55 protein-coding genes and 5 pseudogenes (1 of these 60 running past the window's edge) are annotated in these 57,671 nt (G+C 33.1%); 27 read left to right on the plus strand and 33 right to left on the minus strand.

Annotation, left to right across the window (positions count from 1 at the left end; translation table 11 throughout):
- Positions 1 to 118: 118 nt before the first annotated feature.
- The 6 genes from DFR85_RS00145 to DFR85_RS00690 form a co-directional block, all read right to left on the minus strand.
- A complete protein-coding gene (locus DFR85_RS00145) occupies positions 119 to 649 on the minus strand; it encodes a hypothetical protein (RefSeq protein WP_168367097.1) in 531 nt (176 codons plus the stop codon).
- 18 nt (positions 650 to 667) lie between these two features.
- Positions 668 to 1,069 (minus strand): hypothetical protein, encoded by a 402-nt coding sequence (locus DFR85_RS00160; protein WP_110269117.1) that lies wholly within the window; start codon positions 1,067 to 1,069, stop codon positions 668 to 670.
- 81 nt (positions 1,070 to 1,150) lie between these two features.
- Positions 1,151 to 1,573, minus strand: coding sequence for a hypothetical protein (locus DFR85_RS00190; protein WP_162582510.1), 423 nt, complete (start codon positions 1,571 to 1,573; stop codon positions 1,151 to 1,153).
- Positions 1,574 to 1,630: 57 nt separating this feature from the next.
- Complete coding sequence (locus DFR85_RS00385) at positions 1,631 to 1,819, minus strand: hypothetical protein (RefSeq protein WP_110269119.1); 189 nt, start codon at positions 1,817 to 1,819, stop codon at positions 1,631 to 1,633.
- Between the two features lie 46 nt (positions 1,820 to 1,865).
- Complete coding sequence (locus DFR85_RS00455) at positions 1,866 to 2,006, minus strand: hypothetical protein (RefSeq protein WP_168367098.1); 141 nt, start codon at positions 2,004 to 2,006, stop codon at positions 1,866 to 1,868.
- Positions 2,003 to 2,983: a Rieske 2Fe-2S domain-containing protein gene (locus DFR85_RS00690; protein WP_110269120.1), complete on the minus strand. Its 981-nt coding sequence runs from the start codon at positions 2,981 to 2,983 to the stop codon at positions 2,003 to 2,005. Before DFR85_RS00690 ends, DFR85_RS00455 begins: the two co-directional genes overlap by 4 nt.
- Positions 2,984 to 3,274: 291 nt before the next feature.
- On the opposite strand from DFR85_RS00690, the gene soxA (DFR85_RS01165) reads away from it, so the two are divergent.
- From soxA (DFR85_RS01165) to DFR85_RS01655, 4 genes are all read left to right on the plus strand, one after another.
- Positions 3,275 to 3,790, plus strand: coding sequence for a proton pump complex quinol oxidase subunit SoxA (gene soxA / locus DFR85_RS01165; RefSeq protein ID WP_110271713.1), 516 nt, complete (start codon positions 3,275 to 3,277; stop codon positions 3,788 to 3,790).
- A 2-nt stretch (positions 3,791 to 3,792) separates the two neighbouring features.
- A complete protein-coding gene (gene soxB / locus DFR85_RS01175) occupies positions 3,793 to 5,487 on the plus strand; it encodes a proton pump complex quinol oxidase subunit SoxB (protein WP_110269121.1) in 1,695 nt (564 codons plus the stop codon).
- Between the two features lies 1 nt (position 5,488).
- The gene (gene soxC / locus DFR85_RS01535) at positions 5,489 to 7,180 is read left to right on the plus strand and encodes a proton pump complex cytochrome B SoxC (protein ID WP_110269122.1); all 1,692 of its coding nucleotides are present in this window, start codon (positions 5,489 to 5,491) and stop codon (positions 7,178 to 7,180) included.
- A 69-nt stretch (positions 7,181 to 7,249) separates the two neighbouring features.
- Complete coding sequence (locus DFR85_RS01655) at positions 7,250 to 7,807, plus strand: DUF1404 domain-containing protein (RefSeq protein WP_110269123.1); 558 nt, start codon at positions 7,250 to 7,252, stop codon at positions 7,805 to 7,807.
- Positions 7,808 to 7,939: 132 nt separating this feature from the next.
- Here the strand turns inward: DFR85_RS01655 and DFR85_RS01660 are convergent, their stop codons facing one another.
- Together DFR85_RS01660 and DFR85_RS01990 are read right to left on the minus strand one after the other, a co-directional pair.
- Entirely contained in the window at positions 7,940 to 8,971 is a 1,032-nt protein-coding gene (locus DFR85_RS01660; RefSeq protein ID WP_110269124.1) for an NAD(P)/FAD-dependent oxidoreductase, read from the minus strand.
- A gap of 4 nt (positions 8,972 to 8,975) precedes the next feature.
- Positions 8,976 to 10,625, minus strand: a complete 1,650-nt coding sequence (locus DFR85_RS01990) for a thiamine pyrophosphate-dependent enzyme (protein WP_110269125.1) — start codon at positions 10,623 to 10,625, stop codon at positions 8,976 to 8,978.
- Between the two features lie 214 nt (positions 10,626 to 10,839).
- Here DFR85_RS01990 and DFR85_RS02215 point away from each other — a divergent pair, with 214 nt between their 5' ends.
- The 3 genes from DFR85_RS02215 to DFR85_RS02915 are packed head-to-tail and all read left to right on the plus strand — an operon-like array spanning position 10,840 to position 13,000.
- Entirely contained in the window at positions 10,840 to 11,274 is a 435-nt protein-coding gene (locus DFR85_RS02215) for a rubrerythrin family protein (protein WP_110269126.1), read from the plus strand.
- A complete protein-coding gene (locus DFR85_RS02395) occupies positions 11,275 to 12,456 on the plus strand; it encodes a heterodisulfide reductase-related iron-sulfur binding cluster (protein WP_110269127.1) in 1,182 nt (393 codons plus the stop codon).
- The gene (locus DFR85_RS02915) at positions 12,446 to 13,000 is read left to right on the plus strand and encodes a DUF3501 family protein (RefSeq protein WP_110269128.1); all 555 of its coding nucleotides are present in this window, start codon (positions 12,446 to 12,448) and stop codon (positions 12,998 to 13,000) included. Before DFR85_RS02395 ends, DFR85_RS02915 begins: the two co-directional genes overlap by 11 nt.
- A gap of 16 nt (positions 13,001 to 13,016) precedes the next feature.
- On the opposite strand, the gene DFR85_RS03045 is transcribed toward DFR85_RS02915, so the two are convergent.
- The gene (locus DFR85_RS03045) at positions 13,017 to 13,469 is read right to left on the minus strand and encodes an HPP family protein (protein ID WP_110269129.1); all 453 of its coding nucleotides are present in this window, start codon (positions 13,467 to 13,469) and stop codon (positions 13,017 to 13,019) included.
- Between the two features lie 249 nt (positions 13,470 to 13,718).
- On the opposite strand from DFR85_RS03045, the gene DFR85_RS03230 reads away from it, so the two are divergent.
- The 3 genes from DFR85_RS03230 to DFR85_RS04025 all read left to right on the plus strand — a co-directional run bounded on the left by DFR85_RS03230 (position 13,719) and on the right by DFR85_RS04025 (position 16,186).
- The gene (locus DFR85_RS03230; RefSeq protein ID WP_110269130.1) at positions 13,719 to 13,919 is read left to right on the plus strand and encodes a DUF3311 domain-containing protein; all 201 of its coding nucleotides are present in this window, start codon (positions 13,719 to 13,721) and stop codon (positions 13,917 to 13,919) included.
- 10 nt (positions 13,920 to 13,929) lie between these two features.
- On the plus strand, positions 13,930 to 15,483 hold the full coding sequence (locus DFR85_RS03395) for a sodium:solute symporter family protein (protein WP_110271714.1): 1,554 nt from the start codon (positions 13,930 to 13,932) through the stop codon (positions 15,481 to 15,483).
- A gap of 67 nt (positions 15,484 to 15,550) precedes the next feature.
- A complete protein-coding gene (locus DFR85_RS04025) occupies positions 15,551 to 16,186 on the plus strand; it encodes a nucleotide-binding protein (RefSeq protein ID WP_110269131.1) in 636 nt (211 codons plus the stop codon).
- Here the strand turns inward: DFR85_RS04025 and DFR85_RS04220 are convergent.
- The 7 genes and pseudogenes from DFR85_RS04220 to DFR85_RS05200 form a co-directional block, all read right to left on the minus strand.
- A complete protein-coding gene (locus DFR85_RS04220; RefSeq protein ID WP_110269132.1) occupies positions 16,167 to 16,472 on the minus strand; it encodes a transcriptional regulator in 306 nt (101 codons plus the stop codon). The two genes, DFR85_RS04025 and DFR85_RS04220, sit on opposite strands and share 20 nt — an antisense overlap.
- Positions 16,465 to 17,076, minus strand: a complete 612-nt coding sequence (locus DFR85_RS04565; RefSeq protein WP_110269133.1) for a hypothetical protein — start codon at positions 17,074 to 17,076, stop codon at positions 16,465 to 16,467. Before DFR85_RS04565 ends, DFR85_RS04220 begins: the two co-directional genes overlap by 8 nt.
- Positions 17,077 to 17,844 carry an ATP-binding cassette domain-containing protein gene (locus DFR85_RS04635; protein WP_110269134.1) on the minus strand — a complete coding sequence of 256 codons (768 nt, stop codon included), beginning with the start codon at positions 17,842 to 17,844 and terminating at the stop codon, positions 17,077 to 17,079.
- Positions 17,841 to 18,665, minus strand: coding sequence for a hypothetical protein (locus tag DFR85_RS04745; protein WP_110269135.1), 825 nt, complete (start codon positions 18,663 to 18,665; stop codon positions 17,841 to 17,843). Before DFR85_RS04745 ends, DFR85_RS04635 begins: the two co-directional genes overlap by 4 nt.
- A gap of 265 nt (positions 18,666 to 18,930) precedes the next feature.
- Positions 18,931 to 19,803, minus strand: a pseudogene (locus DFR85_RS04805) (transposase).
- A 107-nt stretch (positions 19,804 to 19,910) separates the two neighbouring features.
- Positions 19,911 to 21,185: an ArsB/NhaD family transporter gene (locus DFR85_RS05095; protein WP_110269136.1), complete on the minus strand. Its 1,275-nt coding sequence runs from the start codon at positions 21,183 to 21,185 to the stop codon at positions 19,911 to 19,913.
- A 6-nt stretch (positions 21,186 to 21,191) separates the two neighbouring features.
- A complete protein-coding gene (locus DFR85_RS05200; RefSeq protein ID WP_110269137.1) occupies positions 21,192 to 21,584 on the minus strand; it encodes an ATP-binding protein in 393 nt (130 codons plus the stop codon).
- Positions 21,585 to 21,999: 415 nt separating this feature from the next.
- Between DFR85_RS05200 and DFR85_RS05385 the strand changes: the two genes are divergently transcribed.
- Positions 22,000 to 22,386 carry a hypothetical protein gene (locus DFR85_RS05385; protein ID WP_110269138.1) on the plus strand — a complete coding sequence of 129 codons (387 nt, stop codon included), beginning with the start codon at positions 22,000 to 22,002 and terminating at the stop codon, positions 22,384 to 22,386.
- Positions 22,387 to 22,435: 49 nt separating this feature from the next.
- On the opposite strand, the gene DFR85_RS05850 is transcribed toward DFR85_RS05385, so the two are convergent.
- Positions 22,436 to 23,407 (minus strand): glycosyltransferase family 2 protein, encoded by a 972-nt coding sequence (locus DFR85_RS05850; RefSeq protein ID WP_110269139.1) that lies wholly within the window; start codon positions 23,405 to 23,407, stop codon positions 22,436 to 22,438.
- Positions 23,408 to 23,992: 585 nt separating this feature from the next.
- Between DFR85_RS05850 and DFR85_RS05920 the strand changes: the two genes are divergently transcribed.
- The 5 genes and pseudogenes from DFR85_RS05920 to DFR85_RS08260 all read left to right on the plus strand — a co-directional run bounded on the left by DFR85_RS05920 (position 23,993) and on the right by DFR85_RS08260 (position 28,930).
- Entirely contained in the window at positions 23,993 to 24,838 is an 846-nt protein-coding gene (locus DFR85_RS05920) for an MFS transporter (RefSeq protein WP_110269140.1), read from the plus strand.
- A gap of 270 nt (positions 24,839 to 25,108) precedes the next feature.
- Entirely contained in the window at positions 25,109 to 26,260 is a 1,152-nt protein-coding gene (locus DFR85_RS06485) for an IS110 family RNA-guided transposase (protein WP_110269142.1), read from the plus strand.
- Positions 26,261 to 26,295: 35 nt separating this feature from the next.
- Positions 26,296 to 26,442 carry a hypothetical protein gene (locus DFR85_RS06980; RefSeq protein ID WP_162582512.1) on the plus strand — a complete coding sequence of 49 codons (147 nt, stop codon included), beginning with the start codon at positions 26,296 to 26,298 and terminating at the stop codon, positions 26,440 to 26,442.
- Positions 26,443 to 27,182: 740 nt separating this feature from the next.
- Positions 27,183 to 28,236, plus strand: a pseudogene (locus DFR85_RS07270) (IS110 family RNA-guided transposase).
- Positions 28,237 to 28,348: 112 nt separating this feature from the next.
- Positions 28,349 to 28,930 (plus strand): MFS transporter, encoded by a 582-nt coding sequence (locus DFR85_RS08260; protein ID WP_281351100.1) that lies wholly within the window; start codon positions 28,349 to 28,351, stop codon positions 28,928 to 28,930.
- A gap of 2 nt (positions 28,931 to 28,932) precedes the next feature.
- Here DFR85_RS08260 and DFR85_RS08660 read toward each other — a convergent pair whose 3' ends face one another.
- From DFR85_RS08660 to DFR85_RS10330, 4 genes are read right to left on the minus strand one after another with little or no spacing between them, the layout of a single operon-like run.
- Positions 28,933 to 29,343: a hypothetical protein gene (locus DFR85_RS08660; protein WP_110269145.1), complete on the minus strand. Its 411-nt coding sequence runs from the start codon at positions 29,341 to 29,343 to the stop codon at positions 28,933 to 28,935.
- A 35-nt stretch (positions 29,344 to 29,378) separates the two neighbouring features.
- Positions 29,379 to 29,669, minus strand: a complete 291-nt coding sequence (locus DFR85_RS08795; protein ID WP_110269146.1) for a hypothetical protein — start codon at positions 29,667 to 29,669, stop codon at positions 29,379 to 29,381.
- Positions 29,666 to 30,004, minus strand: a complete 339-nt coding sequence (locus tag DFR85_RS09920) for a hypothetical protein (protein WP_110269147.1) — start codon at positions 30,002 to 30,004, stop codon at positions 29,666 to 29,668. The genes DFR85_RS08795 and DFR85_RS09920 overlap by 4 nt, the downstream gene beginning before the upstream one ends.
- A complete protein-coding gene (locus DFR85_RS10330; protein WP_162582514.1) occupies positions 30,001 to 30,396 on the minus strand; it encodes a hypothetical protein in 396 nt (131 codons plus the stop codon). Before DFR85_RS10330 ends, DFR85_RS09920 begins: the two co-directional genes overlap by 4 nt.
- Positions 30,397 to 30,563: 167 nt before the next feature.
- Here DFR85_RS10330 and DFR85_RS10460 point away from each other — a divergent pair, with 167 nt between their 5' ends.
- Complete coding sequence (locus tag DFR85_RS10460) at positions 30,564 to 30,758, plus strand: hypothetical protein (protein ID WP_110269149.1); 195 nt, start codon at positions 30,564 to 30,566, stop codon at positions 30,756 to 30,758.
- Positions 30,759 to 30,775: 17 nt separating this feature from the next.
- On the opposite strand, the gene DFR85_RS11240 is transcribed toward DFR85_RS10460, so the two are convergent.
- The 6 genes from DFR85_RS11240 to DFR85_RS12420 form a co-directional block, all read right to left on the minus strand.
- On the minus strand, positions 30,776 to 33,955 hold the full coding sequence (locus DFR85_RS11240) for a molybdopterin dinucleotide binding domain-containing protein (RefSeq protein ID WP_110271715.1): 3,180 nt from the start codon (positions 33,953 to 33,955) through the stop codon (positions 30,776 to 30,778).
- Positions 33,956 to 34,546: 591 nt separating this feature from the next.
- Positions 34,547 to 37,879, minus strand: a complete 3,333-nt coding sequence (locus tag DFR85_RS11565) for a molybdopterin dinucleotide binding domain-containing protein (protein WP_110269150.1) — start codon at positions 37,877 to 37,879, stop codon at positions 34,547 to 34,549.
- Between the two features lie 152 nt (positions 37,880 to 38,031).
- Positions 38,032 to 38,595: a DUF1404 domain-containing protein gene (locus tag DFR85_RS11985; RefSeq protein ID WP_110269151.1), complete on the minus strand. Its 564-nt coding sequence runs from the start codon at positions 38,593 to 38,595 to the stop codon at positions 38,032 to 38,034.
- An 89-nt stretch (positions 38,596 to 38,684) separates the two neighbouring features.
- Positions 38,685 to 40,268 carry a proton pump complex quinol oxidase subunit SoxB gene (soxB, locus tag DFR85_RS12185; RefSeq protein ID WP_110269152.1) on the minus strand — a complete coding sequence of 528 codons (1,584 nt, stop codon included), beginning with the start codon at positions 40,266 to 40,268 and terminating at the stop codon, positions 38,685 to 38,687.
- A gap of 1 nt (position 40,269) precedes the next feature.
- Positions 40,270 to 40,809, minus strand: coding sequence for a proton pump complex quinol oxidase subunit SoxA (gene soxA / locus DFR85_RS12210; RefSeq protein ID WP_246252950.1), 540 nt, complete (start codon positions 40,807 to 40,809; stop codon positions 40,270 to 40,272).
- 99 nt (positions 40,810 to 40,908) lie between these two features.
- Complete coding sequence (locus DFR85_RS12420; RefSeq protein ID WP_162582516.1) at positions 40,909 to 41,046, minus strand: hypothetical protein; 138 nt, start codon at positions 41,044 to 41,046, stop codon at positions 40,909 to 40,911.
- Between the two features lie 233 nt (positions 41,047 to 41,279).
- Here DFR85_RS12420 and DFR85_RS12465 point away from each other — a divergent pair, with 233 nt between their 5' ends.
- Together DFR85_RS12465 and DFR85_RS12600 are read left to right on the plus strand one after the other, a co-directional pair.
- Positions 41,280 to 41,930: a sulfocyanin gene (locus tag DFR85_RS12465; protein WP_110269153.1), complete on the plus strand. Its 651-nt coding sequence runs from the start codon at positions 41,280 to 41,282 to the stop codon at positions 41,928 to 41,930.
- 603 nt (positions 41,931 to 42,533) lie between these two features.
- Positions 42,534 to 43,429 (plus strand): annotated as a pseudogene (locus DFR85_RS12600) (IS1-like element transposase).
- A 656-nt stretch (positions 43,430 to 44,085) separates the two neighbouring features.
- On the opposite strand, the gene DFR85_RS12820 reads toward DFR85_RS12600, so the two are convergent.
- Entirely contained in the window at positions 44,086 to 44,757 is a 672-nt protein-coding gene (locus tag DFR85_RS12820; RefSeq protein ID WP_110269154.1) for a sulfocyanin, read from the minus strand.
- A gap of 246 nt (positions 44,758 to 45,003) precedes the next feature.
- On the opposite strand from DFR85_RS12820, the pseudogene DFR85_RS32285 reads away from it, so the two are divergent.
- From DFR85_RS32285 to DFR85_RS13365, 6 genes and pseudogenes are all read left to right on the plus strand, one after another.
- Positions 45,004 to 46,140: pseudogene (locus tag DFR85_RS32285) on the plus strand (IS110 family RNA-guided transposase).
- 113 nt (positions 46,141 to 46,253) lie between these two features.
- Positions 46,254 to 47,254 (plus strand): annotated as a pseudogene (locus DFR85_RS13180) (transposase).
- Between the two features lie 149 nt (positions 47,255 to 47,403).
- A complete protein-coding gene (locus DFR85_RS13195) occupies positions 47,404 to 48,174 on the plus strand; it encodes a hypothetical protein (protein WP_110269155.1) in 771 nt (256 codons plus the stop codon).
- A gap of 147 nt (positions 48,175 to 48,321) precedes the next feature.
- Positions 48,322 to 49,812 carry a proton pump complex quinol oxidase subunit SoxB gene (soxB, locus tag DFR85_RS13220; protein ID WP_110269156.1) on the plus strand — a complete coding sequence of 497 codons (1,491 nt, stop codon included), beginning with the start codon at positions 48,322 to 48,324 and terminating at the stop codon, positions 49,810 to 49,812.
- A gap of 377 nt (positions 49,813 to 50,189) precedes the next feature.
- Complete coding sequence (locus DFR85_RS13245) at positions 50,190 to 50,831, plus strand: arsenate reductase (azurin) small subunit (RefSeq protein WP_110269157.1); 642 nt, start codon at positions 50,190 to 50,192, stop codon at positions 50,829 to 50,831.
- Between the two features lie 154 nt (positions 50,832 to 50,985).
- Complete coding sequence (locus DFR85_RS13365) at positions 50,986 to 51,756, plus strand: hypothetical protein (RefSeq protein ID WP_110269158.1); 771 nt, start codon at positions 50,986 to 50,988, stop codon at positions 51,754 to 51,756.
- 1 nt (position 51,757) lies between these two features.
- On the opposite strand, the gene DFR85_RS13445 is transcribed toward DFR85_RS13365, so the two are convergent.
- On the minus strand, positions 51,758 to 52,876 hold the full coding sequence (locus tag DFR85_RS13445) for an MFS transporter (RefSeq protein WP_110269159.1): 1,119 nt from the start codon (positions 52,874 to 52,876) through the stop codon (positions 51,758 to 51,760).
- A 445-nt stretch (positions 52,877 to 53,321) separates the two neighbouring features.
- Here DFR85_RS13445 and DFR85_RS13645 point away from each other — a divergent pair, with 445 nt between their 5' ends.
- Together DFR85_RS13645 and DFR85_RS13675 are read left to right on the plus strand one after the other, a co-directional pair.
- Positions 53,322 to 54,104 carry a hypothetical protein gene (locus DFR85_RS13645; RefSeq protein ID WP_110269160.1) on the plus strand — a complete coding sequence of 261 codons (783 nt, stop codon included), beginning with the start codon at positions 53,322 to 53,324 and terminating at the stop codon, positions 54,102 to 54,104.
- A 79-nt stretch (positions 54,105 to 54,183) separates the two neighbouring features.
- Positions 54,184 to 54,555 (plus strand): hypothetical protein, encoded by a 372-nt coding sequence (locus DFR85_RS13675; protein WP_110269161.1) that lies wholly within the window; start codon positions 54,184 to 54,186, stop codon positions 54,553 to 54,555.
- 12 nt (positions 54,556 to 54,567) lie between these two features.
- Here DFR85_RS13675 and DFR85_RS13760 read toward each other — a convergent pair whose 3' ends face one another.
- The 4 genes from DFR85_RS13760 to DFR85_RS14285 form a co-directional block, all read right to left on the minus strand.
- On the minus strand, positions 54,568 to 55,323 hold the full coding sequence (locus tag DFR85_RS13760; RefSeq protein ID WP_110269162.1) for a sulfite exporter TauE/SafE family protein: 756 nt from the start codon (positions 55,321 to 55,323) through the stop codon (positions 54,568 to 54,570).
- A 23-nt stretch (positions 55,324 to 55,346) separates the two neighbouring features.
- Complete coding sequence (locus DFR85_RS13770) at positions 55,347 to 56,042, minus strand: phosphorylase family protein (RefSeq protein WP_110269163.1); 696 nt, start codon at positions 56,040 to 56,042, stop codon at positions 55,347 to 55,349.
- A gap of 131 nt (positions 56,043 to 56,173) precedes the next feature.
- Complete coding sequence (locus DFR85_RS14035) at positions 56,174 to 56,995, minus strand: ABC transporter permease (RefSeq protein WP_246252954.1); 822 nt, start codon at positions 56,993 to 56,995, stop codon at positions 56,174 to 56,176.
- Positions 56,977 to 57,671, minus strand: the 3' portion of a protein-coding gene (locus DFR85_RS14285; RefSeq protein WP_110269164.1) for an ABC transporter ATP-binding protein. It continues 220 nt past the right edge of the window; 695 of the gene's 915 nt are visible here — the last part of the coding sequence; the start codon falls outside the window, past its right edge; it ends in the stop codon at positions 56,977 to 56,979. Before DFR85_RS14285 ends, DFR85_RS14035 begins: the two co-directional genes overlap by 19 nt.

A 57,671-nucleotide genomic window follows, 5' to 3' on the forward strand; every position in this document is an offset into this window, starting at 1 on the left:
TCAGATAAAATTGTAATATATCACTAGTGGTTCCTATATAGAACGCCAGTAAGTTTTTGTCTTATTATCCATCATTTGAACTCTTTAAATGGTTAAGAACTTTCTAGGAGTACTAACGCTACTGAGGTAAAGGTAAAAAGGAGACTCCCAAAATCATAAGAATTACTGTTATAGTTAAAAGTAAAGCTCCAAATGTGGAATAGTATTTTAGCTTACCTTGAACTAATTTTATTTCGTCTATAGATTCTGGATCTATAGACCTGAACAGCTTAAATAATTTCTCAAAATAATGTCCTATTAAAAGCCCTATAGAAAATCCTATAATTCCTAGAATAGCTCCTGAAAATATACATATACCCCATCCCGTAGAGAACAACACATGATATACTTCACTAATGCCTCCAGACCTATAGTAGCCTATAAGGTAGTGTATGAATTCTCCTGCTCCAAATACTATAGTTATCATCCCAGTAGCTTCTATGAAGCTTACTAAAGTAGGAAAGAGATTATACATTAAATCATTAACCGTCTCATTAGAGAGTTTCGAAAGTCTAGGAGCTACAATAACTCCGAATATCATAACAGAGCCGTAGTATATTAGCGAAAAAAATCCATGCATTACATTAAGTATAAACGATATAGGAACCAAATTTGACACCAAAAAAAATCAAAGTGAATATACTAAACATCCAGTAGACGTAATTATAGCTATTATAAACGATAGAGCCATAAGGTACGAAAATGCATAATTATACGTAGCGTAAAATGCTAATCCGCCGGCTGCAGCTAATCCTACAAAAACTACAGTAAGGAGACCTAAGTAGAATAGATCTTTCCTATCGCTAAGATATGACAATGTAAAAAGCAAAACTGCACCTAAACCGCTTAAAAGCGCTAGGCTTAAATGGGCAGAAAGTAGTGCGGCCATCCACGTGGCTGTTAACGGAAATTGATCGTTAAGCATTGCTGTAGTGCCTGCGAGAAATGCGCCCATTAATAAAATTGTTTCTACAGACGATGCAATTAAAACTGGAGTATTCCTACCCAAACGTTCTTCTGTCATGTTCATCAATATAATCTATAAAAGTGTGCTAAATAAATATTTCATTATAATTTCTCATTTTAAAAAATTAAGTTAAATTTAATTTGTTTATCTTCTTAAAGCATAGAATAGTATGGCTGATGTAAATACTATAGTGAAAATAAATCCAGTACCCATTCCTAGTGCATACATTGGTATCGAAAATCCTCCGAAATAGAATAGTCCCATGAAGGCAGCACCTAATACTGATAAGATGTCTAATACCGAAAGAACTCTTAGGGGTAGGTTTCCTGCTCTAGTACTAGAACCATATAGGGAAATCGCAAATATTACATCAAAAGCTGCCGCATATATATGTGCAGTTATTGGAACTCCTAGAAGTGGTAATTTGTATATTGCTATACCCATTCCTGCTACATAGGTTATTATTAAGCAAGCTAACTCTGCTGCCGCTAATGCAGGAGTATATTGATTTCTAGAAAATTTTGATGCCATAGTGTTATATACATCTAAAAGAGATCTAGAGCTCATTAATATCATTTATAAAAAAATGCTATAAAAAGTTTAGTTTTGAAAACTCTAAAAAGTTCAATAAAAATCCTTAAAAAACACAAGGAAGAACGCTGCAGAGGCTAATATAATGTAGAGAGCAGCTGATATTATTGTGGTATTTTCTACTCCTATAGCGGAAGATACAAAAATATCTATTGGAATTGAAAGTATAATAAAGAATAAAACTACTAATATGGTTAATAAAAGCCTACCAGTTAGTTTCATATTTTCACTAAATATATGATAAAAAATCTAACTTATAAATTTTGTGTTATAATAGATGAGAAAACAGTTCCGGTAAAATAACATTTACAGGAGACGAATCCCATAGGATTGTATAGATTATAAAGGCTGCAAATGCCGCAGTAACGCCAAATATTAGACCTACTATAGCAATACCTAATCTGGTCATGATGAACCACCGAAAGTATTTCCGTCACTTTGAACTTTAGTATAACAATTTGTGGGAGTTTGATTCTTTTGAACAATCAACTTAGGACAGCCAGTAGTTTCATCATAGGAATCTAGATAAGCAGCACCGACTAAGTCTGATGGATGATCCATTATAGGCGGAGCATGTAAATTCATAGACACTGCGTATAGATAGTCAGTATTTGAATCCCAGTATAGTTCAACATATGGTAAAGGTCTTACTGTTGGCCCAGTTAAAACTGCAGCGCCGTGCCAAGGATCATATGTAGAACCATGACAATCGCAGTGAATTACACTCTTTGCATTAGCAGATACTGCTGCGTTATAAGCTACTGATGGTAAGAAATTAGGCACTACTCCTCCAGGCTTAAAATATTGCGGAGGATAGAAATGTATTTCTGGTGGGGTACAACCTAGATGTTGACATATTGCACTATATGCTACTATTGATTTATATGGACCTACGCCGCCTGGAAAAGTATAAGTGTGACCATTTTCTGGTATAACCACTGTCGTAGGCTTTATTTCAACGGGCTTGTTATTTTCGTCACCCATATTTATCAGAAAAGTTATGTCTCCCAATAATGGGTACTGGAATAGCATTATTGTAGGATCATTAACTGGAAATTTAGAAGCCTCTATAGGTTTACCGTCAGAATCTACAATTATCATCCATGGGAACTTCTTCAGTGAAACTAATGCAGGATTTAGTGATGATACTAAGGGTACTGCAGAAGCTACCGCCAGTACTCCTATACCTATAAGGAGACCTTTAAGAAATGCTCTTCTACCAGGATCTAATGGACCAGCATTTTTTTCAGCATAGTTAAATAAGTAATCTCTGCCCCTTGCCATGAATTCTCTTTCATCAAATTTTGTATTTCCATTTCTCATCTTCCACAATAGTCGCTTAGCGAAAATGAAATCACTTCTTTTGATAATAATTTTATCATTCATGGCACTATCATGATTTTTAATATCTTTGAGATTTATAAAAACTTTTTCCCGTAATGAAATTAATGAATATAAAAGGAATTAATATATTTTATTTAAAGTTATAAAAAGAAAAATATATTTTATAATTCTAATATTTTCTAAGTTTCCATTCGATTTATTTAAATAATCTAATTAAATTATTTAGATTGTGAAATGTAATATAGTTTAAATATTGTTGATACTATCAAAAACATCATAGTTATTAAAAATAACATTTATAAAGCTAATCCGTACATATTTATCATGATTAAAATGGCTTTCGTTGAAAAAATTAAGGAACATGCAGAATTGAGTTGGTTTATAGTAATGTTAATATTAGTTGCTATTTTTGTAGGGTGGAATATAGTGGGTGTAACTAGTGGGTCAAGCACTAGCTATAGATACGGACTTCCATTATTTAGCGGTATGCCTAAAATAGCTCAAGCCGCAGTAAAATATTTTGAATCACATCCACCAGCTAATGGAGATTCCGAAGTAGTTAACGGAGTACTTGTAGTAAACATGACAGTGACTCAGTTAGGATACAATCCGAATATAATTATTGCTAATGCTAATGAACCAATCGCAATAATATTGCACTCTCCTCAAGTGATAACTGGATTCTTCATGAGATTGCCAGATGGCGTCGTAAATATAAATGCTCCACCCAACTATACAAATTACGTTTATTTTGTAGCACCTAGTACTCCAGGTAATTATACTTGGAGAGATCCAGAATATGCAGGATATAATTTCTCATACTGGACTGGAATTTTAGAGGTGAAGTAATAATGAATTATAAAAACATTATAAAAAACATAATTAATTATATAAAAGATTTTATTAATAAAGCATCAAAAGTTGCAAATCCAAAAGATACTATAGGAATTGTATGGCTTTACTTAATTGGAGCAGTAGCTTGGTTAATTGTTTTAGGTACAGCGGCCATGAATATGAGAACATATCTAGTATACGATCAAAACTCTCCAGCCGTAGGGCCAATCTATTATATGATGCTTACTATACATGGCTGGTCGGCAATGTTAGGCTTAGTTCCAGATGCTGCTCTTGGCATAATTGCTTTTTCGATGTATAAATCTGGACTCTCTGTCGTTCACAGAAAATTAGTAACTTCTATGTTCTGGATTTCCAATCTAGGATTAGTATTTGCATTATTTGGAGGACCGGATATGGGCTGGTACATGTATCCTCCTTTAGCTATTGAGGATAACTCTCTCTTCCAAGCTTTTAGGATTTATCATGGAGCTATGATGGGAGCAGGGTACTTAGCTTTAGCATTTAATAGTGCATGCGGAGCAATAGCAGCATTAACTTTTGTGATAGACGCTTATCTAACTAAGCCTAAGGATAAGAAGATAAACATATTTGCTGCATACGGCGTAGCGTTCTCCCTAATAATAGCTTTAACCCTACCCGCATTAACTGCGTCAGAATTATGGTATGTTCTTGCGATATGGTTACCCACATTAGTTAAAGTGAATCCTCTTCTATGGGTAATATTGTTCTGGTTCTATGGTCATCCAGTAGTTTATTATGTTCCGTTTCCATTATTTGGTGCATTATATTACTATATTCCAATATACGCAAAAAGATCATTATTTAGTGAAAAATGGGCTAGATGGAATATATTTCTATTAGCTATAGGTTCAATGCTTATATGGGTTCATCACTTACAAACTTTCCCTCTACCAGTAGATCTTAGGGCTTGGATTACAGTATCTACCCTAGTCTTGGCTTCTGGCTCTGGATTAACGGTGCTTAATCTTGGCCTAACTATCCTTACATCAAAAGGATATGACTATAAGGATCCGTTAGGTATGACGTTTTTAATAGCTCTAATAGGATTTATAATAGGCGGAGTCCAAGCTTTACCATTACCTATCAATATAATAAACGGCGTAGTACATAATACGTATTATGTTGTGGGGCACTTCCACTTAGTAATATGGACATTAATTTTGGTTGGTTTCACAGGAGTTTTTGTAGATTTGTTAAAATCTACTAATCCCAATCTTAATTTTAGTGCAAAGGCAAAGAAAATTATGCTAATGGGAGTACTATGGTGGACAGTACCATTTGTAGGTGTTGGATATACAATGACTATAGCCGGATATTTGGGTCTATTAAGAAGGGAAATAGCTTACCCTCCCATGTTCTCTTCATATATGCAATTAATGTCGTTCTTAGCAGAAGTAGGTATACCAGGATTAGTGCTAACCATATCTACTGCAATTGCTGAGTATGTAAGGACTAGCAGACCTACTGGTATTTCTATTACAGTACCTTCTATGCCTGGCTCTATGGCATATGTAAATTCTAATGAAAAATTAGTTAAACAGGTGACTTACGCAAATCAAATTAAGAGTAATATTAATAATTTTATATTAAATAAGACTAATTACAAATCTAATGATTTAATAAACTTAAAAGATAATATGAGGAGAACAAATATAGGAGGTGGATAGAATGGGTGAGAATGAGAAGAAAAAAGGATTTTTTGATTTAATTCTAGATAGAGTAGGCATTGAAGAGGCACCTCTATTTAGAACTCCGGATTACATGTATAATGTATCTTATTGGCTAGGAGGATTAGTTGCTGCAAGTTTCATTTATACAGTAATAACTGGTTTAATTCTTCTTTTGCTTTACGAACCAGCAAATGCTTACGGGCAAACTCAAATCATTATACATTCTATTCCATATGGTGCAGTTCTACTTTTCAGCCATTTATACGGAGCATACATAATGATAATTTTAGTCTATATTCACATGTTTAGAAACTTCTTTAAGGGATCATATAAGAAACCTAGAGAGTTACAATGGGTTACTGGAGTATTATTGCTTGCCTTAACTCTAGGTGCATCGTTCTTTGGATATAGTTTAGTAGGAGACGTGCTAGGAATTGATGCAGTAGATATAGGATCTTCGTTATTGATTGGAACAGGATTTCCAGGAGCAACAACTGTAGTTGGTTGGCTGTTCGGTCCAGGGATTGATGCTGTAGAATCTACTAATCCAATAGTTAGAAGCGAATTCTTCGATAGGATTCTAGGATGGCATATAATTCTTGTAGCGTTAATAGGTCTTCTATTCATTTTCCATTTGATGTTATCAGAAAGATATGGAATGACTCCGTCAAAGAAAGAAAAACCTTTTGTTCCAGCTTACTATACAAAGGAAGAGCAACAAAGATTTAACCCGTGGTGGCCAAGAAATTTTGTTTATATGCTATCATTAGTTCTAATGACATGGGGTATAATTTTAATAGTTCCAGATGTTTTAGCCAATTTAAACGGAGCTACAGTATTTGGCCATACTATTGAACTTCCTCTAGTAATTAATCCATTCCCAGCTCCTCAAGCATTTACTGCTGCAGCTATACATACTGCTCCTTATCCTCCATGGTTCTTCTTATTCTTATATAAGTTCGTAGATTTCCTCTTACCTAACGGTTTACCATTACTTCCATCAATGGTAATTGCGATTCTCATAGTTGGTTTAGTAATAATAATGTTGATTCCGTTTTTCGAAAATAGTAATGTTATGTTCCTAAGTAGTAGAAAGTTCTGGACATGGGTTATGTGCGTACTAATTTACTCATTAATCGCGCTATCTTTCTGGGGATATTTTTACCCTGGAGTACCAGCACCCTTTACTGCACAAATGGAAATCCTAGGAATTCCTGCTTTAATAATGGCAGCAATAATTTACTTATTTGGAAGTAGGTCGAAACAAAAGTCTATAAATATATCATCAACTAATTTACCTAGTGTAAGACCTACGACAATATTAGGAACTTCTGTTGTGACATTACTGTTCGCTGGAACTTTCGGAGACTTCCTCCTTAAGCCGTCTTTATTAGGCATATTATTATTATTACCTCTAGGAACATTAGTTTACCATTATATGAGCAAACTAGTAAAAGTTTTTAACTCAACTAGAGTTTCTACTGAACCAGGATTTCCGATAACTAAAAAAATGGCGTTTTTCGCAATTCCTACAATATTCGTTATAACAATATTCCTACTAATATTGATGATAAAGTTACCAAGTGTAGGAGTAGCTAGCACGTATGCAGGCATAGATTTAGGGGTAATATTGTTTCTATGGGGTTACGCAATTAATTTATATCACTATTTGGTATATGTAAAAGATTAGAATAAAAATATTATTTTTTATTTAAATTATAATAGAAAGACTTTTTAATTTATAAACGTATATTATATTATGAAACTTGACAAAGAAAAGGTAAAGTTTTCACATTTCATACCTCCCATTATTCTTCTTGCTTTAGTTTTAAATCCCCTAACTGAGAGTCAAGAGTTTTTACATGAATGGTTATTCATGGTAAGTCACTACGTACTGTTTATAGGAGGACTCCTATTGTCATATAAGGTAATTAAAGGTTCAACATATTGGATAATACCATCTGCATTTTTAGTATCGTTTTGGCACGTTCCTTATTTTTTTGCTCTTGCAGGAGCGTTTACATTTTTTAGGGCACTTAACGATTTTTCATTGATACTGGCTGGAATATTGGCAGGAATCTCAGCATCTAGACTTTCATTGTTCTCTTGGCTTTCATTAATAATAATATGGATGTTGGCAGATACAATACTTTCCATAGTATTTCTATTGGAATTTCCAGCTTATTCTAACGCAGTTTATAAATTTTCTCCCTATAGTGAATCTCAAGAATTTAATACTGCTATATCAATGTGGATAGTAATGTCTGCAATTATAGTATATGTATTCGGTAAATTCTTAAAAGAGTTATTATTTTAAAATGAATAAAATACTGGAAAAATCGATGGTATTTACCTTCTCTAATATTCAGTTATATTTTTAAATAGTTATTTAATAGGTAATTATTATTTTTATGATTGGATAATTTCTTATAACTAATAAATAAAACTTTTAATTCTTCGTATTAAGGCTATTATTTAGGAAGTTTATTTTATTTATCTTATATAAAACATTTGCTAATGCTAAAGATTTTAATAGTCTAGCGAAACTACCTTTTATTGGCATTCCCATAAATACACCAAGAAAGCTATTATTTATTTCTACTACGTCTGCTAGAGATTTCGGATTAAATTTTTCTTCGGAGTCATTTAATGCATTATAGATAGCGTGAACTCCAGATTGCATAGAAACTTCAGCATTAGATGGATACTTTAAAGATGCACATGCACCTGCACCATATACATCCTTATAATCTACTGAGCTTAGATCGTCATTAACTTCCATCTTATAGTTTTTAGTTGTAAAACCTAAGGAATTAAGAATATTAGGACCTCTGATTCCTCCTGCATAAAATATATGATCTGCCGAAAAAGTACCTTGAGTAGTATTTACTTCTTTACCTTTTATTTCATTAACTGCCGTATCTAAAAACAATTCTATTCCTAGTTCAGTTAATATTTTTTCTGCATATAACGATATCTCTTCTGGCATATGAGGTAAAACTCTTTTACCTCTATTTATCAAGATAATTCTTTCTTTACCTTTTATCTTTCCTAAGAGCTCTATTGTACTGCCTATAACTTCTACCCCTAAATCTCCTCCTCCTATTACTATTAGACTTTTAGCCTTATTTATCTCTTCTCTTATTTTAAGAGCATCTTCAAAATTTTCAAGTTTCATTACATGGTCTTGCGCTCCTTTTATCCTAGTCAGATCTTGTTGATAACCTAAAGCAACAATTAGCTTATCATAATTTATCTCTCCCTTAGTAGTAGTAATTTTCTTATCCTTAAAGTTAATTTTAAGGACTTCAGCTTTTATATCAGGTCTCCTGTAAAATAATGCAGACTCACCTTTGGCTATAGTATCAACTAATTTTGGCGTAAGTAAAAATTTATCTTCTTTATCAATCAATATTGAGTTCTCATAAGCACATTTAGCAGCAATCCCTGCAAATCCACCACCTAATATTACTATTCTCATTTTTTCACTCTGAAGATTCGAGCTTTTCTCTAAATATAGATAATACGTAGTTCTTTGCTTGAGTAAATGTCAATTTAGGTGGCATGGGTCTCTCATTCGGATCTACAACGACATCCATTACAAATGGACCTTTGCTTTCCTTAAGCTTCTTAAGTCCTTCATCCAGATCTTTCGGATCTTCTATTCTAATGCCTTCAATCCCAATGGATTCAGCTAATTTTGAAAAATCTGGATTATATAAATCTACGCCCCATTCTGGGTATCCCATGACTTCTTGCTCAAATTTTATCATTCCTAATTTAGAATTATTAAAAATTACTACTTTTATTGGTCTAGAATATTTCTTAGCAGTTATTAATTCCATCATTGTCATGGCAAATCCTCCATCACCTACTAGAGCTAAAACATTATCAGATACAAATGAAGCACCTACTGCACCAGGAACTCCAACCCCCATAGAGCCTAACCATGTAGAAAATACGAATCGTTGCTTGCCAGAAGCCTTAAAGTTTCTAGCTCCCCACATAGTAACGTTACCAGTATCTACTACCACTGTACCTTCTGTAAATACTTCTGAAAGTTTTGAGGCAACCTTTTGAGGCTTTATAGGAATAGAGTTCTCATCTTCCACTTTCTTTAATTCATCAAACCATTTTTCCTTTTGATTTTTCATTTTTATATAAAATTTTTCATCCTTTTCCTTTATTTTATTTAAAACTGATTTTAGAAAATCTTCTACTGTGCATACTAGTGAAACGTTAGCTTTAATTCTTTTTGAAATATTTTCTGGATTTATGTCTACTTGAATTACTTTAACGTCTTTAGGTAAGAAATTAACATATGGGAACGAAGTACCTAAAAGTATAAGTAAATCAGTTCTATTTAATGCGTCAACGGATGGTTTAGTTCCTAAAAGCCCTATTCCACCCATAACTTTTTCATCGTAATCCGAAAGTATTCCCTTACCATTTAGTGCATAGATTATTGGTGAACCTATTTTTTCCGCAAATTTGTTAAGTAATTCAGATGAACCCCTAGCTCCTCCTCCTATCATTACAACTGGGTTCTTACTTTCATTAATTAAATCTACTGCAGAATCAACATTTACAGAATAGCTGACCTTAACTTCTAAATTTCCTTCAAATTCTTCTCCATCCATTCTAAGAATATCTACTGGAAGATTTAAGTGAGATACTCCTTTCTTAGTTTTAGCTTCATGAATAGCTCTCCATACTAGGTATCCAGCATTTTTAGGATTTACTATCATTTGATTAAAAACAGATACGTCATCAAATAGTTTAACCATATTTACTTCTTGAAAATAATCATGTCCTAACATATCGCTCTCTACTTGACCGGTTAATGCTATAACAGACGCATGATCCATTTTTGCATCGTATAACCCATTAAGTAAATGTATTGATCCTGGACCAGAAGTTCCCATACATGCTGTTAAATTCCCTGTTAGTTTAGATTCTACAGAAGCTGCAAAAGCAGCGCCTTCTTCATGCCTAACTTGTATATATTGTATCTCTTTATTTTTTCTAATAGCGTCCATTAATGGATCTATAGAATCGCCAGGTATACCATAAATTCTCTTTACTCCTGCTTTAACTAATGTATCAACTATTATTTCAGCAACATTTTTTGCCATATCATTCTTACTATATAATGATTAAAAAACGTTTTTATTGAAAAATTTCATTATAAAGAGAAGAGATCTTAGAAAAGATATTTATTTTAATAAAAAAGTCAAAAAGCGATCTAGTTAAATTAAATTTATTCCTAAATAAGAGTTCTTTCCATATAATAGCAGATTAATATTAGAAACTTTTATATATTAATTTGATAATAAGATAAAAGAGAACATGAAAAGTCTAAAAGGAACTAAAACAGAGGAAAACTTCAAAAACGGCTTCATAGGAGAATCTATGGCAAATAGAAGATATCTATATTTTGCTAAAAGAGCTGATGAAGAGGGATATCCAGAAATAGCTGCATTATTAAGGAGCATATCTGAAGGAGAAACTGCTCATGCGTTTGGACATCTAGATTTCATAAGACAAGGAGACTCTGTAGATCCAGCTACAGGTAAACCAATAAAGACAATTGAGGAAATGCTAGAATCAGCAGTAGCAGGCGAAACATACGAATTCACACAAATGTACCCAGGATTTGCTAAAGTAGCAAGGGAAGAAGGTTTTGATGAAGCTGCAGAATGGTTTGAAACATTAGCAAGAGCAGAAAAGAGTCACGCAGAAAAGTTTACTAACGCGTTGAAGGCACTTAAAGGGGAAAAATGAATGTATTCTTTAAATAAAGATAATCCTGATTTTTTTAATCAAACTAAACTTCAATCAGAATTTATAAGACAAGCTTCAGTCTGTCACGGTTGCAGAAGATGTTTTAATTACTGTCCCGTTTTTCCCAAATTATTTAAGTTCACAGATCAAAAAGGCCCTAAGGCCCTAACTCTAGATGATCTCTTTGATATATCACCGGATTGTTTTCATTGTAATATGTGTTATGTTAATTGTCCTTTTACACCACCGAACGATCTTAATATGGACTTTGCTCATTTAATGAGCTGGGGCTGGTTATTTTACAGAAGTAAGACAGGAATACCTTTAAAAGACAGAATATTTGAGATGTTAGATTTTGCAGGTTTTGTAAGGCCCTTATCAAGAAATATGGTAAAAGGATTAATTAGTGAGGGAGCGCCAGAACTTAGAGTTGCCGAGAAAGGATTTCTTTCTAATTTTAAAAGGAAAGATATTCAGAATCCTAAAGCCAGAGTTGTCCTTTTCCATACTTGTTTAGTGGAAAATTTCTATCCAGAAATTGGAGAAGACCTAGTAGAAGTATATAATAAATTAGGAATAGAAGTAATAACTGCAAACTTCATTTGTTGTGGAGCACCCATGCTAGATGTAGGAGATTCAGAGGCATTAAAAAGGAATGCTGAATATAACTATAATATTATAAAGGAATATATTAAGAAAGGATATGATGTAGTGTCTCCTATCCCTACATGCACATTAATGCTTACTAAGGAATATCAGTATATCTTAGATAAGGACGCTATAAAGGTATATGATGCTATGGAGTACCTTCTTAAATTAAAGAGGGAAGGGAAAATAGAGTTAAAAGGAGAAATGCCTAAAAGTATATTTTATCATACGCCATGTCACTTAAGATACTTAGGTGTAGGATACCCTGGTGTTCAATTAATGAGAAGTCTTAAATCTAAAGTGGAAATAGCAGATAAAGGATGTTCTGGCATAGATGGAGGTTGGGGATTAAGAAACTACTCAAAGGCTAAAGTTATTGGTTCTAAAATGATGGAGGCTTTTTCTCAAAGTAATGCTGAAATCTTTGCGACTGAATGTCCACTAGCTGGATTACAAATATTTAAGGCTTCAGGGAGAAAACCTTTACATCCTATTCAAGTTTTAAAAGAGGCGATGAAGAACGATAAAAGTTGAAGAAGTTTTACCGTGGTTTGAGTACGAAAAAGTTAGAGAGGAAAGAAGGAAAAAAATTGTAGAAATTAAAAAGGAAAGAAGATTGGAGTTAGGCGACAGATTAGGAATACTATTTGAAAATAGAGATACAGTACTTCAACAAATTCAGGAAATGGTTTACCTCGATAAATTATCAAACAAAAAAGATATTGAAGAGGAAATAAATATTTATTCCTCTTGGTTGCCTTGTGGAGGAAAAGCTAAGGCTAGCCTTTATATTTATGCACAAGATGAAAAAGACTTAGAGAGAGTATTTAATGAGTTACCAGAGATTTATAATTCAATATTTTTACGCGTAGGGAAAAAACTTATTCAAGGAGAACCGGAAAGCGGAAGAAATCAAGGCCATGCATTTAGTACAGTACAATTTCTTACGTTTGATTTAGAAGGAGAAAAATCTACTGATATGGAAGTAAACGTAGTACATCAAAATTACAAAGTTAAAGTTAAGGTTCCTGAAAATCTTGCAAAAAAAGTAATAGAAGAAGCTTACGAAGAATGCTAGTACTAAACATTAAAAATCACTTTATCCTAGGCTCGACGTATTTAGTAAGAAGATAATTAATTCCTTCAACTATTATTACACCAGTTATAATAGGGTGTATAATATACACTACATTTACTCTTTCTAATACACCTAATAGCGTTGCTAATATTGCTGGAGTATGTTCTATGTTTATTAAAACACAAATACTAAATGCAATAAATGATGCTATAGTAGCCATAATTATTCCATATAAATGAAATAAAGAGAATATTAAGCCTACTAAACCACAAATTGTATATGAAAATAATATTATAATACTTCTATGCATTCTCCAATCTGGATCAGGATATTTAGTAGCAGCCGTAGCTAAAAATGGTGGAAGTATAAATTCAGTATTTGTTATGATAGTTATGGCTACTAAGATTGAAATTGAAATTATTAAGTTCAAAATAGCAACAAGTTTTTTCTTTCTAGAAGGAAAGTGCATGAAATGATATAATGGAGTTATAATAAAAAGATTTTCTCTTAATCATAAAAATAACAAAATTATTACAAATACAATAAGTTTACTGATAATGTGCAATGAAATAGCTACTTAATTTTATATTTCTGATATATAAGTATAATATAGTTTTAAATATAACTAAATTGACTTATATAAGTATACTAAAATTTATATTTAACTTTTACTCTGTTATAAAAAATATTAATTAACCTACAAAAAGAGTAAATTTTAATGATAAAAACAAAATTCTATCTTGCGTTATTTATAACTCTAATAGTAGATATTATTTTATATTCTGTTTTTCCATTTTTTAATAGAATTTATCCAGAATTATTTGGATTACCACTTTTTTACTGGTATCAAACAATTTTACTCGTAGTAAGTAGTTTAATGTTTCTAGGTATTACGCTAATATTCAAGGAGGTGGAGTAAATTGATATCAATACCTAAGTCTAATATAGATGGAATTACTTTAGGAGTTTTTCTTATTTTATTTGTAATATTTATATTTTTGGGATTTTATGGAGCTAGATGGAGAAAAGGAGACATGAATAAATTACATGAATGGGGATTAGCTGGAAGAAGACTTGGAGTATTCTTCGTATGGTTCCTAATGGGAGCAGATCTTTATACTGCATATACTTTTATTGCGGTTCCAGCAGCCCTATTTGGTATAGGTTCACTTTATTTCTTTGCAGTTCCTTATGTAGCATGGACATTTGCCATTGCTTTACTTACTATGCCAAGATTATGGACTGTTTCAAGAAATAAAGGATATGTAACTGCAGCAGATTTTGTAAAAGACAGATTTAATAGTAGAACGCTAGCTATACTAGTAGCTATAGTTGGTATAGTAGCAGAATTACCATATATAGCTCTTCAAATAGTAGGGATGAAGGCAGCACTCTCTATGTTACTTTTAGGATTAGGAATAGGAACTAGTAGTGTATCATCATTAACGTTTATTAATGAAATATCTCTTTTACTAGCTTTTGCTATCTTAGCAGCATTTACTTATACTAGCGGATTAAGAGGAGCAACATTAACAGGTGTATTCAAAGATGCGCTTATATGGTTTACTGTTATAGTTTCAATAATAGCCATTCCAATATTTATAGGCGGCTTCCACACTGCGTTTTCCGATATTAAAGCTCCGGCCAAATTCTTAACCTTACCAAGTTCATTTATTACTGCGTATTTCTCATTAGCTTTAGGAAGTGCAATAGCACTATATCTTTATCCTCATGCTATAAATGGTTCCTTGTCATCCAATAGTAAGAATCAGCTAAAATTAAGTACGTCCATGTTACCAATTTATGGTATAGGTTTAGCTTTCTTAGCATTATTCGGAATCTTAGTATACGCAGTTTCTCCGGCCTTATCTGCTATAAGTACATTAAAACCCATAATAGGAGCTTCTTCTGCAGCAGATCTAGTAGTTCCTGCTACTATTGCTTATGAGATGCCTAATTGGTTTGTAGGGATAGCTCTTGTAGGAGTATTCATAGGTGGATTAGTTCCTGCTGCAATAATGGCAATAGCCATAGCTAATTTATTTACGAGAAATATTGTAAAGGAGTTTAAGCCATTATCTGAGAAAGCGGAATCAAGCATGGCAAAATGGGTATCTGTAGTATTCAAATTCCTTGCTTTAGGTTTCGTATTTGCAGTGCCAGGATATGCTATAACGTTACAATTACTTGGAGGTATAATAGTAGCTCAAGCTCTACCTCCAGTCTTTTTAGGGTTATATACTAATAAACTGGAAAAACGATCTTTAATAGCGGGACTTATTGCTGGCGTAGTATCTGGAATAGGCCTATACTATTACTCTCATGGAGTATTTATGAAAACACCTATAGGGTTAATATATATTGCACTAATAGCACTAATTATAAACTTAGCAATATCTGGGATAGGAAGTCTAATAGCTTATTCCATGGGATGGAGACCCAAAATAATTGTAAAAGACGAGGAAATTATGAAATCATTATAACTATTTAAATGTATGTTAAAGTTTTTTTAATTTATGATTATATTCGTCTTTAACGGAGTTTACATTCATGAATATAAAAATTATATCTAATGAAGGCGGTGTTGGAAAATCTACATTAGCTTTAATAATAGCGAAGTCATTAGCGTTAAAATCTAAAAAAGTAGCATTGCTCGACATGGATCTGCTCGGATATCCTTCTTGGGTTATAGGAGTAGAAGGGAATGGGATTATAACTACGCTATTAAAAAATAAAGATTATAAACACGCTATAAAAGAAATTGAAATTGGAAAAGGATCTATAACTACACTAAAACTCTTTGATGGAAAGGAAATAACAGATTTAGACCGCAATATCCTAATAGAAGCCATGAATATAATTAACGATACTCTAAGAAATTTTAAGTATGTAATTACAGATACTCCTACAATGTCATTTAGAGAGAGAATAAAACAATTGGAACCAGAAGGGAAGTCTTTGATGATAACCAGATATAGCTCCGAAATACCCAGTGTAACTGATAGTGATACACTAGGAATAATAGTTAACATGGTACCCGATAATTTCAAAACATTCTCTAAGCATATTAAAAACGAAATAGTTATTCCTTTCTACGAGCAGTTATTTAATTTCTCTGGAAATATTAATGAAATACCAATTTTTGATGAGATAAGTAAGATAGAAACTATGTTTGAATCTTCTTAATCAAATCTATATATTGTTTTATTGTCTGAATACCTTTTTCTGTTATCTCTATAATAGTTCTTGGACCTGATAATGTAGGAACTTTTTTAACTGTTATAAGTCCACTCTCTTCCAGAACTTGAAGATGCATAAATAAAGAGCTCTTAGAGATTCCTGAGGATCTTTGAAGATCTGAAAAAGTGGATTTACCTAGAATATAAAGTGATAAAAGTATTCCCAGTCTGGCTGAATTCGATAAAGTAGGATCGTTTAAAAGTTCCATTATTTTCTTAAGTTCATCAGTCACTCTCTATTACCTCCATTAATGATTTATATCCAGCAAATATCCATGAAATACCAAAAATCATCGAGAAAAACTCTATAAATCTTGTTTCACTTAATGTCATTAGCATGGTAAATGTGATTAATGCCAAGATATCATAGTATTTTATTCCGTTAGCTGTTTTATATAAGAAATAAAGAGATATATCTACAGAAATTGCATATAAAGTTGAACCAAAGATTAGGAATATAATGTTAAAAAAGAAAGCTCCAACACCTAAGAATACAAAAGAAATAATAAGAAGAAATGGATAAATGTAATATTCGAAGATATGTATTTTTCTTGAATTTTCGCCAAAAATTGAAATAAAATTATTCAATATTTTCCTAGCTTTCCTAAAAAAACGTATTGATAGTAATATGTAAAAAATAAGTATGCCAGTAATAGATATACTAAATGATATATAGCTGTATAAATTTAGAAAATTTAAGATAAAGTATGCTAATCCAAAAGAAAGTGGAAATGTTCCCCAAGAAATGTAGTACTTTCCCAATGCTTTTCTGAATTCAGTCATAACAGTATTTTTTGCTAATTCTTTTGATTTTATTATTAGATCTTTTTCTGTCATCTATTCACCTAAATTATAGATTCTATCTAATGTTACAAGGTTTTCTACCTTATATCCCTTTTCACCTTTCACAAACGAATATTTCTTCTTATTAACCTCTATTTCTAGAATTGCAGACTGATCTTCACCTTCTATTATCGAAGATTCTAGAATATCTTTAGCAGTAATTGGACCAAATACCTTCCCCTCAAATATAAGATTTGCCTTATAATCCTTAAATATTTTCACCATGTCGAGCTCATGCGTAACAATTATACCTTCTTTACCATATTCTTTTATCCAGTTAGCAATAATTTTTCTTTTACCAATATCTACATTTTCAAAAGGTTCATCAAGTAAAATAATTTTGGAATTCGATGCTAAGGCTATGATTGTTCTGAAAATAACTCCTTGTCCTGCAGATAATGAGTATATATTTTTATTTAAATCCTTTAAACCTAATTGACTAAGCATTCCAATAGCAAGTTTGGAATTAATACCTTTTATTTCTTCATAAATATAAATCACATCTTTTAGTTTCACGCCAAGAGAGAACGCTTCATTAATATTTGTTGAAAGTTCAGTATAATTCCTTAACTTAGAAACCTCTTTACCATCTATAAATATATGTCCTTGATACGGTATTATTCCAGCTATTGCTTTTAGAAGAGTTGATTTTCCTGAACCATTAGGGCCCAATAAAATAACTTTCTCATTAATAGTAGCATTTACGTCCTTAACTACCTTGTCCTTGCCATAAAATATTGACACATTGTTGAGTTCTATCATGCTAACTTCTCCTCCTCTAGGGGTTTATAATATAATTTTCTTATTCCTATAATATCAATAATTGTTAATACTACTGTCCAGAGTATCGATGAAATAATTGCTAATGGAATTGAAATAAAAGATCCAGATTGCCCACTTAATATAATTGAAGCGTAATTTAACGGTGAAGGTTTGCCTAAATATCCGCTCATAGTTAACGAGTCTACCATTGTAAATGGACTGGCATACGTAAAATAATTTAATTTTAAATATAAATATCCGAATCCAAAAAGAAATGAAAATAATAAAGGAACCATATTAATAAATTCTCTTATTTTTCTAGTTGTCTTTAGTGTTATTATACTAAGGAACATGGAAAAAGATGTCAAAAATATTGCAGTTAATATAATAGATATTATTAATAGCAATATGTCTTTTGGATAAACAATAAATCCGAATCTATTTGAAAAGGCTACAGTAGTAAAAGCTATCATTGTACTTCCAATTATGAGAGATGCAATGATAGACCCAATATATATTGAAGAAATATAATATAGTGGAGTTAATTTGGAGTATCTAAATAGGTGACTTAATCCTCCTGTTTGATAATTTAGCATAGCGGTTATTCCAACAGACAATGAACCTAAAGAAAAAAGTATTATAGTGCCTGCCCATCCAGACGTATAATAATAGACCTCTTGATTATAATATTCCCCATGAGCTATTCCAGGAGAAAAGATATATGCTCCCATAAGGATCCAAAAAATCATAAATCCTACTGCCCATATTAAATCGTAAGGATTGGTAAGTAACCTTTTTGCTATATAATATATTAGCCTCATGAGTATTAATAGGAAATGAATATTTTAAGCTAAGTAAACAGTTCAATTTCTGAACATACGTGAAAATTTTTATTTCAATTCTAAAAAATTATTTAAAAGCACTTTTAATTACAGAGTCTGCTAATTCATACTTTCCTCTATCAGTTTTAATAACATATCCTCTTTTCTCATGTTTTGTGGGTTCGTTCAATATATTTCAATAGGATGATACAGTAAAAATATGTTTTCTATAGAAAATAATATCTCTCCTAAATAATTTACTATACTACTTCTTGACCTCAAAGCCCTTAGCTCGACCAACAACAAGGTTGGCCATGTACATCATCCAAGCATAAGCCAAACTAGCTTAGCATCAACAACTTGACCAGCAAAACTCGTAGCCCTAACAGACTCACCAAATGCTTAACAGCAGAGAACAAGGACTCAACCAACCACCTTAACTAACCCTTCTCATCCCGCCAACGCTCATAACCCAACTTCTTGAACTCGCGCACAGCCTTACGCCTAGCAGGATGACCACGCCTAAAGCGTTCTTCCTAGGAGGAACAACAACATCAACACCAAGATTATAAATCTCGTTAGTATCATAAGCCTTATCGCCATAGGACCTCTTAACTTCCTTACCCTTTTCCTTCAAGTCCTTTACTTTGAAGCAGATTCGGCCTCATTACTCGTCACCTCAGCGCTTACTATCTTGAACTCGCCCTTCTCCATAACTACTTCAATCTTAAGGAATTTTGAATCCCTCCTTTTGCCCCACTTTGCTACTATTGTCCTCCTCTTGTTGTGCTTATTCCAGTACCATCAGCTATTACTTCAAGTTCGTCACTCGCTTCAGGGAAATTAATATTCATGTTTCTTACCCTTTCCCATATTGTTAATCTAGGCTTGTCGGTATTATCTTCATTTCTGCTAGTGCGCTTAGTACTCCTTCTATTGCTCTGTAGGGTAAGAATAAGTGTAGGAAGGCTAGGAAGTCGTTGAACTCCTTTGAATTGTACTTGGTCTTAGCATACCTGTTCTCTTCCTGGAGTAATTCCCACCAGTGTTCGAAGACGTAGAAGGGGAACATTAGCTTATATCTTGTTACCACGTTCTCATCGTACTTGTTCCAATCCCTAGTGTTCTTCTTTTCCATGGGTAATACTCTGCATAATTACTTAAAAATTTTTGTATAATTCTGAAGCGATCCACAACGTACTCTCTCCTAATATTTTTATATACTTGATATGGTTGTAAGATGTATCATAGAAATAAAATCCATAAGGAGAGAATAGTTGCCACTAGAACTATAGGCGTAGTTATCAGACCTAAGTAAACATAAATCCTTAGAGGTATCTTTACGCCGTGTTTTCTTTCTAAGGAATATATCCAGAGTAGAGTAGCCAAGGACCCTATAGGAGTGAACTTAGGTCCTATGTCATTGCTTATTACGTTTACTAAAGCTAAAAGGAAATGGTTAGTAGAATGGGTAGAGTTTATAGCTAGAGAATTTATCATAACTGAAGGAAGATTGTTCATAAAGGCTGCGGTAAAGGCAAAAAGTAATCCTTCCATTATCACGTTAAATGGGGACGGAAGGCTAAACAAGGTAGAGTCAGTACTAGCTAAGAAATTAGTAACGCCTTGCTTCCCCATGCCGAAAACTACTATGTACATGCCCAAAGAGAAAAGCACAATCTGCCAAGGTGCCTCTCTTACAACCTTATATATATCTATTTTTTTCCTACGCTTGGCTATAATACCTAACAGGGTAGCCGCAGGAATGGCAACCATTGCAACTGGGATCTTGGCAAATGAAGTAAGAAAGTAAGCTACAACTAATATTGCTATGAAAGGAAAGCCTAGCTTAACCAAAAGTTGATCATTGATTGTAGGTTGAAAACTAGGCAATTCTTGATTCTTATCGGTCTTTCTAACTAGAAGAAAATAATAAAGTATTACTGAGATTATTACAGATATTATAAAAGGAAATATCATATATTCTGCATAAAGGAGAAATGAAACATCAAAATATGTAGCATCTATTATATTTACTAAGTTACTTATTATGAACGGGAGGCTTGCAGTATCTGCGACGAAACCTATTCCCGTCATAAACACAATCTTAGAACGCTCATCAATGCTGCTCCTAGATATTATTGAAGTGGCTATTGGAGTCATGACTAACGCTGCTCCATCGTTTGCAAAGAGCGCGGAAACTACAGCGTCAAGCAAAAGCAAAAGAACGAAGGCTTTGCCTAACCTATTTCCTAATCCCAATATTTTGTACGCTATATAGTCGAAGAAACCTGCTTCATCCAATATTAAAGTCATAATTATTATAGCAACGAAAGTAAACGTAGCGTCCCACACTATATCGAAAACTAACACAACGTCGTGAATATTAGAAATACCCAGAATTAGAGTAAGGGCTCCACCAATTAGTGCTGAATACCCTATTGGAATTCGCTTGGGTTTAAAATTAACCAACAAAAGCGTAGCTACGAATATTAGAATTGCAATCAGTAACTTCAGCATCCATTTTCAACCTAAGATAAACACTTTTAACAATATTGAAGCTCTTTCTTTAGGATCCCAAGACAAAGATATATTTACACCTAAGATTGAAATTCCACTAAAGTGTTGTAAGATGGATTTTATTGATTTTTTTCTATTTATCTGAGAAAGTATGTCAGAAAATATTGTATAAAGAGCTCTATAAGAAGAAAGTGAAATTCTTGCGTCAATTAGAGCATAAGGTAAATTTATGTTATTTAAGAAAACTTTCAGAATAGAGGTTTTACCTATTCTTCTTATTCCAGTAAGGGGAACTATTGGCTCAGAAATTGCAGATTGTAATAAACTTAGCTCCTCATCTCTATCGTATAAATTTTCCCTAGTTTCCTTAGGCCTTTCATCGAAGAAAATTAATAACACCCTATTAGATTTAAGCTTTTTTATACATTATCATGTAAATCCTTAAAATTTTATGTAGTGCTAGAAATATGTTAAAAGCTATTTTATTTACTAAAGATAACTTAAAAATGAAATAATAGAATAAAAATTTTTTATTCTATAAAAATAAATATGATAATTACTTAAAATAAGACAAAATACCTAAACGGTCATTTTTATTTTAGAATCTTCTATCCTTAGTAAAATTCATTAAATAACCTTAATTAATATATCGTTATAATCTCGATTCGCATTGTAAGTTCAAGAAGAATTTATAATATATCATATTCATGTAACTATACTACTCATTTCTAGCAAAATCCTAGAAAAATAATATCGCTTTTTAAAAAGAATAAAAATCTAAAAACGTTTATATGATTATATTGTCTTATTATCTATGATCAAATCGTTAATTTCAGGACTCTTAGCAGGTGTGTTAGATATCTCGTTTTATACAAACGATATGAATGTATTTGCGGTCATTTCATATCATATTTTAAAAATATACTCTATACCACTAGGTATTATTCTTCATTTAATAGCCTCAACTATAATTTTTGCTGTTGCGGTATTAATTATTGAAAAAAGTAAAATAAACGCTACTAGTTTTATTTCCTACTTTATTCTAGGAATAATGGTCGGTTCGTCTGTCCTAGCGCTATTTAGTTTACCTGTTCATCTGTTAATCTTCCCTATTAAAGTAACTCTAACTTACGTTATGGGGCACATATTTTATGGTATAGTAGGATATTTGATCTTATGGATATTAAAAAACAAAATTTAAATATTTACGAATACAATTTTTGTACTATTTTATAAATGAAAATATTTCTCTAACTTAAATTTATATTATATACATTATCTCTCCAAACTATCTTGTTTTCCCTCCAACTTATAACTAGAACTATCCAGGCAAAGAAAATCCCAATAACAGACATTAATGCTGGTAATATGGAATCTTTCTTCCTCATCCTTATAATGTTTTTAATAATCCATAGTATAAATGGAGTGATAAACACTATATTCAAAGTAAAAATAAATGACAGCAAAATAATAAACATTAAGGGTCCAAATAATAAATAAGCCTTTGCGCCTTTCGGTGAGTAAACTCTTACTGTTATTACTTGTCTTTTAGCCCATTTTATTAAGTTCCTTTCATCGTACACATTCAGAGGTTCAGCTCTACCTACAAATGCTATTTTTCCTCCTCTTCTTTTAACAATCCTTGTTAATGTGCAATCATCGCACCATTCATTTGATAGCTCGTCTATAACATATGATGTAAAAAAATCTTTTTTAAATGCCATAGACCCTCCCCAGAGAAAAGTTCCTCCTACAGCTTGAGACTCGAAGGCTAAGGTCCAGAATCCTGCTCTTATAAGATTTCTTAGAGTAATTTTAAATGGCTTAGCGAACGAAAAAGTAGTAGATGCCATATATTCTCCTAATGGAGAGACTAGTTCTTTCAACCAGTATCTAGGATAATAAGTATCTGAATCTCCAAAGACTATAACGTCGCCTTTTGCATACTTCAGTCCAGTTATTTGCGCTTTAATCTTTCCACTACATTTCTCACAATAATAATCCGTAATTACTATCTTTACATTATATTTAGTTAAAATATTTTTTACACTATCTCCTTTATCAACAACATAAATTACTTCATATTCATCTGGATAATCTTGAGAAAGAAGAGATTTCACATTGTTTTCTATATTAACGTCTATACCTCTTACTGGGATAATAATTGAAGCCTTTGCATGAAAGTTACCGTATTCTTTAAAGAACTGTGTTTCCTTCCACATTTGGCCTAGAATAGCTAAATCTACTAAAAGTGTAAAAGCAATTAAAATTAAGATCGTAAACTATCACCAATAAGCAAATTTTCAAGTAAGTTTTTATAATTGTCCATAATACTTAAACATATCTTAACTCCATTTACTAAATATAATAAAACTGTATGTATTGAGATATTTTTTAATATTAAATTAAAAAGGGATAGCAAGCCTCTTTACCTCTATCGCTATTACCTGAGATACTTAATTATATATCTTATTCAAAATATAGTATAATAATACCTTATATTATCAGTTTTTGTAATTAAAAATCAAAATAGATTATTTAGTTAATAGATTTCTTCTATATCATATTTGGATGGTTAAGTTGCGTGATTAAAAGATTATATCTAGTAAAGTTAATTATTAGATTATATTCGTATATTTATCGTAAACACATATATAGATAAGATAAGATATAAGCATATTTTAAATAAATCTTTTAACGTATCTATACAAAGTTTATGACTTTTAATTTAAAGATTTATATATGAATAAATTTATTGAATCTTCCTAGACACTTTTTTATAATATATATTCCATATCTATCATTCTATGGGAGAAGAAGAATTATTGAAGAAAATGGATTTAAACTCTACAACAAAGATTTATTGGTCACTAACAATATTAGCTACTATAGGAGGATTCCTGTTTGGATATGATACTGCAGACATAGGTACTGCGTTAGATCTAATTCCATACCATTTGTCAGCGTTTGCCTTAGGTTATCTAGTAGCTGGAGCGTCATTAGGTGCTGCAATAGGGGCTATAATTGCTGGACCGCTCACAGACAAGTACGGAAGAAAATCAATTTTACTTGTGGACGCTTTGATTTATGCAATTGGAGCAATAGTTTCAGCAATTACTATTAATGCAAATATGTTACTCATAGCTAGGACATTTATAGGACTAGCTGTAGGTGCAGACTCGGCTATTGCTACGGCATACATTGCCGAGTACGCTCCTAAAGATAAGCGAGGTAGCCTTGAAATGTTACAAGAATGGATGATAACTGCAGCTCAAACTATATCCTATATTATAGGATTTTTCATACTATTTGAGTTCCCTTTAATCGCATATAATATTGACTGGAGAATAATACTTGGAATAGCTGCTATACCTGCCATAATAGGCTTAATTTATAGGATGAAAATGCCAGAATCCCCTAGATGGTTACTTATTAAGGGGAAATTCGATAAACTCAAGGAGACATTAAATACTTTAGGAATAAAAAATGTAAGTAATGATGAATTATATACAATAGCTAACGAAATAAAAAACGATAAACCAAAACTAACTCCAGGAGTTAAAAGAGCATTACTAGTTGCAGGATTATGGATGATGTTTCAGCAGATAACAGGAGTGAACTCCTACGGCGATTTTCACGAACAACACTCCTAAACAAGAAGACAAGCTTTACAAGAGTAAAACTTTTATAAAGAGAACAAGAAAATAACACAAGCCGAAAGTGAACATGGGGATAAAACCCCATGTGGCAGGCTGGCTATACGTCCCCCGCGATCTAACATGTGGGACAACATCCCGAGTAGGAGTGTGCAAAAATTTAAGGGGACGTTCTCATACTTACTCTACACTATCTCCTAACAAAATTAACAATACAACGCGTATTATTATAGAAAAATTCAAGAATCAGGAAAAAGAGTATTACACATGGAAAGGAAGATAAAGCCTAAAGTATTTGCAATAGATGTGGGGGAATCAAGACTTGTTGCAACCAAGATGGAAATAAACAACAACACAGTAAAAGAAGCTGATACGAGAGAATTCAAATACAACGAGGAAGGACTCAAAGAACTTATAAAATTCCTAGAAGGATACGAAGAAGGAATAATGGAAGCAACAGGAGTATACTTCTACCACGTATACAACGTACTGAGAGACAACGGACTAAAAGTAAACGTGATAAACCCTGTCCAAACAGTTGAAGTCCTAGGCAAGAAGACAGACAAGAACGACTCCATAAGACTCGCAATAGCCTACGCTGCAGGCACAGTAAAAGGATCGTACATACCAACGGGAGAAATGCAAGAACTAAGAGAAATGACAAGACACAGAGAAGGACTAGTAGAGAGAAAGACACAAGTAAAGAACGAGATAAGGAAAGTTCTAGAAACAGCAGGATACAAGCTACCTCCCTTCGAAAAGAAGACAAAGGAAATAGTGAGAAAACTAGCCACTGATGAGAAGCTAACTGACGAAGAGATCAAGGAGTACTCCAAATTATTGGGAAGAAAATTAACTAGAATAGAAGCGTTCATCCTAAAACAACTCCTGGACCTACTGAACATTATAGAAGAACAAATTAAGGAAGTGGAGAACGAGATAATGAAGTTCCTACCCGAGGAAGCAGTAGAGTTGACTAAGATACCCGGAATAGGCCCAATCTCTGCAGCCACAATTTACGCTGAGCTTGGAGACGTGAGCAGGTTTGAGTCTTCGAAACAAGCTGCTTCTTATGCTGGAGTTTCTCCAAGGACTAAGCAGAGCGGGAAGACCGAATTTCACAACGGTCTCATCAAGGGGAATAAGCACTTATCCCGCGTTCTATTCCTTGTTGCAAGGTCCGCTAAGAACACGGCCCAATTTAATGGCTTCTATCAAGCCTTGTTGAAGAGGACAAGCAATTCCAAAAAGGCTACATTAGCCTTGGCCAACAAGATATGTAGGATAGTTTATCACGTACTCAAGGATGGGGAATACAAGGGTGAGACTAAGAAGACTAGGTATAGGGGAGGAGGTGGTGAAGGCCCTCAAGTTGACCCCAATCAAGTAGTTCCTTCGGCTCTTCAAGCTATCGCCTAGCCATGTTAGAGGCAAAGCATGTGGAGCCTCCTACGGTGATTTTCACGAACAACACTCCTAAACAAGAAGACAAGCCTTACAAGAGTGAGACTAAGAAGACTAGGTATAGGGGAGGGGGTGGTGAAGGCCCTCAAGTTGACCCCAATCAAGTAGTTCCTTCGGCTCTTCAAGCCATCGCCTAGCCATGTTAGAGGCAAAGCATGTGGAGCCTGCCACGCCCTAACGGACGGGGCTTCCTGCTTCAAAGCCGAGGCTTGCCCAAAGGGTAGAGGTCTCAGCTCCACAGGCACTAAGGGTCGTTCCGACCCCGAGCACTAATGTGAACCCACAGTATCCCAATATGGGACTGTTGAATGGAGCAGAGGCGTACCACATAGACCCTCGCTTTAACCAAGGCGTCTCAGTGACGCTTACTCCGTCAGTGACTGCCATTAATAGAATATTTGAAAAAGAAGTATATAAGTTTTACAAAGGAGGCTATCCATCTCCACCCTTACCGGTAGACCCAAAATCTAATTAGTAAAAATAATTTTTATTTATTATTAGTAGTTCGTAAAGATTTAATGTAATTAGTTAGATAATTATATGATAATTTTTATAAATTTCCAAGTACCATATTGGATTTTTTATATTTCCACACAATTAACTGAGAGATATTATTATAATATTAGAAAATGATGGGATGTATATGATAAAATACGTTTTATTTACATTGATTATTTAATACATTATTCTTAATGCTCTTGATTATGAGTATAATAAAATATATTCTTTTATTTATTAAGAAAAAATATGAGGTTTAATGTTGAATTTATATTTGTAATATGATTTTGGGTCTACCGTTACGGATGGAGTCTTCCGCCCCCTTTGAACCTATATAGATTAATTAGTTGGGGAGAGTAATACTCTCCAACTGGGAAACATGGTCGACCCTTTGACTGAAGCAAAGTCTTCGAGAGGGGGCGTGACAAACCCCTACCATCGGACTGAACATTGTGATAATATGCACGGATATAGGTGTGATAAAGAGGTAGGGATCCTAGGAATAGACATATCAAAAGATCATCTAGTAACGAGTGAGGGGAGGGTCTACGAGAACAACAAGAAGGGTTATGAAGAAATACTAAAAGTGAAACTAAACACAATAGTGGTCGAACCGACAGGAGCATACTCAATAAAACCATGTCAATACTTCAAGGAAAAAGGGATCAAGATACTACAAGTAAGCCCAAATATACTATGGAAGGAGAAGGACTTGAGAGGAAAGAAAACAGATTTTTACTACAAAAACTAATAAACATGGCAAACAAGGCAAAGGAGTACAACTACAACCCATTGAAAGAACTAGTAACACTATATATCTTCCTAAAAGACCTTGAAGTAAAGTACAAGAACAGGGTAAAAAGAGCACTATTCCTAGTCAGTGACGAGGAAAAAATAAGCAAGGAAATGCTTGAAGAATTCTCTAAAGGAAACTTCAAAATACAATTATACAACTTGGAACAAAGATAGTACTTGAAGAAATCGAAGTATTATCTAAAGCACTACTGGAAACAAGCGAGAAAATAAAAGAAGTAGAGAAAATGATACAATCACAGTCTGAAAATCACGTTCTATTAACTATACCGGGAATAGGAAAACTTTCTTCGGGAATAATAATAGGCATTGTTGGAGACATTAAACGCTTTCCTAACCCTGAGTCCTTCGTAGCCTACTGTGGTTTAGACCCAATAGTTGAGAGGAGCGGTAAAGCTACTGTAAGTAAGGGAATATCGAAGAAGGGTAATAAGTACTTGCGCAGCTTGCTCTACTTCCTCGCTGAGATGAATTATTCTCGTAATCCTACATTACTAGAATTTTACGAGAACCATAAGGAAAAGTTGAAGGGAAAGAAGTTGTACACTGCTTTAGCCAGGAAATTGGCTAGAATAGTTTGGAGTGTTTGGTATAATAATAAGCCTTATGAGCCTAAGTGATCCTCCCCAAATCGCCACGTGGATTGAAAGGTACACGTGGCAATCTTAGTTGACATTATGCTTGAAGTTCAACCGAAATATTTATTACTGAACGCCCCTTGTTAAGATAAATATTCCGTTCTATTACGGTCCATACATATTTGCACCATTTTTTGGATCAAGTGATGGATTATCAGCAATAAGAGCAGGAATAATAGCTACGCTAATAATCTCTGCAACACAGACTGCAATTGTCCTTGTTGCTCTAAAATATATAGATAAGATAGGCAGAAAAGGTTTAGGTAAATTGGGATATTTAGGAATGGCTATTTTCTTAGCTTTTGGTGGTGTTTCAGTAATGTTATTTTCTGGAATAGGAAAAGTAATAGGTCTAATAATAAGCTTTATAGGGTTTATGATATTCTTCGGTCTCGGAGTAGGAGGAATAGGTTGGACCATTCAGGGAGAGTATTTCCCTACAAACATAAGAGGAACAATGGCGTCCCTATTAGCATTCATAAACTGGACCTCTAACTTTGTACTTATAGAAGTTTTTCCTGCATGGAAGGCAGCTATAGGATTGGCTCCAGTAATGTTCAGTTTTGCAGGGCTTTCTATAATAGCTGAAATACTCTTCTTGTTCATTTTACCTGAAACAAAAGGTATGAGCGTTGAAGAAATAGCAGAAATGTTTGAGAACATGAAAGTAAAATAATATTATTTTTTAATATTAATAATTAAATTTTGGCCATTTCCTAAATATAGATCTAAATATGGCAATGTTATATTATGATTTACTAGAATAGTTATATTATTTAATCCTGGAGGAATAGATTCACCATAATATTTACCATTAACAAATACATAGATACAATTAAAGGATATAGTATTATCGTTATTTTTAGCATAACATATTGCTTCGGATTTTCCAGGATTATTCACCGTAACATTTATGTAATACATAGAAATATTTTCTCCAATTCCTTTTTCTAAAGAGAGATAACCATATCCTAAAATACCTTCACCTTCTACTTCTACTTGAGAAATTGTGTGATGAGAAATAAAGATTAATGGAATGAGAGCTATGATCAGTATAATCAGCGGAATAAGAAAATAGATCTTTTTCATAGATTATTTTATTCTTTAATAGTTTAAGAAATTAGCTATAAGCTAGCATATAATAACCCTTTTTCTCTAAAACATTCCTTCAAAGATTTACAAATTTTATCTGCTTTAAAACCATAGCAGTCTACACTTATTATCTTTTCTTTTCTACTATCAAACAGTATCTTGCAATTTACCTTATAATTACTAGATTTTAATGAAATTTCTGTTATGGGACCTAAAGTAAAATCTAATGTGAATGTTATTTTAACATTATCCACTTCTACACAAAATTCTCCTGACTTCATACATTTTACAGAATTACAATTAAAGAATTCATGAATACTCATTTTACCACCACAGTAATATCGTCCTTACAATTAAGATTTTTATTTTTATATAAAGGGTTCAACTTATTTTCTATTTCTTTTGCTATACATTTTATATAGGATGAATATTCTTCAGGAATTTTTACTACTTCATAAAAATATATTTTCCCAGATAGGAAAACAGGAGGATTATACGCTCCAATATTGCTATCATTACCTATATAATCAACATAAAGCGCCCTAGCTTGAGTTTTTACTATTAGCACAACATTTTTCTGCAATGCAATCTTACCTTTGATCTGAGAAGGAAAAAATTGCTCACCTTTAATTTCAAATTTTAGAAGCGTTAAGATCACCCAAACATTTCCTTCTGTATTTTAGCGAAAAGACTCAGGTCTACTATTTGGATTATACATAACCCTATTATAGTGAACATTAAAATCAGAATATCAATAGGAGGTCTGAAATATAACCAGTATGAAAGATAAATTACAATAGCTATTAACGACTTAGATATACCATAATATTCAGCATATTTTAAACTCATAGAAATCATGCCAAGAATTAGCATATTAAAAACAGCCGAAATTAACGGTACTGAAGTTAGGATAGCTCTAAGATCAATATTACTTATGGGTAAAGGATTAAACGTTAGAAGAGTAAATAAAGACACAGAAAATATGATATTTATGGAATAGAGAAATGACGAGAGTAAAAGGACTAATTTATTCAATGATTTTAGATCCATTTGTATCACCAACGTTTATATAGAAAATATAGATTACAAAAATTTAAAGCTTATTATATTTCATGATTATCTAATCATGAAAAAACAATGTATAAATAATAGGTTGCTTAAATAACTTAAAATAAAAAAGTTTATAAGAAAAGGATACAATAGGAATTTGTGAAACTATGAAAATAACACAGATTTGCAGTTGTTCCATACTAACTATATTGGGAATATTTTTACTTTTATCAGGAATAATTGGCGGTATTAGTTATTTCAGATACTCTCCAGACGTTCCAATATATTTAGGAATACTTTTATTGAGTTTAGCTACGATCTCAATAAGTATAAGCATAGCAAATAGACAAAATGAATGGTAAAAATTTAAAATAAAAAATTACGTACGAAAATCTATTGGTGCAAATACTAATTGTTCTTTTTCAATCTCTGGAAGAGATCCTATTTTCTTTATATTAGCCCATGTCATCTTAAAAGTCCAATTTCCTGTTGCTGGATCTACGTTAGGTAAAGTTATTAAGTTAGCAGCCTGCTGGTGTGGATTAGCCATTGCTATAAACAATACTCCAGGCGAAGCAGTATTTGATATCCATATAACGCCAGTTAGCGTTCCATAATCATTATACACTTCCACTATATCTCCGTTCTTAAGTCCTTCATTATCGGCATCTTCCTTACTTATCATTATAAATACGTATGGTACTCTAGATCTTATCTCTGGTACTTCAAAATCTGGCCAACACGATTGCCATAATATTTCCCATCTGCCATTGTTTGCATTATATTTATACTTCTGCCTTGCCTCCTTCATATAGCCATAATATCCAGGGAAATAGGCAGGCCATGGATAGAAAGTATTTATTACCCAAGGTAAAAGATCATAGCCGAATTTTTCCCTAACTTCGTCCAACGTCATATATCCAAGTTCTCTGATTATTAATGGTAAAGTTATAGTGCCTACTGTAACTGATTGCGAAGGATCGACTATTATTTTCTCTACCCTAAATTTGCCATGTATGCCAGGCTCTGCAAGATTCACAACCCCATATACTGTAAAACCACCGTTTGGATTATCCTCTGCGCCAACTATAGGTAAAACTTCTCCTACAGTCCTTAGCAATTTAAACTTCTTTAAGTTCATATATTTCCATCCAGGAGACCAATGAATTATAGTCCAACCATAAGGCCAATTTATCCCACTTTTACCAAAGAAGGTATCTGCGTTAGCTACATATGTTACCCAGAAATCATTAGCTATATTAAACCAATCATAATCTTCATATCTATGGGAGAATGGAATCTTTTCCATCAAAGGAGCATTAGGTTTCATATACTTCTTAAGATAAGTCCATAGAGGATTGAATGCCTTGTAAATCCTTTGAGCTTGTGCAGAAGACTGTCTACCTTCTTCTTCGTAAAGTTGATATATTCTATATGATATCATACCATATATCCATGGGTCCGGCATTGCCTCTCCAGGCGGATCGTGGAAAGCCTCACTTAGCCTAAATCTTCTCTCATGAGCATTATATCTCATTTCGTACATTTCTCCATTATTCACTGCAGAAGGTAATACTACATGAGCTGAATACTGTCCTAAAAAGTTCTGATCTAGATAAGAATCCTGAAGAATTACAAATAAAGCACCAGACACTTTATTAAGACCATCAATGATTAAATTAGCGTATTCCTCTGAGGTAGGAAATTCTGGATTAGTCTTTTTAACTGCGTCAACATTAAACGTATCTCCTACTTTCTCACTAACGTCACCCAAACCTGAGACTCCGTTAATATAATTAGAAAGTGCTTGCGCTCTTCTATTTACCACTTGTTGTAGTTTTGGTATATTATATGATAATTTAAATGGATTTGCATCAAAGGTATAGAATATCTTTCCTTGTCCACTAATTAGCCTAGAATCTATTATTGGAAGATATTTATCTACTGCTGGATACAGCGTCTTTGTATATTCTTCATAAATAGTTTTAGAAGGACGAGATATCCAATCTCTTATCCCATCGGACCATGGAGTTGGAGGCGGATTAGGTCCAGCGTATCCTCTTTGATGGCCTCCTGTTATTTGACATCCGCATCCTGGCCTACCAGAGAGAGCTCCGCTTATCATGCACATATTAGCTAAAGCATATTGAGGTAAATAATTTATAGTCCAAATTAATCCCTTCTCATATTCTATTACAGTTCTCCTATAGTATACCTTACCATCTGTACCTATTTTAGGCTTCGCAATAATGTCTCCCAATCTCTTAATTGTATCAACCGGAACTCCAGTAGTCTTTGAAGCGTCGTTTAATATTTCTTCTAATGGCTTTGACGTCAATATTTCCTTTACATAATCCTGATAACTACTAGACATCCACTTAAATCCGTATACCTTGGCATTTTCGTATAAGGATACAAAATGTTTAACTACGTCCGGATATGTAGAATAAATATATGCTGCAACAGCATTAATCAAAACAGTGTCTGTACCAGGATTCACTTGAACGTAAAGCACTTGTTCTTTTGGATTTGGAGCTGCAGCTTCCGCAGCCTTTACAGTTTCAGTATTTCGTACCTCCACTATGGCCATTTGCGTTGGAGGTATAGGTTCTCCTGGCTCGAAATATTTCTTCTTCCGAGTTTGAGTAATTCCCTTAAGGTTATCAAACATATGTTGAATAAAATTAACTGTAGATGTAGAATATTCGTTAGCACCCCAAATAACTATAGAATCTGCTATTGAAATATCTAACATACTTGAATTATCAGGGTCTTGTGCTGCATCTATAAATCCTGCTGTAGTCATTGTTAAAGTAGGCTGATAATGAGACCTTATCATTGGCGATGCCATAGCTAAATGGAAAAACAAACTAGCCACCATTGTTGTAATATTTCCTCCTCCTTGTCCGCCTCCGTGCGTTACTCTATCAACAAATAATTGAAGAGCACCAGGGCCTATTGGATATTCGTATGTTTCATGATCTAAATAGTATTTAAGAACTCTAGCTACTACGTCTATAGCATATTCCCAAGAAACAGCTTGAAGCGAACCGTTAAATCTTACCATGGGATTTTTAGCTCTAGCCCAATATTGAGCAAATCCAGATCCATCATCACTTATAAAAGTACTCCAAATCCTTTTTGCATTCCTACCTCCTCTGGGCGAATAGTTTCCTTCATTAGCAGGACATTCCGGGCTTGGAACCATCTCTATGTAAACTTCTTCCCAAACTCCTGTATTTGGATTCCTCTTAATAGTCTTAGATACCATTCCTTCTCCTATCCATGGTTCTCCAACCAGTGCTCCTAAAGGTGGAGCTGGAGCTGTATAGTCAGCCTTATAATCCTTAAGATTTCTATCATAGATCTTATCTACAACGTTCCAAACTAAGGCATTTTTTCCAGCTTGAGGCTCTCCTGCTTTATCTGCTGGGAATACATAAACTTGATATCCACAGCCTGTATTGCAGAATCTACATACTGTAGTATAATACTCCGCATTTACTGGAGGTAAGGGAACTTTACTATTTCTAGGATATGAAGGTCGCTTGTCTGACATATTAATCATGAACATTGTTATCCTAATGCTTTAAAAATCTTAGTATATATTCCAACTTAAACTAAAATAAAGAATTTTTAAAAAATAATCGATTTAGTCCATTTAATAAGTTTAATCTTTTTTTATTTTTTATTTATATATCTCTAGCTAAACATAGCGTTTAATAGTACATAAGAAAAAAACTATTATATGAAATTTATCACCAGTCATAATCTTGCAGTAAAAATTTGCTCGAATTTACTAGTTTGAGATAAATGGAACATTCCTTTCTTTTTAATTATACAAAATTTTTAGTTAACTTACGAAATATTATTAATAGAGAAAGGTATCCTTATAATAGTTTAATGAGAATAACATATAATGAGTCTAGCTAGTCAAAAATAGCTATGTCAGTATAGTCTACCATTTTATAGTGTTATTTCATTAGATAATTCAAATGAAATAAAACTCACAAAATCTCCAGGATTTCTGATATATTAAGTTAAGTTTTAGAGAACCTAAGTTGACTGGAAAGTTTATAAGAAAATCATAATAAAAAATAAAAGTGGATTTCGTTGTACTGAAAAATTTATTTTTAAAAAATGATTCACTTTATGATCCAGAACTAGATGGAATCTGGAATTCTATAGGTGCGAATGTCATTTGCTGTATTTGGTCTTGTGTTAATCTGCCTACTTTCTTTATATTAACCCAGCTCCATTTTACCATTTGATTATCCGTCACTGGATCTACAGTTTCAGTAGTAACTTGATTTGCACCAGGCTTTACTTCAAACGCCATAGCTATGAATAACTGTCCAGGAGGAACCGTATTAGAAATCCATACAATTCCGTCTACTGAACCATAGTCGTTGTATGCTTGAATTATATCACCGTTTTGTAGTCCTTCATTAGAAGCATCTTGTTCACTCATCATTATTATTGGATATGGCAATCTCTGTAAAATCTCAGGTATTTGATAATCCACCCATCCAGACTGGAATATTATATTCCATCTTCCGTTATTTGCCCAATACTTATATTTCTGAGATAGTTGAGCAGCATATCCGAATATTCCTACATAAGGCGTTGGGAATGGGTTAAATCCATTTATTACATAAGGTAATAAATCATTCCATGAATATCCGAACATTGATTGTAAGTCATCAATACTTAGATACACAACCTCTCTTGTTATCAATGGTAATGTAGTATTGCCTATTGTTACAGATTGATTAGGATTAATAGTTACTTTTTCAGCTCTAAATTTACCTGCAATAGCTGGTTCAGCGTAATTAACAAGACCCCATAGAGTAAAACTACCGTCTGCATTAGTAGTCTTGCCCAATATAGGTAATTGAACACCTATAGTTCTTGCAGCTTGAAGATCTGTTAAATCTATTTGTGACCAACCAGGAGCCCAGTGCGGAACAACATATCCATAAGGCCATGATTTAAAGTTAATAGGTCCATTTGCTACATAATAATTCCATAATCCGTTATATATATTGAACCAATTATAGTCATAATAATTCTCGGAATATTCAGGAATTACGGATAAAGGTTGAGAATTTTGCGCCATATTAGAAGTTAATAAGCTCCAAACTTGATTAAACGCATTATATATTCTTTGAGCTTGAAGTGAACTTCCATTACCTTCTGCTTGATAGAGTTGATATATTCTATAGGCTATCATACCGTAAATCCATACATCTGGCATTGCCATCCCTACGGGTGAATGATAAACTTCGTCTAATCTCAATCTCCTATCATGACCGTCCCATCTTATTTCATAAGTTTCACCGTGATTTGACGCTGATGGTAAAATTAGATGACATGCTCTTTCCAATAAACCGTTTTGTTGCAGAATTATATCATTACCAACTACAAACATTGCTCCTGAAACTGCACTACTTCCACTTAGGCATGAAATAACTGCGCTCGCATATTGGTCAGAAGTTGGGAACTGTGGTATAGTGGAGCTTACTGCACTTACGTTATAACTTGAAGATGGAGTAGTAGATGAGGAAGATGGAATACCCAAGGACTGAGTATTTTCCACACATTCTTGAAGTAAATGTGATCTATTATCAATAACTTGAGCTAACTTTCCACCTCCCATAGTTAATTTATATGGATTAGCTGTAAATGTCCATAACACTTTACCATATCCACTATATATTAGATAATCTATAACTGGATTGTGTTGGTATATTTGCGGTACGAGAGTTGACGTATATTCGTTATAGAATTTCTTTATGTAATCCGCGATCGAGGTCCCTGATGGAGTAATACCTTGTGCAGTTAGTTGCTTTGGAACATATTCGTGCATTTGAATAAAGAATTGTCTAGATTGACTTAAGTTGCTAGACCAAGGTGGTGGTGGTGGTAATGGAAATGCTGCACCTCTTTGATGACCAAAACCAGTAGAAACTCCGCATCCGGGTCTACCAGATAACGCTCCTACTATTATTCCTAAATTAGCTACAGAATAAATTGGAGTATAATTAGCAGACCATATAATTCCCTTTTCAAACTCAAATAAATCTCTCTTGTAAAACGTTTGTCCACTACTGTTTGTTTTTGGCTTAGCTAACATATCTCCCATTTTCATTATAATATTTTGAGGTACTCCAGTTATTTGCTCAGCTTCAGATAGCCAATCGCTTAAGCTCTTAGATTGTAAGTACTGAATATAATATTCGTACGTTTGATCATTAAACATAAACCCGTAACTACTCGCAGACTTATATGTACTAATAAAATTATTAACTACGTCAGGATAGGTATAATAAATGTACGCTGCTACCGCATTAGCTAATTCGGAGTCAGTTCCAGGATTTACTTGAACGAATAGCATTTGATCGCTTTGCCCACTTTGTGCTTGCTCTACAGTTATTCCTAATTTTGCGGCCGCAGCTTTTACTGTCTCTGATGGCCTTGCTTCTACTATTATTATTTTACCGGCTTCTGCAGGTTCTCCAGATTCGAACCACTGCTGTTTTCTAGTTACAGTGACGCCAGTAATATTATCGAAAATATGTTGGATAAAATTAACAGTTGATGTAGAGTACTCATCTATACCCCATAAAACTAATACATCTGCAATACTAATATCTAACATACTAGCAGTGTCTGTACCATTTCCATTAGTAGCCTCTTCTAGCGCATCTTGAGTAAACGAAAAAGCTACTTGATAATGGAATCTTACAAACGGTGTAGCTAATCCCATATGGATCAATAACCCTGGCATTAAATTACTAAATACTCCACCTCCTTGTCCACCTCCATGATCTGCTCTTATTGCAAGAACTTGAGTTGCCGCAGGACCTACTGGATCTGGATAAGTAAAGTTCTCATTATCAAGATAATACTTTAATATTCTAGCAGCTACATCTATAGCGTAACTCCAACCTACTGGTTGTAAACTTCCATTCCATCTGATTAAAGGAGATTTGATCCTAGTAGTATATACTCTAAACCCTGCAGCATTATCTGAAAACGGGCTCCAATTCCTTTGAGCATTTCTACCACCTCTAGTTGAATAATTACCTTCATTAACTGGGCATTCAGAACTGGGAACTTCTAAAATATAGACAGATTCCCATGTGCCTGTATTTTTATTGTATCTTATAGTTCTAGATACCATTCCTTCTCCTATCCAGGGAGTACCTATTTGAGCGCCTAAGGGAGGTACTGGTTGAGTATAATCAGCCATATAATTCTGTAAATTCCTATTGAATACTTTATCAACCATGTTATATACTACAGCGTTTTGTCCAGCTTTTGGATTACCGGCTTGATTATCTGGGAATACGAAAATGTCGTATCCACAACCTACGTTACAAAATCTGCATGTCGCAAAATATCTTTCTGCAGTTACAGGAGGTAAAGGTATTTTACTATTCCTAGGATATGCTACGTTAGACTGAGAGCTAGAACTCATACTTTCATCTAATCCATCATATTGTTTAGAACTTTAAAAATTTTAGTATATATTCTTACTTTTGTTAATTAAAATCGTTTAAAAGATAGGACAAAAAGTATAAAAAATAGTTTAAACCTTTTAAGTTATCTAAAAAATAATTATGAGAAAAATTAAAAGATCATAGCGCTCTTCATTATCTTTATTATTGAATATACCAGAATTAAATTCATAACTATAAGCATAGCTATTCCTACCGCAGGTAATGCTCCAGGAGACCATGATAAAAATCTGTACGTAGCATTAGAATACTGCGGATAAGCTAAAATGAAAAATATACTTAATAAAGTATCTCCAAGCATGTAAACAGCCAATGAAATTATTCTCAAAGTTAATGACATTTTATAGATAAAAGACCCTGCTAACAATCCACCTAAAAATAGCGTTATTTCACAAAGCGCTCTAAAATCAATATATGCTGCTGCCAATGCAAAAAAATACGGTACATGCCAGAAAACGGCTGGAATTATTCCTAAAATAAATGAGTAGATAGAACCCTTAAACATTTTATATCCTATTAATACTCCAGCAGCGTAAAGTGCATAGTGGTCTAACATAAAAATTACAGGATTATTAAATTGAAGTATCTCAACGTAAGGATTTACGAATGCTACTACAAATACTATTGGTAGAATAATACTTTTCCATGAAAAAGAGCTAGGAATATATCTTATCATAATTAAACTTAATTTTTTTCGGTTAAAAACTTAGCTTCTATTATCTACTATGTTTAAAATAACTAGAAAAATAGTTTAAAAAAAGTATCTTAGGAATTTTTACTTGTAGTATGTATATTGTCTGTTAAGTTTGCTTTAGTATTTTCGCTACTGTCTACAGCATTAGCCCCTCCTGTAGGAGCTACTGGACCCATAGTTCCACTTATACCTGCCGGTAAACCAGATATTGGAATAGTTTCCCAGAATAACGAGGTCTTTATCCCTAATAAAGTAAATAGTATAGGTAACGCATACATAACGAAACTAGCTCCCAGCATTATTGCCAGATATGTCATAGTATCCATAAATGGAACAAATTTAATAGGATATGCTACCCATCTCCTTATTAAGCCAATGTATCCAGCATAACTCATAGTGTAACCTAAAGCTAATGAACCAATAGTCCACATTATTAGCCCACCGCTTACCATTCCTTTACCTAAGCTTGAAAACGTTACATTTCCCATTTTGGTCTTTAACATGTCAAGTAATATTGCTATATATCCTACAATTATTATTGTCCATATCATTAAATGAAAGTGCCCTACTATATAGTAAGTATTATGAACTATAACGTTCAAAGGATTAATTGGTAACATTAAAGCTTGCAATCCAGCCAATATGAAACCTATTAAAGCAATTAAAGAAGCAAGACCAACAGGATCCTTCCAATTATAACCCTTGCCAGTAGCAATAGTTAGTCCTAAGTTTAGCACTGTTAATCCTGATCCTGCTGCCAAAATCAATGTAGTAGGAGTAATGAAAGCCCTCAAAACTACAGGTAAAGGCCAAGTTTGAAGATGATGAACCCATACTAACATGCCGAAAGTAAATAATAGTATCATATTCCATCTAGCCCACTTTTCGCTGAATAACGACCTACCAGAGAATCTAGGTATTAAATAATATAATCCACCAAATATTGCAAAAGGTGCGTAGTATACTACTGGATGTCCCCAGAACCAGAATAACACTACCCAAGTTAATGGATTTACAGGAACGGAAGCCCAGAAATATAAAGCGTACCATAAAGTAGCTGCTGAGAGAGCGAATTCAGTTATAAAAGTGAAAGGACCACCAAATGTCATTCCGTAAGCGGCAAATATCGGCATTTTACCTTCTTTTGGTCTTGTTTTATACCCGTCAATGAACATTGTTATTGAAGCTATTATAACGCCAATAGTATTGAGGAACATCATGAAATACGCCAAACCTATCATATCTCCCCTATAGAATATCCACGTCCCTTGTTGTAATGCTAATGGTGGATACATGTACCAACCAGTTGTTGGACCTCCAGCAAATTCAACAATCATTGGAATATTAACTAACCAGAATGCTAACGTTATGAGCTTATTATGAAGTAAAGACATTCCGCTCTTATACAAGGCATATGCAAATACAGAAAATGTTACGTCTTCTACTATTATCATCATGGCAGCTTGCCCATGAAAAGTTACTAGGAAGTAATAAAGTGGTGCTATTGCATATCCAGCCTTTATGTTAATATGTGGACTTAACAGTATAGTCCTAAACCACATTGCTGCTAATCCCATTGCAGCCAACCAAGATAATCCACCAGCTGTAAAAAGAAGTGATATTCCCAGAGTTGTTTTAGGATAGAGTTTAGCCATTTTACATCACCCACAGATATCCGTACATATACGAATGACCTATTCCACAATATTCGGCACAGTGAAAAGTGTAATTACCAGGAGATGGAGGAGCATAGAAGAAAGCGTAGCTATTTATTCCAGGTACAATATTCCAATTCTGTGGCCCATGAGGAAGTCTTAGATAGAATGCATGAACTACATTATTGCTATATAATACCATCTCTACTGGTTGATTTGGATAAACCTTTATGTATGGAAATCCATTAACATAAGTAATTATGTTATTTACTGAAATATTTTCCATAGTTCCATTTGGTGTATAAATTATCTCAGTAGCATTCTGTGGTATCCATGACCATTGAACAGCTAACATGTATATAATTACAGTTCCATTAGGTAGTTTTGTAGGTAGACCACTAGCTAATGGAAGCCCAGTTCTATATGTCGCTGCGCTTCCTGACATTATTGTAGTATATGACCAACCTACAAAGAAAGCTACTATGATTAACATTACTACAAACCATATTTTTTCCCAATCATGACCTTGATGAGAAGACACTTTTGGTCAAAAAATTTAATACATTAATTAGTTTAAAAGCTTTTCTTATTATGAGTTATTTAAATTTTAAAAAATTTTTCCAATATATCTTTTAAAAAATTAGATTGCCTTTTTCCTAATAAGTAGATAATATAATATTCCGCCTAATATTCCTACTCCAGCTAATCCAAATCCAAATATATCTTCAAAGCTTATACTAGATGGTGGCGCGTACGTCGCGGCTAAGAATTCTAACATTTTTATCCAGTAAACATTAGCACGTTAACTCTTAATAAATTTTATTATTATATAAAGAAACCAATTATAAATTATATTATCTTATTTCCTATATTGGTAACGAAATCTTTAGAAGTATTTCTTCGAATAAAAATCTAAATACGATTTATTAAAAAATTAACAAATATAACTTCCTAAACTAATGTTTAGTTAAAAATATATACTCCGCTTTTTTTAAATTTAATTGATGTTACATGAGTAGAATAGGTGTTGCTATACTTGTACTCATATTTGCAGGTACAGCTTTTATGGCTGGATTCTTAGTATATAATTTTTCAATAGTACTATATCCTGTCCATCCTACACATGCTGCACCACTACTTGCACCTATAACTACAACTACTGTTCCTCCGACAACAACAACTACAACGTCTACAACAAGTACTAGTGTTCTTCCTAGTGGTGCTAAGGTTCTTCCTTATGATGCTAGTAATCATACTGTATTCCTCTATATTACTTCTTTGAGTACTGGCACTCCTTTCAATTTTAATGGTACGAGTAATGGTGAGCTTCATGTGTATATTCCTGCTGGTTGGACGGTAATAGTGTATTATACTAATGAGGAGGCTATTGCTCATAATTTTAATATTGTTCAGAACGATACTCCTACTCCTAATAATGTGAATATTGAGGCTGATGGTAAGGTCTTGTTGTTTGTTGGGACTACTTCTTCTACCTATGAGAGTAATGGTATTGCTAGTGGTGAGAGTGCTTCTGGTTCTATAGCGTTACCTGCTGGTATTTATTGGTTTGCTTGTGGTATTGCTGGGCATGCGGAATCCGGTATGTGGGGAGTAATAGTGTCTTCTACGTCCGTAACAGAACCGTACTATGTAGTAAGTTAAAAAATATTTTTTATACAATTTTTATTTAGTTAAGAGTTTTTTAAATTCATATATATCAATATTATGAATTTTTAGTATTTTACAATTAATATATTCTTAGTTAAATTATTGGATATACTAGAGCTTCTCCCCAAATTAGGTATAATTAAAGCTAAATTCTAATCTGACATAACTTTCAACTAGACATTTGGGTTTCATATTTTTCAACTACATTAAATTAAATCAACTTGGCCAATGTCTTAGAGTAAGGGTGTGCTTTATATAATAACTTCAAATCCTATTAAAGCTACTTTAAAACTTAATTTTAACCTAATCTAAGACTATTTTCTTATAATAAGGCAGTGGTTAACGACAAGAAATAACTAATCTGAATAGGAAATAGGACAATATTTTAGATTTAGTTAATTGATCTAATTTGATACCAAACTGGTGGTATCTTAACTCTTAAGAAAATTGAAAAAATTCAATAAGTTGTTTGATTATTAGGGAGTGTTCTTATGCAGTCATCCTATTCGAGAGCTAAATGCGAAATTATTAGAATGACGTAAAAATTACTTCTAGAACATTTATGTGCAAGGATTACGAGATTTTTGTAGAGCTACAATGAACCTCGTAACCCTTGCACAATCACTTCTGATTCTAAGAAATTTAAATCTTAAGCCTAGAAAGTACAAGTTAGAAGACCTTACACTCGCTATAGCAGCATACCTTCTAGGAGTACAAGTTACCAAACTCGGAATACCACCATCAACACTATACTACTACAAAAAACTGGGAATAAGAAGAAAAGAAGAAAGACCTACATGCCCATCGTGCAACTCAAATAAAATAATAACGGATCGTCTAGAGGAAAAACAAAGTACAAGTGTAAAACGCGCGGAAAAACGTTTTACCACGCTAATCACAAGCTGGACAAGAAACAAAAAGAAAGAATCTTGAAGGAGTATCTGAACAGGATGAGCATGAGGGGAATATCCAAGGTTGAAGGAAGACTATTAACTACAGCAGTTTGATAAAGAGAGCAGGGATAAAGGCATACGTTGGTATATCAGTCCTTTACAACTAAAGAATTTTACTTCAAAATTTACGATACTTAATGAGAGTTGGACTTACGCGTTAGGCACGGTCCTAAGGGAATCTTTGGATTTGGAATGCTTTGGTTGATGGTTCGCCTTTCTTCATGGCGATAGGTATTATAGGACTTTTCGTTTTCTATGGCGTTTCCTAAGAATGAGGTTAATTATACTGATGATTATTGTGTTTATCAAGTTCTTGATCATGTTGCTGGCAAGAAGTACACTTACACTATAGAGAGTTATAATTCTTATTGTAGGTCTCACTTGGCTAGGTTGGCTAGGGATACTAAGTCAATAGGAGTGAATGGTTGATTATAGTCTTGCCTTGTTGAACGTCATGTATCCTGTAATTCAAGGGAGAAGACTCCCTTGAATGAGGCTTACTTGAAGGGAGTACAGAATATTAGAGAAAATCTGATATAATTTTTCTAAACAATATCGAATAAGATGACTGCATGAGAACACTCCCGATTATTACTGAAATATAAATAAAAATCAGAAATCAATCCTGTTAAATTCGTAAAGAAGTGATATGACCGAAATACTGTCTAGACAAGTTCTTAGTAGTTAAAATATTCAATAGTATTCAATAAATTCCAATTTTTTAAGTAATTAATCTTATTTTTTATCCGTAAGAGCTGATTGAGTTATTCATATAAGTCAAATAAGATAACTATATGATTAGACATGAGTTTTACAATATTATAAATTCAATTTATTCCTATCAATTAAAATAATTCTATAAGGAATAGTGATGAGTGAAACTTATCGAAACGCTTACGTTCCACCAAAGAACTAAAAGACTCAATCAAATTGTTAGGTCTTTATCTGTTAACTTATGACGTAAGAAAATAAGAAAAATTTGAGAGATCTACTTTCTATAGTTAGTCAAGTACTACGGTAAGACGCAAATATTTCTAAATCATGCATTTAGTTAAAAGTAGGCTATGCGTTACTACCAATAAAAATTGAAGAAATCGATAAAGCAAGTTAGCTAAGTGAAATTAATTACTAGGTAGGATTATCAGAAGAGGTTGGACTGATATCCAATGATATAAAAATTGTATAAAAAATATTTTTTAACTTACTACATAGTACGGTTCTGTTACGGACGTAGAAGACACTATTACTCCCCACATACCGGATTCCGCATGCCCAGCAATACCACAAGCAAACCAATAAATACCAGCAGGTAACGCTATAGAACCAGAAGCACTCTCACCACTAGCAATACCATTACTCTCATAGGTAGAAGAAGTAGTCCCAACAAACAACAAGACCTTACCATCAGCCTCAATATTCACATTATTAGGAGTAGGAGTATCGTTCTGAACAATATTAAAATTATGAGCAATAGCCTCCTCATTAGTATAATACACTATTACCGTCCAACCAGCAGGAATATACACATGAAGCTCACCATTACTCGTACCATTAAAATTGAAAGGAGTGCCAGTACTCAAAGAAGTAATATAGAGGAATACAGTATGATTACTAGCATCATAAGGAAGAACCTTAGCACCACTAGGAAGAACACTAGTACTTGTTGTAGACGTTGTAGTTGTTGTTGTCGGAGGAACAGTAGTTACAGGAACTGTAGATGTAATCGTAGAAACTACCTTTGGTGGAAGTGTTGTTGTCGTATTCACAATACTAATCGGAGCTCTCGTTGCGACATAGTATCCTGCTACTGCTACTAATATTATAGCTACAACTACAGCTACTATTACAGGTGTATCTAGTTTAGCCATTAATTATGTTGATTTAAATTATAGCTAATAAGATTTTTCATTATAAAAGATATAAAGACTTTCTAAGTTAGTTTTTTATATAAAGAATAATATATTTTAATTTATATTAAATTTAATTATAATTTAATGAGAAAACGTTCGTAGAACATTCTATGAAAAGGTCTCCATGAAATTAAAGCTAAAAATTTTGAGCCATAATTCTTCAGTTTCTATTATTATATAATTATATTCAAAAGAGTATTACACATGGAAAGGAAGATAAAGCCTAAAGTATTTGCAATAGATGTGGGGGAATCAAGACTTGTTGCAACCAAGATGGAGATAAACAACAACACAGTAAAAGAAGCTGATACGAGAGAATTCAAATACAACGAGGAAGGACTCAAAGAACTTATAAAATTCCTAGAAGGATACGAAGAAGGAATAATGGAAGCAACAGGAGTATACTTCTACCACGTATACAACGTACTGAGAGACAACGGACTAAAAGTAAACGTGATAAACCCTGTCCAAACAGTTGAAGTCCTAGGCAAGAAGACAGACAAGAACGACTCCATAAGACTCGCAATAGCCTACGCTGCAGGCACAGTAAAAGGATCGTACCAACGGGAGAAATGCAAGAACTAAGAGAAATGACAAGACACAGAGAAGGACTAGTAGAGAGAAAGACACAAGTAAAGAACGAGATAAGGAAAGTTCTAGAAACAGCAGGATACAAGCTACCTTCGAAAAGAAGACAAAGGAAATAGTGAGAAAACTAGCCACTGATGAGAAGCTAACTGACGAAGAGATCAAGGAGTACTCCAAATTATTGGGAAGAAAATTAACTAGAATAGAAGCGTTCATCCTAAAACAACTCCTGGACCTACTGAACATTATAGAAGAACAAATCAAGGAAGTGGAGAACGAGATAATGAAGTTCCTACCCGAGGAAGCAGTAGTGACTAAGATACCCGGAATAGGCCCAATCTCTGCAGCCACAATTTACGCTGAGCTTGGAGACGTGAGCAGGTTTGAGTCTTCGAAACAAGCTGCTTCTTATGCTGGAGTTTCTGGACTAAGCAGAGCGGGAAGACCGAATTTCACAACGGTCTCATCAAGGGGAATAAGCACTTATCCCGCGTTCTATTCCTTGTTGCAAGGTCCGCTAAGAACACGGCCCAATTTAATGGCTTCTATCAAGCCTTGTTGAAGAGGACAAGCAATTCCAAAAAGGCTACATTAGCCTTGGCCAACAAGATGTGTAGGATAGTTTATCACGTACTCAAGGATGGGGAATACAAGGGTGAGACTAAGAAGACTAGGTATAGGGGAGGAGGTGGTGAAGGCCCTCAAGTTGACCCCAATCAAGTAGTTCCTTCGGCTCTTCAAGCTATCGCCTAGCCATGTTAGAGGCAAAGCATGTGGAGCCTATCCATCTCCATGGAGTCTTCCGCCCCCTTTGAACCTATATAGATTAATTAGTTGGGGAGAGTAATACTCTCCAACTGGGAAACATGGTCGACCCTTTGACTGAAGCAAAGTCTTCGAACGGGGGCGTGACAAACCCCTACCATCGGACTGAACATTGTGATAATATGCACGGATATAGGTGTGATAAAGAGGTAGGGATCCTAGGAATAGACATATCAAAAGATCATGTGACGAGTGAGGGGAGGGTCTACACAACAACAAGGGTTATGAAGAAATACTAAAAGTGAAACTAAACACAATAGTGGTCGAACCGACAGGAGCATCAATAAAACCATGTCAATACTTCAAGGGAAAAGGGATCAAGATACTACAAGTAAGCCAAAACTATGGAAGGAGAAGGACTTGAGAGGAAAACAGATTTTTACTACAAAAACTAGTAAACATGGCAAACAAGGCAAAGGAGTACAACTACAACCCATTGAAAGAACTAGTAACACTATACGTCTTCCTAAAAGTTGAAAGTAAAGTACAAGAACAGGGTAAAAAGAGCACTATTCCTAAGTGACGAGGAAAAATAAGCAAGGAAATTGAAGAATTCTCTAAAGGAAACTTCAAAATACAATTATACAACTTAGAACAAAGATCGTACTTGAAGAAATCGAAGTATTATCTAAAGCACTACTGGAAACAAGCGAGAAAATAAAAGAAGTAGAGAAAATGATACAATTACAGTCTGAAAATCACGTTCTGCTAACTATACCGGGAATAGGAAAACTTTCTGGATAATAATAGGCATTGTTGGAGACATTAAACGCTTTCCTAACCCTGAGTCCTTCGTATCTGCGGTTTAGACCCAATGAGAGGAGCGGTAAAGCTACTGTAAGGGAATATCGAAGAAGGGTAATAAGTACTTGCGCAGCTTGTTCTCTGCGCTGAGATGAATTACTCTCGTAATCCTACATTACTAGAATTTTACGAGAACCATAAGGAAAAGTTGAAGGGAAAGAAGTTGTCTGCTTTAGCCAGGAAATTGAGGATAGTTTGGAGTGTTTGGTATAATAATAAGCCTTATGAGCCTAAGTGACCATAAATCACCACGTGGATTGAAAGGTACACGTGGCAATCTTAGTTGACATTATGCTTGAAGTTCAACCGAAATATTTATTACTGAACGCCCCTGATCATGATAAAAATATGGATAATCTTTTTTTAAAAGGATTTTGAATATACTTTATGGATTTGATAAGAAAGGGTCTAATTATCTCTCTACTACTTATTCTATCTATACTTGGCTATCTTCTATCATTTAGCAAAAGTTACTTGTTAATTGGTTCTACTTTATCTGCATTTAGTTTCTGGATAGCAATTGCAATACTAATACCTAGAAAATTTTATGATATTACGTTCTTCAATGTTAAAAAAACTAAAGGGTATTGGATATCTTCTATCCTATATTTGACTTTTCATATTTTGTTATATGGTATCTTCTACGTCATGATTTTGGGTTATGTAGGATTTTACCCATATATAGGCTATGGAATTGGAGCTACTGTTACTCCTCCATGGCCCTATTTTATATACTGGGAAGCTACTAGCCCAGGCTTTTGGATAAATATAGGCCCATATGAAAGTGACACAGTCCCTTTTACTGCATTTATAGGAGTATTACTAGCAATGCTTATTGGAGCAAATATAGAAAAGATATTTGAATTATATAAGACTATAAAAAATTCTAGAAGAATTTCTACTGCCATAGTAGCTATACCATCTATAGGAATAATTTCAGGAACTTCATGTTGTCTTTCTTTGCCTTCAATTTTAATATATCTTACGGCATTATCAATAGGTGCTGTAAGCTCAGTATTAGGTATTTTAGCTTCCCCATTATATTTTGGTTTGGCTTATTACGGACTACCTATAGGATCAGTATTCTTATTACTAGTAAATTTAAGAGATATGAATAGAATTATATCGAAATGTAAGATATATAATATAAAAAGATAAATTATCGATATTTTCTTTAACTTAGTTTACCAACTAATTCGATATTTTAATAAATAAAAATTTTTAAATTAAATAGAATATTCTTTTTTGATCTAATATGGCTAATTACAAGAATATTGTAAAGAATTTTAAAATAGGTGATATAAAATGAAACTATATCCTAAGTCTGAAATAAATGTTTCATTAATGTTTACATTAGGTGCTATAGCATGGCTGACTGCAATGGGATTAGCAGCAATGTGGTTTAGGACTATACTGTTAAGTCCACATATTAACATAAAGGCTGGATATGCAATAGCACCACTTTATTACTTCCTAGTAACTTTTCATGGACAGGTAGGAATTTTCATAGTAGTACCAGATCTTGCTCTAGCAATTTTAGCATATAGTATTTATAAAAGTGGAATGTCACTATCTCATTATAAATTAATAAGTATAGGATTTTACTTAATAAATATTCCATTAATAGTAGAATTTGCCGGAGGACCATTAACTGGTTGGTACATGTATCCACCATTAGCATTACAAGCCTCATCTTGGCTAGTGTATAGGGGAGATATGATAGGTTTGGCGTATTTCATGATGTTCCTCAATACTATTGGCGTTATAATAGCTTCAATAACAATGTTCATTGACGGGTATAAAACAAGACCAAAAGAAGGTAAAATGCCGATATTTGCCGCTTACGGAATGAGTTTTTCAGGTATGTTTATGCCAATTACAATATCCGCTCTCTCAGCAGCTACTTTATGGTACGCTTTATATTTCTGGGCTTCCGTTCCTGTAAATCCATTAACTTGGGTAGTGTTATTCTGGTTTTATGGCCACCCGGTAGTATATTATGTTCCTTTCCCTGTATTTGGTGGATTATATTATTTAATACCAAAATATGCAAAAACTACATTATTCAGCGAAAAGTGGGCTAGATGGAATATAATACTATTATTTACTTTTGGTATGATAGCGTGGGTTCATCATCTTCAAACTTGGCCTTTACCTGTAGTTTTGAGGGCTTTCATTACTCCTACTACATTGATTTTGGCAGCAGGATCAGGATTAACAGTGCTAAACTTAGGACTAACAATCCTAAAAGGTAAAGGTTATAATTGGAAGGATCCTGTTGGTCTTGCTTCTTTAATTGCTTTAATAGGTTTCATATTGGCTGGATTGCAAGCTTTAATGTTACCAATTAATACTTTGGACGTTATAGTTCATAATACTTACTATATTGTAGGACACTTCCATTTAATGATATGGACAATAATAATTGTTGGATATATAGCAATATTACTTGATATGTTGAAGACGAAAATGGGGAATGCAGAATTTTCAAGCCTGGGTAAAGGAATGCTCATAGGCGGATTAATAATGTGGACTGCTTCTGGTCTAGCTTTAGGATATACTATGAGTTATGCTGGATACATTGGCTTAATAAGGAGATGGGTAGCATATCCTATAAGATTCTTACCATTTATGGATACTATGACTTACTTAGCTATAGCTATGGGTAGCTCGTTTGTAATGTTCGCAATACCTATTTTATTTACTATAATTCCTTTAAAAACGTCTTCCTTCTGGACACAAATTGAAGTTACTTCTGGAAATATACCTGGTACTATGATAAATGATAAAAAGTAATTCTTTTTTCTTTATTTATATTATAAAACAGTATCAATAGACAAATTCTAAACTGGATTAAATAGTGATAAAACACAATTAAAAAGAGGCTAAAGTATTCTCTAAATTAATACCAAATAGTGCAGTTATAAAAAGTTAAAACTGAAGAATCCGCAAAAATATACTCTATACAATATATGCTAAAACATATTTTTACGACAAATCGTATTCTATTTTAGTCTTAAAGAGTTATATAAGAGAATATTTTTATCTTTTATAAAAACTTGTTAATTTATATAAAAATATTTTTTCTTAGTTTTAAATATGTATACCCAAACATATATATAAATATTTTTATATACATCTATCGCTATTTATGGTGATAAAAGTGATAAAATATGGCTGAGGGTAAAGGATCAGGGAAAGGTAATGATAAGGTTGACACAAATAGAAGGGCTATAGTAATTGGAGGCGCAGCTGCGGTAGCTGGCTTAGCTGCAGGCATAGTAATTGGAGGGGACGCATTTCCTAGACTTCTACAGAAGACAGTAACAGAAGTTAAGCCAGAAGTAACTGAAAAGGAAGTAACAAAGACTGTAACTGTGACTAAAACAGTAACCGTACCAGAAGTTGAACAATACCAGAAACAAAAAATCGCAAATTATAGCCAGCTTTCCGTAGGACAGCCTATGTCAGCAACATATATGGGGTATCCAGTATTTATTGTAAGAACCGGAGTAAAGTCCATTAATGGTGTAGGTCCAAATGGAGACGTAGTTGCTTTTAGTGCATTATGTGCCCACATGGGAGGACCTGTACAGTACAATCCTAATACGAACTGTGGAGTTTGTCCATATCATTATTCTGAATATGATTTAACAAGAGGTGGAATGCCAGTAATAGGACACCCGAATCAGTATCTAGCACAGCTTTATCTTGAGTATGATGAAAGTACTGGGGATATATACGCAGTAGGATTTAATAGATTAGTCTATGGGGCTCACAATAACGTACTTCAATCTACGACGTCGACCAGTTAATTGATAATAGAAGTGAAAGTAAAGACAGTCTTGTTATAAGTAGTTTATATTATCTAATAAAAAAAAATAAATAATTTAAAAGCTTTAACAAGACTAATAAATTAATAATAAATCATAAAGAAAACTTTTTAAGTCATAAAACAATTTTTTAATTATGAAAGGCTATTACTATTTCGCTGGATTAGCGTTTGGATTACTATTACTGTACATCGCTCCTAACTCTCCAAATTATTCTATGTATTCAGTAGTAGGAAACTTGATGTTTTGGATATCGTTAGTTATTATTCTTTATAAAAGTGTTTTACATAATGCGTTTGCGTATGTACGTAAAAATCTATCTAGAGTAACTATTGCTATATTTGGGACTTATTTATCTATACATTATTTCGTATATAGTATAGCTCTGGAGAAAATTTTGACTGGAATTTATGGACAACTGTTTTTTGTGAATTCTCCTTTTGTTACATTCACAATAACTCCGTTTTATCCTAGTAGTTTATATGCTACTTTTGTTAACTTAATTTTTAATCCTTCTATAGTTGCTGGAATTCCACCTGATTACTATATTGAATTATCTTTCTACGCTATTTTTATGGGATTTATAATAGCAACTTTAGTTACCGCGAACATTGTTAGGGTAATAAGAATTGCAGGATTCCTTAAAAAAGCAAAAATCATACTTCTAGCTCCATTACTAGGAGTAATAGGAGGAGGAAGTTGTTGTATTTCGATACCTATCTTATTAGCCACAGCGATTCCTGCAGCTAATGTGCTATTCTTTACATCATTAGGAAATAGTGCTTTATTCCTAGCTTACGTAATTTTACCACCTCTTACAGCTATTGGCTTGAAACTTAATTATGACGCATTAACCCCAAAACCTCCTAAAGAAATAAGAATAAAGGAATTAAATATAAGAAAATAGGTTATCTTACCTTTAATATTTCCTTTCTAGGCATTGCTATAACCAACAATAATGTGCCCGTTATCCCGCACATTAGTGTATAAAGTCTAGAAACTTCTGGCATAGTAAGAAATAGATAACTAAAGATTACGCTTCCCATTATACCTGAAATAGCTTTTCCCGTATAGAGGAATGCGTTATTTGAAGTAGAGAATTTGGAACCGAATATATCCCCAACTAATGAAAAATAAAGAGTTATCATTGATCCACCGAAAAATCCTATTACGAGTACTGAGGGACCTATCAAGTTAATAGTTAAAAGTAGTGCTCCAAATGTTATGAGAATATCTACTAGAAGAACTGTTTTTGCTCTACCAATTTTATCTGAAACGTGACCCAAGATTGGCCTACTTATTCCACTCATGAAAGGAAATAAACTAATTAGTATAACTAAATCCTGTAATGGAAGAGCTCTTCCTATGACGGACAACGAAGAAGACATTACTGTTAATGGTACTGCAGCAGTTACAAAAGAAAAATATATGAGCCACCATTTAGGTGAAACTAAAATTTCCTTAGGGGTATTTCCAGTTAAACCCTTAGCAGGATACTTAGAGAATGATAGAAGAGTTGGTAAAATTATAAGCTCTATTAAACCTATAATTAGTGTAATTTCCCTAAAATTAGTAAATGAAGCTATAATTGGATTGGTGAGCGACGCTCCAACACCAAATCCTAAGGAAACTAAGCCTGTAGCAAACCCTCTTCTATCTTGATACCATTTTATAGCCAGATTAGTGGCAATTCCATAAAGTATACCTTCTCCTATGCTACCCAAAGACCAGAAAATATAAAAAAAGTATACAGTAGGCGAAAAAGAAGTCCCTAGAAAACCTAATGCTGATAAAATGGATGAAAATATGCCAACTATTTTGGGTCCTTTAGTGTCAGCAAAATATCCACCTACAGTTTGGAAAGTAGTGGAAAATATAGTAAAAAGAGTAAAAGCTACCTCGATTTCTACTATGCTTACAGCAAATCCTTTCTTAAATAAAGGTTCTAATGCATTCCAGGAATACTGATATAGCGAGTTAAATAGCATGGCAGTGAGGCCTATTACTATATATTTTTCCCTATTCATAATAGTCTAAGATTTAAATTAATATTTAATTCTTACTTTTTAAAAAATAGGTTATGAAAATTTCATCTAGATACCTCTAAGTTTAAACTTTATCATTATTTTTTGCTTTCTAATTGAAGATAATCGAACTTAATACTAGACTTATGAGGATAGTAAGTGCTAATAATTAGTTTGTCCTAATATTAATATATGTGATAAACGTACCATACATTACGATACAGAAACCTATTTTCTTAGAATATTAATAGTTATATTTTAGGATAAAGATGTACTAACTAAGAACTATTTTTATAGAACTTAATGGATCATAGTCCTTTATTAAGTAAGATTGCTCATAATATTCTTTTATAGAAGATGATTTTTATAATGATATTTCTTCAACGATAATCAGACTAATTAGTATAACATAAAATACTTAAATATATGTTTAATTAATAAAGTATATATGGAAGATTATACGGAAGAATTCTTGTTACCAGCTGATAAATCTTCTATAGTATCTATATTAGCAGATCCTAGTAGATTTTCTGGAATTACTGGACATATAGCATTCTTCAAAATCTTTGATTCGGAAAAACAAAATTATGTAGCACAAGGATCTGCAGTCAGGCCAATAAATAAATATAGAGCTGTATTCATATATGAAGATAATAATGGAAATTTAAATCATGTTCTAGGCACAATGGAAGGACCAGAAATCATGCCAAACCAAATATCTTATAAAGGAGAAAGTGATGACGGAAAAATGAGCGCATCATTTGTTTTCTCTTTTATACCTAAAGGTTCTGATACGAGACTTAATATAAAATCTGAGATAAGTTTAAGGCAAGGCTTCTTTTCTAGATTATTTAATAAGTTTTATGGAAACATGGCAGAACATATAGTAAAATGTCATATCATACCATACTTAAGTAAGATTGGACCTCAAGTTAGCTATAATTTAACAGAAATATCAAAAACGCTTGGAAATATGAATGAATTAATTTTAACTCTTAGAAACTTACCAAAAATTGATCTAGGATGTGTTATAATAAAAGGAGACACGTTCAAGTTTGTAGCGTCTATAAAAGAAGGTGAATTAAGAAATATGAGACTTAAAAGTAATGGAGATGAAATTAACGGAGGAGAAGCTTTAGCCAAGTTGTTTACACTAAATGGTAGAGCTGAAATGTCAATTTATAAGTTACCTGCAGAAGAAGTTTTATTAGAAAAAATAAATAAACTTTAGTCATTTTTAAATGTAATTAGAAAATTCTATTCTAAAGTTTATAACAAAGATTTAAATGTGATTAATCAAAGAAGTAGTTATGTCATCAAATCTAGATCCTGTTCAAATAGCAAAGATGCCATTTACTGAAAGAAACGATGCTATTATGCATGCATTTAATTTATTATTAAACTTAGATGATAAAAGCAAACTGGAAGCATTTAAAGGTCTTTTAACTGCCTTGGGCACTAAAGCAAAAGATGAAGAATATATAAATTGGTGTGATTCTACACTGAGAGTACTTTCAATGTATCCAGACGATGTTATAAAGGCAGTTCTTTCACTAAGAATGAAAGCAGTTTCTGAGCTTCCAAAAGAACTTCAAGAAAAAGATCAGAAAATGGTCACTCAAGTTTTAAACGGATTAGATCCATCTATAAAAGAAAAGATATTAAAAGAAATGAAAAGTTAATTTTTTCTATTTTCAAATTATTCTAAATAATTCACTTATTGACGTTATTACAAATACACTACCCAGAAATATATATATTGTTGAAGGTCTCATTTTATTAGCTAATCTTGCGAAGAAATAGCCCGAGATTAAAGCTGTTATTCCTATAGTTAATGAAGCTATCATGTCCACTTTTCCTGCAAATGAATATGCAGTAGCCCCACTTATTGCTGATAATAACATAGCTAAGGTTGCTGTTCCTATCATTCTTTTTACGTCTATAGAAAATAAGAGCATCATTACAGCAATGAACATTATGCCACCGCTTGCTCCTAAGGTTCCCGTAACTATACCTATAAGTAAGCTTAAAATCGGAGCAACTACGTAAGAAGCAGTTTTTAAGTTCATACGCTTAATATTTAACTTTGGATTTCTAGACCTTTTGAAAGATACATATGCCATATATGCAGTAAATATAGTAAATACTGACTCTAATCCTTCTTCAGGGGTTATAAATGCTATTGCTGAACCTATTTGAGCGCCAACTATTGCGCCTATTCCTAATATCATTGAGATTTTCAGATCAACATTCTCATGCTTAAAATAAACAAAAACAACTGACAACGTAGTTATTACATCAACTAATAAACTTGAACCTATGGATTGCTCGAAGCTTAAACCTAGATAAGAGAGTGCTGGTACTACTATAAGGACTCCGCTGGATCCGGTTATTCCAGTCAAAGCGCCTACAGCTATACCTATAATAATTAGAATGTAAATTGGGATCATATCTAAAAAACCAAAAAATGGATTTAAAGACTTTCCAAGATTGCTTGAGCTATAGTCTTTTCCTTATTGCTAATCTCTTCCTGAGATAATGACTCTCCTGTTATTCCATTCCTATAAATTAGATGTATCGAAACAGTTTTAAAGTTCATTAGATTTCCTAGGAAATAAAGACCTGCACCTTCTAATTCTACTGCTAAATGATTTCTTGATGATAGTTTTTCCAAGTAATCTTTAGTATGAGTAAATAATGCATCGCTAGTAAATACATTTCCTACTCTAACCTCTAATGATTTTTGCTTTAGGTTTCCCACTACTTTATTTAATAGATCATAGTCTGGAGTTAGTGCATAGCTTGTAAATTCTCCGTTTAAATATTGATAGAAAGTTCCTCCTAAATTATAGGAATATCCTATTGGTACCACTACCTGACCCGGTTTTACGTCCTTTAATCCTGTTGCGGAACCAAATCTTACTATTTCTTTTACTCCTAAGTTATACAAATCATGGGTTACTAGGGTTAATGATGGTATTCCTATTCCGTGAAATACTACACTAACTTTTTCTCCCTTATAGTTACCAACATACGTGTAGTAGCCCGCGAATTCACTAACTTGTTTTGGATTATCTAATAAACTAGTTACAGTTTTCATTCTTTGTAAATTACCTACTATAATTGACTTTTCTCCCAGATCTCCTACATTTGCAGTTATTAGAGCCATAAAAACGTGTAGGTAACAATGTTATATATATATCTAACTAAAAACTTTAGCAATGTTAATCTTTTAATATTGTAGGAGTATAGTAACTTATAAATAAAGTTTGAAAAGTTTTATGCATTTTACTGATTTTTTCAATATTCGCCTAAAGTTCCTTTTATTCTAGCTTTTTTAAATGCCAACTTGAATGCTAAAATGCCAAGTGGAAGAAGTATTGCATCAAATATTGCAAGAATTAGGAGTTGAAAAGCCACTTGAGGTAATGAAGCCCCTTCTAACATGGTTTCTCTTAAAGTTTCTAAAGCCCATGTCAAAGGAAGAACGTAGCTTACTCCTCGTATAAATGATGGAATCACAGCTACTGGGAAAACTACTCCAGTCATTAGCGTAGTGAAAGTTGAAAAGAAGAATGATATTGGATTTCCTTGTTTTATTATCATAGTAAATGCTCCAGATAAGAAAGCTAAACCTAAGGTAGATAGAATTAGCAATATTATTACTAATAATGATGCTAAAATATCTATATGATAATTTACGCCCAAACCTAAACCTACACTTAAAATAACTAGAGCATTAATTGTATTTATTGTAAATCCCCACATTGAGGAATATAATAAAAAAGACGTAACTCCAGATTTTGACAAAACATAATACTCAATTGTTCCATAAAGTTGTTCGTTCCTTATCCTTTGACTCACAGTAGTTATAACTGATGAAACGTAGCCTTGAAATGCTAAACCGATTACAAAGAAACTCGTATAATTTGAAACTCCAATTTTTGATACAATACTATTCCCTAATGATGTACCTACAAAATAGTATGTAAATACTGGTAATGTCCAAGATAAAATAGTTAAAATTACTTGTGTTTTATAAGAAGTCCATATCTTGAATCCTCTTATATATATAAAAGCATAAAGTTTTGCGTAAATATTAGCTACTCTTTTGCTTTCCACGATCTTCTCACCCTTTCCATTCTAATAGAATCTTCTTCATCGCCTATCATATATGCATAAACATCGTCTAAAGTAGGTTCTACTTCTCTTATATCTTCAAAATACTTTAATTTTTCAGTTTCTTTTTCTGGTAACCTTAGTACAGGTTCTCCTACAAGACTTATTGCATATCGTTCTAATCCTCTAGGTATTTCCCTAACTTTTACTTCTACAACTTTTCCTAGTTTAGATTTTAGTTCCTCTGCATTTCCTTCACATATAATTTTTCCTCTCTTTATCAAGATTATTTTATCGGCCAATTCTTCTACTTCCTTCAAATAATGTGAAGAGAAAAGAATAGTTTTATCCTTAAAATTTTTTATTACATTTCTAAATTCTCTAGCAGATAAGGGATCTAATCCTAACGTAGGTTCATCCAACAATATTACTGGGGGATCAGTAATTAAAGCACGAGCTAATGCTAATTTTCTTTGCATTCCAGTACTAAATTTCATATATTGAACATTCTCCCATTCAGAAAGATTTAACATTTCTAAAACTTCTTTAGCTCTTTTCTTTGCTTCTGTTATCGATAATCCTTGTAGAGAAGAGAAAAATAATAAATTTTCCATTGCTGTTAGTCTATAATAAAATTGTCTTTCGCTAACGCTTACTAAACCTACGAGTTCTCTTACCT

The organism is Acidianus brierleyi, assembly GCF_003201835.2.
GTDB lineage: Archaea > Thermoproteota > Thermoprotei_A > Sulfolobales > Sulfolobaceae > Aramenus > Aramenus brierleyi.

Excerpts from the sequence above, each read along its gene's own strand:
- DFR85_RS00160 (WP_110269117.1), bottom strand. The coding sequence starts at position 1,069 with ATGAACATGACAGAAGAACGTTTGGGTAGGAATACTCCAGTTTTAATT.
- DFR85_RS00190 (WP_162582510.1), bottom strand. The coding sequence starts at position 1,573 with ATGAGCTCTAGATCTCTTTTAGATGTATATAACACTATGGCATCAAAA.
- DFR85_RS00385 (WP_110269119.1), bottom strand. The coding sequence starts at position 1,819 with ATGAAACTAACTGGTAGGCTTTTATTAACCATATTAGTAGTTTTATTC.
- DFR85_RS00455 (WP_168367098.1), bottom strand. The coding sequence starts at position 2,006 with ATGACCAGATTAGGTATTGCTATAGTAGGTCTAATATTTGGCGTTACT.
- DFR85_RS00690 (WP_110269120.1), bottom strand. The coding sequence starts at position 2,983 with ATGAATGATAAAATTATTATCAAAAGAAGTGATTTCATTTTCGCTAAG.
- soxA (WP_110271713.1), top strand. The coding sequence starts at position 3,275 with ATGGCTTTCGTTGAAAAAATTAAGGAACATGCAGAATTGAGTTGGTTT.
- soxB (WP_110269121.1), top strand. The coding sequence starts at position 3,793 with ATGAATTATAAAAACATTATAAAAAACATAATTAATTATATAAAAGAT.
- soxC (WP_110269122.1), top strand. The coding sequence starts at position 5,489 with ATGGGTGAGAATGAGAAGAAAAAAGGATTTTTTGATTTAATTCTAGAT.
- DFR85_RS01655 (WP_110269123.1), top strand. The coding sequence starts at position 7,250 with ATGAAACTTGACAAAGAAAAGGTAAAGTTTTCACATTTCATACCTCCC.
- DFR85_RS01660 (WP_110269124.1), bottom strand. The coding sequence starts at position 8,971 with ATGAGAATAGTAATATTAGGTGGTGGATTTGCAGGGATTGCTGCTAAA.
- DFR85_RS01990 (WP_110269125.1), bottom strand. The coding sequence starts at position 10,625 with ATGGCAAAAAATGTTGCTGAAATAATAGTTGATACATTAGTTAAAGCA.
- DFR85_RS02215 (WP_110269126.1), top strand. The coding sequence starts at position 10,840 with ATGAAAAGTCTAAAAGGAACTAAAACAGAGGAAAACTTCAAAAACGGC.
- DFR85_RS02395 (WP_110269127.1), top strand. The coding sequence starts at position 11,275 with ATGTATTCTTTAAATAAAGATAATCCTGATTTTTTTAATCAAACTAAA.
- DFR85_RS03045 (WP_110269129.1), bottom strand. The coding sequence starts at position 13,469 with ATGCACTTTCCTTCTAGAAAGAAAAAACTTGTTGCTATTTTGAACTTA.
- DFR85_RS03230 (WP_110269130.1), top strand. The coding sequence starts at position 13,719 with ATGATAAAAACAAAATTCTATCTTGCGTTATTTATAACTCTAATAGTA.
- DFR85_RS04025 (WP_110269131.1), top strand. The coding sequence starts at position 15,551 with ATGAATATAAAAATTATATCTAATGAAGGCGGTGTTGGAAAATCTACA.
- DFR85_RS04565 (WP_110269133.1), bottom strand. The coding sequence starts at position 17,076 with ATGACAGAAAAAGATCTAATAATAAAATCAAAAGAATTAGCAAAAAAT.
- DFR85_RS04635 (WP_110269134.1), bottom strand. The coding sequence starts at position 17,844 with ATGATAGAACTCAACAATGTGTCAATATTTTATGGCAAGGACAAGGTA.
- DFR85_RS04745 (WP_110269135.1), bottom strand. The coding sequence starts at position 18,665 with ATGAGGCTAATATATTATATAGCAAAAAGGTTACTTACCAATCCTTAC.
- DFR85_RS05095 (WP_110269136.1), bottom strand. The coding sequence starts at position 21,185 with ATGCTGAAGTTACTGATTGCAATTCTAATATTCGTAGCTACGCTTTTG.
- DFR85_RS05385 (WP_110269138.1), top strand. The coding sequence starts at position 22,000 with ATGATCAAATCGTTAATTTCAGGACTCTTAGCAGGTGTGTTAGATATC.
- DFR85_RS05850 (WP_110269139.1), bottom strand. The coding sequence starts at position 23,407 with ATGTGGAAGGAAACACAGTTCTTTAAAGAATACGGTAACTTTCATGCA.
- DFR85_RS05920 (WP_110269140.1), top strand. The coding sequence starts at position 23,993 with ATGGGAGAAGAAGAATTATTGAAGAAAATGGATTTAAACTCTACAACA.
- DFR85_RS06485 (WP_110269142.1), top strand. The coding sequence starts at position 25,109 with ATGGAAAGGAAGATAAAGCCTAAAGTATTTGCAATAGATGTGGGGGAA.
- DFR85_RS08660 (WP_110269145.1), bottom strand. The coding sequence starts at position 29,343 with ATGAAAAAGATCTATTTTCTTATTCCGCTGATTATACTGATCATAGCT.
- DFR85_RS08795 (WP_110269146.1), bottom strand. The coding sequence starts at position 29,669 with ATGAGTATTCATGAATTCTTTAATTGTAATTCTGTAAAATGTATGAAG.
- DFR85_RS10330 (WP_162582514.1), bottom strand. The coding sequence starts at position 30,396 with ATGGATCTAAAATCATTGAATAAATTAGTCCTTTTACTCTCGTCATTT.
- DFR85_RS10460 (WP_110269149.1), top strand. The coding sequence starts at position 30,564 with ATGAAAATAACACAGATTTGCAGTTGTTCCATACTAACTATATTGGGA.
- DFR85_RS11240 (WP_110271715.1), bottom strand. The coding sequence starts at position 33,955 with ATGTCAGACAAGCGACCTTCATATCCTAGAAATAGTAAAGTTCCCTTA.
- DFR85_RS11565 (WP_110269150.1), bottom strand. The coding sequence starts at position 37,879 with ATGAGTTCTAGCTCTCAGTCTAACGTAGCATATCCTAGGAATAGTAAA.
- DFR85_RS11985 (WP_110269151.1), bottom strand. The coding sequence starts at position 38,595 with ATGATAAGATATATTCCTAGCTCTTTTTCATGGAAAAGTATTATTCTA.
- soxB (WP_110269152.1), bottom strand. The coding sequence starts at position 40,268 with ATGGCTAAACTCTATCCTAAAACAACTCTGGGAATATCACTTCTTTTT.
- DFR85_RS12420 (WP_162582516.1), bottom strand. The coding sequence starts at position 41,046 with ATGTTAGAATTCTTAGCCGCGACGTACGCGCCACCATCTAGTATAAGC.
- DFR85_RS12465 (WP_110269153.1), top strand. The coding sequence starts at position 41,280 with ATGAGTAGAATAGGTGTTGCTATACTTGTACTCATATTTGCAGGTACA.
- DFR85_RS12820 (WP_110269154.1), bottom strand. The coding sequence starts at position 44,757 with ATGGCTAAACTAGATACACCTGTAATAGTAGCTGTAGTTGTAGCTATA.
- DFR85_RS13195 (WP_110269155.1), top strand. The coding sequence starts at position 47,404 with ATGGATTTGATAAGAAAGGGTCTAATTATCTCTCTACTACTTATTCTA.
- soxB (WP_110269156.1), top strand. The coding sequence starts at position 48,322 with ATGAAACTATATCCTAAGTCTGAAATAAATGTTTCATTAATGTTTACA.
- DFR85_RS13245 (WP_110269157.1), top strand. The coding sequence starts at position 50,190 with ATGGCTGAGGGTAAAGGATCAGGGAAAGGTAATGATAAGGTTGACACA.
- DFR85_RS13365 (WP_110269158.1), top strand. The coding sequence starts at position 50,986 with ATGAAAGGCTATTACTATTTCGCTGGATTAGCGTTTGGATTACTATTA.
- DFR85_RS13445 (WP_110269159.1), bottom strand. The coding sequence starts at position 52,876 with ATGAATAGGGAAAAATATATAGTAATAGGCCTCACTGCCATGCTATTT.
- DFR85_RS13645 (WP_110269160.1), top strand. The coding sequence starts at position 53,322 with ATGGAAGATTATACGGAAGAATTCTTGTTACCAGCTGATAAATCTTCT.
- DFR85_RS13675 (WP_110269161.1), top strand. The coding sequence starts at position 54,184 with ATGTCATCAAATCTAGATCCTGTTCAAATAGCAAAGATGCCATTTACT.
- DFR85_RS13760 (WP_110269162.1), bottom strand. The coding sequence starts at position 55,323 with ATGATCCCAATTTACATTCTAATTATTATAGGTATAGCTGTAGGCGCT.
- DFR85_RS13770 (WP_110269163.1), bottom strand. The coding sequence starts at position 56,042 with ATGGCTCTAATAACTGCAAATGTAGGAGATCTGGGAGAAAAGTCAATT.